The sequence below is a fragment of the Nicoliella sp. ESL1120 genome (assembly GCF_058508515.1).
The window spans coordinates 1,499,455-1,557,125 of sequence record NZ_CP196383.1; the positions used below are offsets into that span (position 1 = coordinate 1,499,455).

60 protein-coding genes, 3 tRNA genes, 1 other RNA gene and 1 other annotated feature (1 of these 65 running past the window's edge) are annotated in these 57,671 nt (G+C 38.1%); of the genes, 9 read left to right on the top strand and 55 right to left on the bottom strand.

Annotated features, from left to right (window positions below; all coding sequences use genetic code 11):
- From ACSYTE_RS06500 to ACSYTE_RS06520, 5 genes are all read right to left on the bottom strand, one after another.
- On the bottom strand, positions 1-43 hold the beginning of the coding sequence (locus ACSYTE_RS06500; protein ID WP_491716631.1) for a PDZ domain-containing protein. The gene continues 1,136 nt to the left of window position 1, outside the view; the window shows 43 of its 1,179 coding nt (coding positions 1-43); its start codon is at positions 41-43; its stop codon lies off the left edge, out of view.
- Positions 44-65: 22 nt separating this feature from the next.
- Positions 66-1,182, bottom strand: a protein-coding gene (gene prfB, locus ACSYTE_RS06505) for a peptide chain release factor 2 (RefSeq protein ID WP_491716632.1) whose coding sequence is annotated in 2 segments (ribosomal slippage) — positions 66-1,109 and positions 1,111-1,182 — 1,116 coding nt in all. Because the reading frame shifts where the segments join, the coding sequence is not laid out codon by codon here.
- 71 nt (positions 1,183-1,253) lie between these two features.
- Complete coding sequence (secA, locus tag ACSYTE_RS06510) at positions 1,254-3,617, bottom strand: preprotein translocase subunit SecA (protein ID WP_491716633.1); 2,364 nt, start codon at positions 3,615-3,617, stop codon at positions 1,254-1,256.
- Between the two features lie 141 nt (positions 3,618-3,758).
- The gene (locus ACSYTE_RS06515) at positions 3,759-4,184 is read right to left on the bottom strand and encodes a ComF family protein (RefSeq protein WP_491716634.1); all 426 of its coding nucleotides are present in this window, start codon (positions 4,182-4,184) and stop codon (positions 3,759-3,761) included.
- A gap of 250 nt (positions 4,185-4,434) precedes the next feature.
- Positions 4,435-5,772 (bottom strand): ATP-dependent helicase ComFA, encoded by a 1,338-nt coding sequence (locus tag ACSYTE_RS06520; protein ID WP_491716635.1) that lies wholly within the window; start codon positions 5,770-5,772, stop codon positions 4,435-4,437.
- Positions 5,773-5,822: 50 nt separating this feature from the next.
- Here ACSYTE_RS06520 and ACSYTE_RS06525 point away from each other — a divergent pair, with 50 nt between their 5' ends.
- The gene (locus tag ACSYTE_RS06525) at positions 5,823-6,506 is read left to right on the top strand and encodes a YigZ family protein (protein ID WP_491716636.1); all 684 of its coding nucleotides are present in this window, start codon (positions 5,823-5,825) and stop codon (positions 6,504-6,506) included.
- A gap of 20 nt (positions 6,507-6,526) precedes the next feature.
- On the opposite strand, the gene ACSYTE_RS06530 is transcribed toward ACSYTE_RS06525, so the two are convergent.
- The 5 genes from ACSYTE_RS06530 to ACSYTE_RS06550 all read right to left on the bottom strand — a co-directional run bounded on the left by ACSYTE_RS06530 (position 6,527) and on the right by ACSYTE_RS06550 (position 12,549).
- Complete coding sequence (locus ACSYTE_RS06530) at positions 6,527-7,624, bottom strand: glycosyltransferase family 4 protein (protein ID WP_491716637.1); 1,098 nt, start codon at positions 7,622-7,624, stop codon at positions 6,527-6,529.
- A 118-nt stretch (positions 7,625-7,742) separates the two neighbouring features.
- Positions 7,743-9,578 carry an APC family permease gene (locus ACSYTE_RS06535; protein ID WP_491716638.1) on the bottom strand — a complete coding sequence of 612 codons (1,836 nt, stop codon included), beginning with the start codon at positions 9,576-9,578 and terminating at the stop codon, positions 7,743-7,745.
- A gap of 162 nt (positions 9,579-9,740) precedes the next feature.
- The gene (gene groL / locus ACSYTE_RS06540) at positions 9,741-11,360 is read right to left on the bottom strand and encodes a chaperonin GroEL (RefSeq protein WP_491716639.1); all 1,620 of its coding nucleotides are present in this window, start codon (positions 11,358-11,360) and stop codon (positions 9,741-9,743) included.
- 59 nt (positions 11,361-11,419) lie between these two features.
- Complete coding sequence (gene groES, locus ACSYTE_RS06545; protein ID WP_491716640.1) at positions 11,420-11,704, bottom strand: co-chaperone GroES; 285 nt, start codon at positions 11,702-11,704, stop codon at positions 11,420-11,422.
- A 212-nt stretch (positions 11,705-11,916) separates the two neighbouring features.
- Positions 11,917-12,549 (bottom strand): redox-sensing transcriptional repressor Rex, encoded by a 633-nt coding sequence (locus ACSYTE_RS06550; RefSeq protein WP_491716641.1) that lies wholly within the window; start codon positions 12,547-12,549, stop codon positions 11,917-11,919.
- A 171-nt stretch (positions 12,550-12,720) separates the two neighbouring features.
- Here ACSYTE_RS06550 and ACSYTE_RS06555 point away from each other — a divergent pair, with 171 nt between their 5' ends.
- Positions 12,721-14,682: an ATP-binding cassette domain-containing protein gene (locus tag ACSYTE_RS06555; protein ID WP_491716642.1), complete on the top strand. Its 1,962-nt coding sequence runs from the start codon at positions 12,721-12,723 to the stop codon at positions 14,680-14,682.
- Positions 14,683-14,727: 45 nt separating this feature from the next.
- Here the strand turns inward: ACSYTE_RS06555 and tsaD are convergent, their stop codons facing one another.
- The 16 genes from tsaD to ACSYTE_RS06635 all read right to left on the bottom strand — a co-directional run bounded on the left by tsaD (position 14,728) and on the right by ACSYTE_RS06635 (position 25,765).
- On the bottom strand, positions 14,728-15,741 hold the full coding sequence (gene tsaD, locus ACSYTE_RS06560; RefSeq protein ID WP_491717310.1) for a tRNA (adenosine(37)-N6)-threonylcarbamoyltransferase complex transferase subunit TsaD: 1,014 nt from the start codon (positions 15,739-15,741) through the stop codon (positions 14,728-14,730).
- A 33-nt stretch (positions 15,742-15,774) separates the two neighbouring features.
- On the bottom strand, positions 15,775-16,374 hold the full coding sequence (rimI, locus tag ACSYTE_RS06565) for a ribosomal protein S18-alanine N-acetyltransferase (RefSeq protein WP_491716643.1): 600 nt from the start codon (positions 16,372-16,374) through the stop codon (positions 15,775-15,777).
- The gene (tsaB, locus tag ACSYTE_RS06570; RefSeq protein WP_491716644.1) at positions 16,358-17,071 is read right to left on the bottom strand and encodes a tRNA (adenosine(37)-N6)-threonylcarbamoyltransferase complex dimerization subunit type 1 TsaB; all 714 of its coding nucleotides are present in this window, start codon (positions 17,069-17,071) and stop codon (positions 16,358-16,360) included. Before tsaB ends, rimI begins: the two co-directional genes overlap by 17 nt.
- A gap of 82 nt (positions 17,072-17,153) precedes the next feature.
- Positions 17,154-17,903, bottom strand: coding sequence for an acyl-[acyl-carrier-protein] thioesterase (locus ACSYTE_RS06575; RefSeq protein WP_491716645.1), 750 nt, complete (start codon positions 17,901-17,903; stop codon positions 17,154-17,156).
- A gap of 9 nt (positions 17,904-17,912) precedes the next feature.
- The gene (gene rsmI, locus ACSYTE_RS06580; RefSeq protein ID WP_491716646.1) at positions 17,913-18,800 is read right to left on the bottom strand and encodes a 16S rRNA (cytidine(1402)-2'-O)-methyltransferase; all 888 of its coding nucleotides are present in this window, start codon (positions 18,798-18,800) and stop codon (positions 17,913-17,915) included.
- Positions 18,801-18,817: 17 nt separating this feature from the next.
- Positions 18,818-19,162 (bottom strand): DNA replication initiation control protein YabA, encoded by a 345-nt coding sequence (locus ACSYTE_RS06585; protein WP_491716647.1) that lies wholly within the window; start codon positions 19,160-19,162, stop codon positions 18,818-18,820.
- 25 nt (positions 19,163-19,187) lie between these two features.
- The gene (gene holB, locus ACSYTE_RS06590; RefSeq protein WP_491716648.1) at positions 19,188-20,213 is read right to left on the bottom strand and encodes a DNA polymerase III subunit delta'; all 1,026 of its coding nucleotides are present in this window, start codon (positions 20,211-20,213) and stop codon (positions 19,188-19,190) included.
- On the bottom strand, positions 20,213-20,539 hold the full coding sequence (darA, locus tag ACSYTE_RS06595; RefSeq protein ID WP_491716649.1) for a cyclic di-AMP receptor DarA: 327 nt from the start codon (positions 20,537-20,539) through the stop codon (positions 20,213-20,215). The genes holB and darA overlap by 1 nt, the downstream gene beginning before the upstream one ends.
- A complete protein-coding gene (tmk, locus tag ACSYTE_RS06600) occupies positions 20,539-21,183 on the bottom strand; it encodes a dTMP kinase (protein ID WP_491716650.1) in 645 nt (214 codons plus the stop codon). The genes darA and tmk overlap by 1 nt, the downstream gene beginning before the upstream one ends.
- A 99-nt stretch (positions 21,184-21,282) precedes the next feature.
- Positions 21,283-21,531, bottom strand: a complete 249-nt coding sequence (locus ACSYTE_RS06605) for a YaaL family protein (RefSeq protein WP_491716651.1) — start codon at positions 21,529-21,531, stop codon at positions 21,283-21,285.
- 13 nt (positions 21,532-21,544) lie between these two features.
- Positions 21,545-22,144, bottom strand: a complete 600-nt coding sequence (gene recR / locus ACSYTE_RS06610; RefSeq protein WP_491716652.1) for a recombination mediator RecR — start codon at positions 22,142-22,144, stop codon at positions 21,545-21,547.
- An 18-nt stretch (positions 22,145-22,162) separates the two neighbouring features.
- Positions 22,163-22,474 (bottom strand): YbaB/EbfC family nucleoid-associated protein, encoded by a 312-nt coding sequence (locus ACSYTE_RS06615; RefSeq protein WP_491716653.1) that lies wholly within the window; start codon positions 22,472-22,474, stop codon positions 22,163-22,165.
- A 19-nt stretch (positions 22,475-22,493) separates the two neighbouring features.
- Positions 22,494-24,404, bottom strand: a complete 1,911-nt coding sequence (dnaX, locus tag ACSYTE_RS06620) for a DNA polymerase III subunit gamma/tau (RefSeq protein WP_491716654.1) — start codon at positions 24,402-24,404, stop codon at positions 22,494-22,496.
- Positions 24,405-24,541: 137 nt separating this feature from the next.
- Positions 24,542-24,628, bottom strand: an RNA gene (ffs, locus tag ACSYTE_RS06625) — signal recognition particle sRNA small type.
- A gap of 31 nt (positions 24,629-24,659) precedes the next feature.
- On the bottom strand, positions 24,660-25,151 hold the full coding sequence (gene tadA, locus ACSYTE_RS06630) for a tRNA adenosine(34) deaminase TadA (protein WP_491716655.1): 492 nt from the start codon (positions 25,149-25,151) through the stop codon (positions 24,660-24,662).
- An 11-nt stretch (positions 25,152-25,162) separates the two neighbouring features.
- Positions 25,163-25,765 (bottom strand): class I SAM-dependent methyltransferase, encoded by a 603-nt coding sequence (locus ACSYTE_RS06635; protein WP_491716656.1) that lies wholly within the window; start codon positions 25,763-25,765, stop codon positions 25,163-25,165.
- Between the two features lie 246 nt (positions 25,766-26,011).
- Here ACSYTE_RS06635 and ACSYTE_RS06640 point away from each other — a divergent pair, with 246 nt between their 5' ends.
- The 3 genes from ACSYTE_RS06640 to nrdF all read left to right on the top strand — a co-directional run bounded on the left by ACSYTE_RS06640 (position 26,012) and on the right by nrdF (position 29,574).
- The gene (locus ACSYTE_RS06640) at positions 26,012-26,248 is read left to right on the top strand and encodes a redoxin NrdH (RefSeq protein ID WP_491716657.1); all 237 of its coding nucleotides are present in this window, start codon (positions 26,012-26,014) and stop codon (positions 26,246-26,248) included.
- A gap of 88 nt (positions 26,249-26,336) precedes the next feature.
- The gene (nrdE, locus tag ACSYTE_RS06645) at positions 26,337-28,502 is read left to right on the top strand and encodes a class 1b ribonucleoside-diphosphate reductase subunit alpha (RefSeq protein ID WP_491716658.1); all 2,166 of its coding nucleotides are present in this window, start codon (positions 26,337-26,339) and stop codon (positions 28,500-28,502) included.
- 103 nt (positions 28,503-28,605) lie between these two features.
- Complete coding sequence (gene nrdF / locus ACSYTE_RS06650; protein WP_491716659.1) at positions 28,606-29,574, top strand: class 1b ribonucleoside-diphosphate reductase subunit beta; 969 nt, start codon at positions 28,606-28,608, stop codon at positions 29,572-29,574.
- 52 nt (positions 29,575-29,626) lie between these two features.
- Here the strand turns inward: nrdF and mprF are convergent, their stop codons facing one another.
- The 16 genes from mprF to ACSYTE_RS06730 all read right to left on the bottom strand — a co-directional run bounded on the left by mprF (position 29,627) and on the right by ACSYTE_RS06730 (position 43,390).
- Positions 29,627-32,251 carry a bifunctional lysylphosphatidylglycerol flippase/synthetase MprF gene (gene mprF, locus ACSYTE_RS06655; protein WP_491716660.1) on the bottom strand — a complete coding sequence of 875 codons (2,625 nt, stop codon included), beginning with the start codon at positions 32,249-32,251 and terminating at the stop codon, positions 29,627-29,629.
- A gap of 90 nt (positions 32,252-32,341) precedes the next feature.
- On the bottom strand, positions 32,342-32,707 hold the full coding sequence (rplL, locus tag ACSYTE_RS06660; RefSeq protein ID WP_491716661.1) for a 50S ribosomal protein L7/L12: 366 nt from the start codon (positions 32,705-32,707) through the stop codon (positions 32,342-32,344).
- A gap of 34 nt (positions 32,708-32,741) precedes the next feature.
- A complete protein-coding gene (gene rplJ / locus ACSYTE_RS06665) occupies positions 32,742-33,248 on the bottom strand; it encodes a 50S ribosomal protein L10 (protein ID WP_491716662.1) in 507 nt (168 codons plus the stop codon).
- A 28-nt stretch (positions 33,249-33,276) separates the two neighbouring features.
- Positions 33,277-33,387 (bottom strand) — a sequence feature (ribosomal protein L10 leader region).
- Between the two features lie 67 nt (positions 33,388-33,454).
- Entirely contained in the window at positions 33,455-34,147 is a 693-nt protein-coding gene (rplA, locus tag ACSYTE_RS06670) for a 50S ribosomal protein L1 (RefSeq protein ID WP_219282776.1), read from the bottom strand.
- 102 nt (positions 34,148-34,249) lie between these two features.
- Entirely contained in the window at positions 34,250-34,672 is a 423-nt protein-coding gene (rplK, locus tag ACSYTE_RS06675; RefSeq protein ID WP_491716663.1) for a 50S ribosomal protein L11, read from the bottom strand.
- Between the two features lie 125 nt (positions 34,673-34,797).
- Positions 34,798-35,346: a transcription termination/antitermination protein NusG gene (nusG, locus tag ACSYTE_RS06680; RefSeq protein ID WP_491716664.1), complete on the bottom strand. Its 549-nt coding sequence runs from the start codon at positions 35,344-35,346 to the stop codon at positions 34,798-34,800.
- 128 nt (positions 35,347-35,474) lie between these two features.
- Complete coding sequence (secE, locus tag ACSYTE_RS06685; protein WP_491716665.1) at positions 35,475-35,648, bottom strand: preprotein translocase subunit SecE; 174 nt, start codon at positions 35,646-35,648, stop codon at positions 35,475-35,477.
- Positions 35,649-35,660: 12 nt separating this feature from the next.
- Positions 35,661-35,810, bottom strand: coding sequence for a 50S ribosomal protein L33 (rpmG, locus tag ACSYTE_RS06690; protein WP_491716666.1), 150 nt, complete (start codon positions 35,808-35,810; stop codon positions 35,661-35,663).
- Positions 35,811-35,883: 73 nt separating this feature from the next.
- Positions 35,884-36,525, bottom strand: coding sequence for a sigma-70 family RNA polymerase sigma factor (locus tag ACSYTE_RS06695; protein WP_491716667.1), 642 nt, complete (start codon positions 36,523-36,525; stop codon positions 35,884-35,886).
- A 120-nt stretch (positions 36,526-36,645) separates the two neighbouring features.
- The gene (locus ACSYTE_RS06700) at positions 36,646-37,170 is read right to left on the bottom strand and encodes an NYN domain-containing protein (protein ID WP_491716668.1); all 525 of its coding nucleotides are present in this window, start codon (positions 37,168-37,170) and stop codon (positions 36,646-36,648) included.
- Positions 37,171-37,190: 20 nt separating this feature from the next.
- Positions 37,191-37,943 (bottom strand): 23S rRNA (guanosine(2251)-2'-O)-methyltransferase RlmB, encoded by a 753-nt coding sequence (rlmB, locus tag ACSYTE_RS06705; protein WP_491716669.1) that lies wholly within the window; start codon positions 37,941-37,943, stop codon positions 37,191-37,193.
- Positions 37,933-38,352: a Mini-ribonuclease 3 gene (locus ACSYTE_RS06710; protein WP_491716670.1), complete on the bottom strand. Its 420-nt coding sequence runs from the start codon at positions 38,350-38,352 to the stop codon at positions 37,933-37,935. The genes rlmB and ACSYTE_RS06710 overlap by 11 nt, the downstream gene beginning before the upstream one ends.
- The gene (gene cysS / locus ACSYTE_RS06715) at positions 38,352-39,761 is read right to left on the bottom strand and encodes a cysteine--tRNA ligase (protein WP_491716671.1); all 1,410 of its coding nucleotides are present in this window, start codon (positions 39,759-39,761) and stop codon (positions 38,352-38,354) included. Before cysS ends, ACSYTE_RS06710 begins: the two co-directional genes overlap by 1 nt.
- A 121-nt stretch (positions 39,762-39,882) precedes the next feature.
- On the bottom strand, positions 39,883-41,370 hold the full coding sequence (gltX, locus tag ACSYTE_RS06720; RefSeq protein ID WP_491716672.1) for a glutamate--tRNA ligase: 1,488 nt from the start codon (positions 41,368-41,370) through the stop codon (positions 39,883-39,885).
- Between the two features lie 71 nt (positions 41,371-41,441).
- Positions 41,442-42,836, bottom strand: coding sequence for a DNA repair protein RadA (gene radA, locus ACSYTE_RS06725; protein WP_491716673.1), 1,395 nt, complete (start codon positions 42,834-42,836; stop codon positions 41,442-41,444).
- Positions 42,837-42,850: 14 nt separating this feature from the next.
- Entirely contained in the window at positions 42,851-43,390 is a 540-nt protein-coding gene (locus tag ACSYTE_RS06730; RefSeq protein WP_491716674.1) for a dCTP deaminase/dUTPase family protein, read from the bottom strand.
- 283 nt (positions 43,391-43,673) lie between these two features.
- On the opposite strand from ACSYTE_RS06730, the gene rpiA reads away from it, so the two are divergent.
- Together rpiA and ACSYTE_RS06740 are read left to right on the top strand one after the other, a co-directional pair.
- Positions 43,674-44,354 carry a ribose-5-phosphate isomerase RpiA gene (rpiA, locus tag ACSYTE_RS06735; RefSeq protein WP_491716675.1) on the top strand — a complete coding sequence of 227 codons (681 nt, stop codon included), beginning with the start codon at positions 43,674-43,676 and terminating at the stop codon, positions 44,352-44,354.
- Between the two features lie 98 nt (positions 44,355-44,452).
- Positions 44,453-45,793 carry a C1 family peptidase gene (locus ACSYTE_RS06740; protein WP_491716676.1) on the top strand — a complete coding sequence of 447 codons (1,341 nt, stop codon included), beginning with the start codon at positions 44,453-44,455 and terminating at the stop codon, positions 45,791-45,793.
- 41 nt (positions 45,794-45,834) lie between these two features.
- On the opposite strand, the gene ACSYTE_RS06745 is transcribed toward ACSYTE_RS06740, so the two are convergent.
- From ACSYTE_RS06745 to ACSYTE_RS06755, 3 genes are read right to left on the bottom strand one after another with little or no spacing between them, the layout of a single operon-like run.
- On the bottom strand, positions 45,835-46,485 hold the full coding sequence (locus ACSYTE_RS06745; RefSeq protein ID WP_491716677.1) for a 2,3-bisphosphoglycerate-dependent phosphoglycerate mutase: 651 nt from the start codon (positions 46,483-46,485) through the stop codon (positions 45,835-45,837).
- Between the two features lie 41 nt (positions 46,486-46,526).
- Positions 46,527-47,489, bottom strand: coding sequence for a DMT family transporter (locus tag ACSYTE_RS06750; RefSeq protein ID WP_491716678.1), 963 nt, complete (start codon positions 47,487-47,489; stop codon positions 46,527-46,529).
- 23 nt (positions 47,490-47,512) lie between these two features.
- Complete coding sequence (locus ACSYTE_RS06755) at positions 47,513-48,478, bottom strand: AEC family transporter (RefSeq protein ID WP_491716679.1); 966 nt, start codon at positions 48,476-48,478, stop codon at positions 47,513-47,515.
- Between the two features lie 215 nt (positions 48,479-48,693).
- Here ACSYTE_RS06755 and ACSYTE_RS06760 point away from each other — a divergent pair, with 215 nt between their 5' ends.
- The gene (locus tag ACSYTE_RS06760) at positions 48,694-49,803 is read left to right on the top strand and encodes an LCP family protein (RefSeq protein WP_491716680.1); all 1,110 of its coding nucleotides are present in this window, start codon (positions 48,694-48,696) and stop codon (positions 49,801-49,803) included.
- A 54-nt stretch (positions 49,804-49,857) separates the two neighbouring features.
- Here the strand turns inward: ACSYTE_RS06760 and ACSYTE_RS06765 are convergent, their stop codons facing one another.
- From ACSYTE_RS06765 to ACSYTE_RS06795, 7 genes are all read right to left on the bottom strand, one after another.
- Entirely contained in the window at positions 49,858-51,309 is a 1,452-nt protein-coding gene (locus ACSYTE_RS06765; protein WP_491716681.1) for a catalase, read from the bottom strand.
- Positions 51,310-51,437: 128 nt separating this feature from the next.
- Positions 51,438-51,523, bottom strand: a tRNA-Leu gene (locus tag ACSYTE_RS06770).
- Positions 51,524-51,584: 61 nt separating this feature from the next.
- A complete protein-coding gene (locus ACSYTE_RS06775) occupies positions 51,585-52,457 on the bottom strand; it encodes a homoserine kinase (protein WP_491716682.1) in 873 nt (290 codons plus the stop codon).
- A 14-nt stretch (positions 52,458-52,471) separates the two neighbouring features.
- Positions 52,472-52,915, bottom strand: a complete 444-nt coding sequence (locus ACSYTE_RS06780; RefSeq protein ID WP_491716683.1) for a SprT family protein — start codon at positions 52,913-52,915, stop codon at positions 52,472-52,474.
- Between the two features lie 94 nt (positions 52,916-53,009).
- On the bottom strand, positions 53,010-53,429 hold the full coding sequence (locus ACSYTE_RS06785; protein WP_491716684.1) for a hypothetical protein: 420 nt from the start codon (positions 53,427-53,429) through the stop codon (positions 53,010-53,012).
- A gap of 16 nt (positions 53,430-53,445) precedes the next feature.
- Positions 53,446-54,273, bottom strand: coding sequence for an NAD(+) synthase (gene nadE, locus ACSYTE_RS06790; RefSeq protein WP_491716685.1), 828 nt, complete (start codon positions 54,271-54,273; stop codon positions 53,446-53,448).
- A gap of 16 nt (positions 54,274-54,289) precedes the next feature.
- A complete protein-coding gene (locus ACSYTE_RS06795) occupies positions 54,290-55,753 on the bottom strand; it encodes a nicotinate phosphoribosyltransferase (protein WP_491716686.1) in 1,464 nt (487 codons plus the stop codon).
- Between the two features lie 74 nt (positions 55,754-55,827).
- Here ACSYTE_RS06795 and ACSYTE_RS06800 point away from each other — a divergent pair, with 74 nt between their 5' ends.
- Positions 55,828-56,559, top strand: a complete 732-nt coding sequence (locus tag ACSYTE_RS06800; RefSeq protein WP_491716687.1) for a WecB/TagA/CpsF family glycosyltransferase — start codon at positions 55,828-55,830, stop codon at positions 56,557-56,559.
- Positions 56,560-56,590: 31 nt separating this feature from the next.
- Here ACSYTE_RS06800 and ACSYTE_RS06805 read toward each other — a convergent pair whose 3' ends face one another.
- The 3 genes from ACSYTE_RS06805 to ACSYTE_RS06815 form a co-directional block, all read right to left on the bottom strand.
- The gene (locus ACSYTE_RS06805; protein WP_491717311.1) at positions 56,591-57,292 is read right to left on the bottom strand and encodes a GntR family transcriptional regulator; all 702 of its coding nucleotides are present in this window, start codon (positions 57,290-57,292) and stop codon (positions 56,591-56,593) included.
- 152 nt (positions 57,293-57,444) lie between these two features.
- Positions 57,445-57,516: transfer RNA gene (locus tag ACSYTE_RS06810), tRNA-Gln, on the bottom strand.
- Positions 57,517-57,522: 6 nt separating this feature from the next.
- Positions 57,523-57,605, bottom strand: a tRNA-Tyr gene (locus tag ACSYTE_RS06815).
- Between the last annotated feature and the right edge of the window lie 66 nt (positions 57,606-57,671).

Genomic DNA, 57,671 nt, shown 5'->3' on the forward strand with positions numbered 1-57,671 from the left:
TAAAAATAATTAACGCTAACAGTATTTGTATTTGAATTTGCATATCAACATCCGTCCTTTATCGATTAATCAGGATTTCTCTGGCTTAGTTTCCATTGAAGGTAAGCATTAATAAATGGATCTAAATCCCCATCCATTACCGCTTGGCCATTTCCTGTTTCATAATTAGTTCGATGGTCTTTTACCATCGTGTAAGGATGGAAAACATAGGAACGAATTTGTGAACCCCAGCCAATCTCTTTTTGTTCACCTTCAATTTTGGCTTTTTGTTCGGCTTTCTTTTCCTCTTCCCGTTCATACAACTTTGATTTTAACATGTTCATTGCCGTTTCACGATTTTGTAGTTGTGAACGTTGCGCTTGGCTAGATACAACAATCCCAGTGGGTTCGTGGGTGATTCGAACCGCAGAAGATGTTTTATTAACGTGTTGACCCCCAGCCCCACTGGCACGGAAATAATCAATTCGTAAGTCAGCAGGGTTAATCTCAATATTAACGCTATCATCTAATTCAGGCATAACATCAACTGAGGCAAAGGAAGTATGCCGCCGTCCAGCAGAATCAAATGGTGAAATTCTAACTAAGCGGTGAACTCCCTTTTCAGACTGCATCAATCCATAAGCGTTGGTCCCAATTACCATAAAGGTAACTGTATCGATCCCAGCAACATCACCAGCTTGGTAGTTTAAAGTCTCTAACTTAAAGTGGTGTTGCTCAGCCCAACGGGTATACATCCGAAATAACATTGATCCCCAATCTTGCGATTCAGTGCCACCAGCCCCCGGATGAATTTCAACAATTGCATTGTTATGATCATATGGTCCTGATAAAAGTAGATTCAATTGATAATCATTTAATTGTTTTTCTACTTTAGTTAAGTTGTTCTCAAACTCACTCATTAAGTCTGGATCATTTTCTTCTTCTAATAATTCTAAATTAATCGACAAATCGGTAGCGGCTTCGGCAAGGTTATTATAACTATCGTATTTTTGCTTCATTTGATTCGTCTCATCAATTAGCTGCTTGGCCTTATTTTGATCATTCCAAAAGTCTGGTTCAGCCATCCGATGCTCATTTAAATGAATATTATCATTTAAAGCATCTAAGTCAAAGTGACCCCCTAAAGCCGTTAATGGCTTGTTGAATTTTTTCAATTTTATTTTTGGCTTCACTGAGTTCCATTTCAAATTCCTCCTTAGGATTAAACGCAAAAAAGCGAAGGAACTTTTCAGTCTCTTCGCTCTTAATTAGAATTATCTTTCTAGGTTTTGACGAATTTCTGCCTTCATAAATAATCTAGTGGTATCATAATCGATATCAGCAATCATTTCTTCAAACATCCGATAACCTTCACGTTGGTATTCAACCAATGGATTTAATTGTCCATATCCACGAAGCCCAATGGATTGTCGTAATTGATCCATGGCATCGATATGGTCAGTCCAGTGTGAATCCACAACCCTTAATAAAACAACCTTTTCAAATTCAAGTAATTGTGAAGGATCTGAAAGTTCAGATTCCTTTTCCTTGTAGTTTTGCTTTGCAATGTTGTTTAGGTAGTTTTTAATTTCGTCACGTGACTTGTTTTGTAAGTCGGATAAACTAATCTTATCGGGACTGATCAAAGCGCTAATTGCAAAATCCAAAATGGTTTGCAAATCCCAGTTTTCACTGCTCCCTTGAGCATGTAAATTAACAACGTGGTCAATCGTTCTTTCGAACATTGGTAGTAATACCCAACCAAGTGACTTATCTTCTTCGATAATTTCATAACGTTCGTTATACATAACATCCCGTTGTTGTCTCATAACATCATCATATTGAAGGACGTTCTTCCGTGAATCGTAGTTATTCCCTTCAACTCGTTTTTGAGCAGATTCAACTTGTCTAGAAATCATATGACTCTTAATTGCGGCGTTGTCACCATCAATTTTAAGATGTTGAAGAAGGTTCTTGATCCGATCAGAACCGAATCGACGCATCAAATCATCTTCAAGTGAAAGGTAAAATTGTGATAAACCAGGGTCACCTTGCCGTCCAGAACGACCACGAAGTTGATTATCAATCCGCCGTGATTCATGCCGTTCGGTTCCGATTACTGCAAGTCCACCTAATCTAACCACCCCAGGTCCTAATTTAATATCAGTTCCCCGACCAGCCATATTAGTAGCAATCGTAACGGCACCCTTTTGTCCAGCATTCTTAACAATTTCAGCTTCTTTAGCATGGTTCTTAGCGTTCAAGACCACATGATCGATGCCTTCTTCGTCTAGGCGTTTAGAAAGGTACTCTGAAGTTTCAACAGCCACGGTCCCAACTAAGATTGGTTGCCCAGCATGGTGAAGTCTCTTGATTCTTTCAATTACGGCTTCGAACTTAGAATTTAAATCAGGATATAAAATATCAGGTTCATCTAAACGAACAACTGGTTTATTAGTTGGAATTGAAATAACTTCCATGTTATAAATTTCACGGAATTCTTCAATTTCAGTTCTGGCAGTTCCAGTCATCCCGGAAAGCTTCTTGTACATTCTGAAAAGGTTTTGGTAAGTGATGTTAGCCATCGTCTTACTTTCTTGTTGAATTTCAACGCCTTCCTTGGCTTCAATCGCTTGATGAAGACCATCTGAGAAACGACGTCCCTCCATGATCCGTCCAGTAAATGAATCAACAATTTGAACGGAATCATCTTGCACAACGTAGTCCTTATCGAGCAGCATAATGTAATTAGCCCGTAAAGCTTCATCAATATGGTGGGTAAGAGCAGTATTTTCAGTGTCAAATAAGTTCTTTAAATTAAAGAATTTATCAGCCTTACTAATTCCTTGATCAGTTAGGGCAATCGTCTTACTTTCCAAATCAATTTTGTAATCCTTATCCTTAGTCAAAGTCTTAGCAAATTGATCAGCTGAATTGTAAAGTTCAGAAGATGCAGTCGCTTGTCCTGAAATGATCAATGGGGTTCTAGCTTCATCAATTAAGATGGAGTCAACTTCATCGACCACAGCAAAGTTAAGTGGTCTTTGAACCATGTCTTCCTTATAAACCACCATGTTATCACGGAGGTAGTCAAATCCAATTTCACCGTTAGTGGAATAAGTGATATCAGCAGCGTATGCTTCACGCTTTTCTTCAGCAGACTTGTCTGAGGAGTTAACTCCGACAGTTAAGCCTAACCAGTTATATAGTTCACCCATTTCAGTAGCATCACGTTCTGAAAGATATTCATTCACAGTAATAACATGAACTCCATCACCAGAAATGGCATTTAAATAAACTGGCATCGTACAAGTAAGGGTCTTTCCTTCCCCAGTCTTCATTTCGGAAATATTCCCCTCATGAAGAACGATTCCACCCATAATTTGAACGTGGAATGGATTCAATCCAAGGACCCGCCGAGCAGCTTCTCTAGCTACCCCAAATGCTTCTGGTAATAGTTCATCTAAAGTTTCACCATTTTGGTAACGTTTTTTGAATTCAGGTGTTTTAGCTTGTAATTCTTCATCACTTAATTTGCGATATTTTTGAGACCATTCACCAACTTTATCGGCAATCTTACTAAGTCTTTTAATTTCGCGTTTGTCGCTTTCTACCCATTTTTTTAAAATATTAGGCATTAAATCAATTTCCTTTCTTAAAATAAGAATCAGTTTTATTAAAAGGGGAATCTTCCCCGATTTTATCTATTATTTATTTAATCTAATCCATTTTAACATTTTCAGCACCGTTTTAAAATAATAAACGTTAAATCTATTTGATTATCGCGCTAACGTAAGTCCACAAACGGATTTAGCACCATGTTCAAGCAACAACTGCGCCGCATAGTGAATCGTCGTTCCAGTGGTATAAACATCATCAACTATTAATATGTCTTGATCCTTAACTTTAATGATTTCTTGTGAAACCATCTTAAATGGCTGTTCCATTAATTTACGTTGATCACGACCTAGTTTAGACTGATCCATGCTCTTTTCTTTGGCCTTCGTTTCTAAACACTGCAACAATTGCATGTCCAAGAAACCAATCGTTTGATTAAAGGCCCGCGTCTTCATCGTTTGTGGATTTAATGGAATTGGTACGATCAGCCGCCGACTATTCTTTGCATAAGTACTCATTTCATCTAAAAAAATGTTCCTTAGCCGATAATCGCCAAGAAATTTATAACGGTGCATAAAGTTTTTCATTGCTAAATTATATTCATATAATGAGTGATTCTCAAATGTTAATTTTGAACGTGATTGCCACTCGATACAATCAATACAGTTCTTCCCAGCTTGTTTCGGCTTACTGCAAATTGGACACGCTTGTTCAAAATCAATTTTCATAAATTGTTTTCGGCAAGTATTACAAAGCCAGCTATTTTCGAATGAACGCAAGCTTAATAGCCAATCGATCGAAGGCGCCATTGATAAATAGCTACCACATAATAAACAATTATTCATTCTTTTTGGCAGCCCCCAATCGATTCATATAGGCAATCTGGCGATAAGCTCCTGAAACATTTTTAGCGTTACTGTGGACAAAAAAGTCTACATCCCCAAACGGACGATCATTGTTGCGCCCTACCCGACCAGCAATCTGAACTAAAGCTGAGGTGGAAAAAATATCCTCATCGGCTCCCAAAACAATTACATCAATTCCAGGAAACGTAACCCCCCGCTCTAAAATCGTGGTGGTAATTAAAAAATCTAGTTCGTTATTACGCATTGCGGCTACCTTTTCTAAGCGTTGCGCATCCTCAGAATGAACGGTTGCAAAACGGCTCTCGAGCTTCAATCGACTCTTTAAAACTTCACTGACCAAAGCTAAGTCACTAACGTGTGGCACGAACAGCAAAAATCGTTGCCTTGATTTGACCTTAAGGATTAACATTTGAATCAACCGATTAGGCAACTTTTGCTTTGCTAATTTGACCCGCCAATTAGGAACAAAGTGAACTTTAATTTGCGGCAATAGGTGGCGGTGATACCGTAATGGTAAATAACTGATTGAAAGCTGTTTTGTACGGACTGACCGTAGTATTTCTTCGCTTGGTGTTGCGGTTAAGAAAAGTTTGGTGCCCCCTTTCTTAATTGCATTTTCCACTGCATAATGCAACCCCGCATCCTGAGCATATGGAAACGAATCGACCTCATCAATAATCAAAATATCAAACGCATGGTAAAAACGCAATAGCTGATGGGTCGTACAAATCGTCAATTGCGAGTATTGATACTTTTCAGTTTGCCGTCCATGTAATAAAATCATAGGTATATGGGCAAATGCTTGTTGGATTCTGGGAAATAATTCAATACAAACATCGACTCTGGGTGAAGCAATTGCAATCCGTAAATTATTTTGCAATGCCCACTCAATTCCAGGAAATAGCATTTCTGTCTTACCAGCACCAGTGACTGCCCACAATAAGTGATCACGATGTTGTTGAAAATGATCGATAATCGATCTTGAACAAACTTTCTGAGCATCAGTTAAAGAGCCCTGCCAGGTTAGAACGTCCGTCCACCTCTGAAATTGATTTGGTTCATCAACAAACCCCAATTCACAAGTATCAATAATGCGTCCTAAATTAATGCATTTCGGACAATAAAAATGGTCCCCTGGTAATAAAGCATTTTGTAAATTACTGCGACTGCCACAACGTTGACACTCAATTTGGTTTCCCAGTCGCTTAATTGCAATTCGCCTTTTTAATAATGGATTATTTAATAGTTCGGCAGCGATTTCATTTAAGTTAATTTGTCTGCCATAAAGTTCAATTATCTCTTTAATCATAAACATCACCTAATCATTAAATACGCAAAAATTTAAAGGAGGTCTTCAATATGGAAAAAGAACAAACATATTTAACCGTTAAGGATAGCGGTGCAAATGAAATCATTATTAAAAAATCACGCTTTATCGGTAGCGTTAAACGTGTTAAAAGTGAGGATGAGGCTAAGGCGTTCGTTGATCAAATTATAGCGGAAAATAAAACCGCGACCCACAATTGTTATGCTTACATGGTGGGTCAAGATGACCACATTCAAAGAAAAAGTGATAATGGAGAACCGTCTGGAACTGCTGGTTTACCAATCTTAGATGCAATTAAATTAAAACAGCTCCATGACGTTGCAGTCGTAGTTACCCGTTACTTTGGGGGCATTAAATTAGGTGCTGGTGGCCTTATTCGTGCTTATAGTAACGCCACGACGGAAGCAATCAATAGCGTCGGCGTCGTAGAAAGAATCCTCCAAACTAAGATTAACATTCAAATTGAGTATTCACTTCTTGAACCACTTAAGTACCATTTAAACCAAGAGGATGTCTATATTGATGATATTCAATATGGTGCTGACGTTACCGTTACCGTTGCCATTCCAGCGGATGGGGTTAGCGCATTTGAAAAACAAATCGTTGAACTATTAAATAATCGTGCCAAAATTACAACTGGTGAACAAGAATACTTCGAAGTCGATTACCATCAAGGTAAGGATCGATACAAAAAAGGATCAATCGAGCTCAAATAAATGAGGCGAAAGATCCTTTTTTAATGATTACTTTTACTAGTGGTACTTTTAACTAATCGTTTAATCCATTTTAAAAGTGGTTGCCGATTCTTGCCAACTAATCCAATTGACTCCACAAACAATTCCAATCCAATCAAGGTTGCGATCGTAAGTAAGATAATGCCCCATAGGTTGGAAATGGGGTAGAGAAGTGAGATAAATGAAAAGATCATCGCAATTCCATAAATCACTAATACGGTTTGCCGATGGGTCAATCCCATTTGCATTAATCGATGATGCAAATGATGTTTGTCAGCATGTGAAATTGGTTGCCGATTCAATAATCGCCTTAAAATGGCATATACAGTATCAGTAATTGGCACCCCCAGAATGATTACTGGAATGATGACTGTAATGAACGTTGCATTCTTTAATCCGTTTAGTGAAAACACTGAAATCATAAAACCAATAAATAGCGATCCCGTGTCCCCTAGATAAATTCTGGCAGGAAAGAAATTATATGGTAAAAAGCCAACACATGCTACAACCAAAGTAAAAATCATGATTGATACGTATGTATTGCCCACATTCAAGAAGAACATTCCAGTAATCCCCATTGTCGATAATGCAATAATTGCGACTCCAGTAGCTAGTCCATCGAGTCCATCAATCAAATTCACTGCGTTAGTAATTGCCAAGATCCAAACCCAAGTAATCGGCAAACTTAACCAGCCTAAATGAAATGATCCCAGTAGCGGCAATGTTAGAACGGTCATTCGAACATGTCCAAAAAAGAACACGAATAACGATGCTAAGGTAATCCCAAAAACTTTTTGACGCGGTTTTAAGGTATAAATATCGTCTAACACCCCGGTTAAAACAATCAATATTTCACCACCCAGGACTCCCCACAACTGAGGTCCTGGAATTAAGTTCCGCATTAAGCCGACCGTTGCAAAAGTATAGGATGCAAATATTGATAACCCACCAAGCGTTGGCATCGGAACCTTATTGACGCGCCGTTTATTGGGATCGTCTTCAGCCCCAATTTTAAATGCCAATTTACGAACAAATGGCGTCAAAATTGCCGATATAAGCATTGTCGCAAATAAACAGACAATTATTTTTAACTTCACCATTCCACCTCCCTTGAAAAATAATTATTAAATTTAATTATACAAATCTCACAATCTAAAAACAACCCAATCAAAAAGAGTTATCACAATTGTAATATAGCGATAACTCCTGTTTAATTAATTATTTCAAATGGTAATTATAAGTGCTTACCACGATGTTTTGACGTGAGTTTAAAGCTGCACGCAACCGTAAACCACTTTGATTATGCAGAATTTGTTGCCAATGATGCTTAGGGACAAATTGCGGAACCAATACAGTGGTTGTATTCCCGTCGTGTTCGGCACGCTTGGCAATCACATCACAAAAGCGCAACGTTGGATTAACGATTGAGCGATATGATGAATGAATATCAACGAACCGAATTTCTGGGAACGCAACCTTAAAGTCGTTGGCCACCTTTTTTTCGCGTTCTGGATTAGAATCAAACGAAACATGCATCGCGATGATATCATCACTGATCGATTTAGCATAGGTAATCGCATTCATCGTCATGGTCGTAACGTCACTGATCAAAACAATTACAGTCGAACCACTAAATGATTCTGGAATTTCTTGCGCCTTATGGCTAACTTCCAGTTGGGTGCCGACCTTACGATAATGCTCATTGATGCGATAAAATAAAAGGATCAATAGTGGCATCACGATGAAGTATGGCCAGACGTTTACAAAGTGGAGTAGCAATAAGAAAACAACTAGGATTGCCGAGATCAACGCCCCGATGAAATTAATGGTCGCCTTTAAGACCCATGCTCCTTCACGGTGCTTGCGCCAATGTAAAATCATCCCAGACTGTGAAAGTGTAAATGGAATGAATACCCCGATGGAATACAGGGGTACTAAGAGGTTCGTTTCCCCATTGAACATAATGATTAGGATCAATGCCCCAATCGCAAGTGAAATAATCCCGTTGGAATATCCTAACCGATCACCCTTATCCAAGTAGGCGTGCGGTAAAAATTTATCGCGTGCTAAATTATAAGCTAGAATTGGAAACGCTGAAAAACCAGTGTTTGCAGCCACTGCTAAAATCATTGCGGTGGAAAGTTGTAATACATAGAACATAATTCCACCATGGCCGAATACGCCTGCTCCAATTTGTGACAGCACCGTCACATGTGCATTCGGCTTAATTCCCATGTAATAACTCAAAAGTGTAATCCCACCAAAGAAGAACCCTAAGATCAAAGCCATGATAGCAAGCGTATGTGAAGCCATCTTTTCACGGGGTTTTTTAAAGTTAGGAACCGAGTTACTAATTGCTTCCACTCCAGTTAGCGATGAAGAACCAGAAGAAAAAGCCTTGAAGAATAATAGCAGTGTCATTCCCTGGACTGGGGTACCAACTGCGCTAGCAGCTTGGTATGTAATATGTCCAGTTAAAATATTATACCCGCCCCAAATAATCATGATAAAAATCATAAAGATGAATAGGTAAACCGGCACCGTCAAAATCGATGCTGATTCACGCATCCCCCGTAAATTCAGTAACATAATTAATACTACGATCAAGCATGAAATCAGGATTCGATAATTATATAGTGCTGGAATTGCGGAAGTAATTGCTTCGGTTCCAGAAGTGGTCGAAACCGCCACGGTCAGCATATAATCAACTAGTAAGGACCCACCAGCAACTAACCCAGTCGTCCGCCCCCAATTATCACTAGCAACTAGGTATGCACCCCCACCAGATGGATAGGCGTAAATAATTTGTTGATAGGACAACGTGATTGCCAGCAAAAGAATCAAAACTAATGCTGAAATCCAAATTTGGTAAACTAAAGCAGCTACTGAAAGGGTCAGCAATACGGCTGTAATCTGTTCGGTCCCATAAGCAACCGATGAAAGAGCATCAGAAGAGAGCAAAGCCAATCCCTTAAATTTATTCAAGGAATTACCACCCTCATCAGTTGATTTCAATGGCTTCCCAATTACTAATCGTTTTAAATAACGCCACATGAAAATGACCTCACTTTTTAAGTCTTCATTTTTTAAGATAATATAAATTTGTTTATGCAATTCTTAATTTTACTACAATTTGGTAAATATTTCATATTGAATTTTATTAACAAAAAAAGAACCGCTAAATAGCGATTCTTTTAAAGCAGAGCTTAATTTAAATTACATCATGCCGCCCATACCTGGTTGTGGAGGCATTGGGGTGTTATTATCATCCTTTGGTTCGTTTGCTACTACGGCTTCAGTAGTTAATAACAATGCTGAAACAGAAGCGGCGTTTTGAAGTGCTGAGCGACTAACCTTGGTTGGGTCAATGACTCCAGCCTTGATCATGTCTTCGTAAGTTCCATCAGCAGCATTGTAACCAATTCCAGGTTTTTGACCTCTAAGGTGGTCAACGATCACGGAACCATCAACCCCAGCATTGTGAGCAATTTGTCTAACTGGAGCTTCCAATGCACGGCGAACGATTTGAACCCCGGTGTTTTCATCGCCTTCAGCCTTAATGGCATCAATATCCTTTAAGATATTAATGTAAGCTGTTCCACCACCAGGAACGTAGCCTTCTTCAACGGCAGCCCGCGTAGCGTTCAAAGCATCTTCGATTCTGTACTTACGTTCCTTTAATTCGGTTTCGGTCGCAGCACCGACACGAACAACAGCAACTCCACCAGCTAACTTAGCAAGGCGTTCCTTTAACTTGTCACGGTCAAAGTCAGAAGTCGTCTTTTCAATTTGGGTCTTAATTTCGCTAACCCGATCAGCAATCTTAGCCTTGTCACCAGCACCTTGAACGATCGTAGTGTTATCCTTAGTAATGTTTGCCTTAGCAGATTGACCTAGTTGTTCTAAGGTCGCATCCTTTAGGTTTAATCCTAAATCGTCAGTAATCACAGTTGCACCAGTTAAAGTAGCGATGTCTTGTAATTGATCCTTCCGACGATCACCGAATCCAGGAGCTTTGACAGCAACCACGTTGAAGGTCCCACGCATCTTATTCAAAACAAGGGTTGGTAATGCTTCACCACCAATATCATCAGCAATGATCAAGAGTGAACGCCCTTGTTCAACCACTGATTGAAGAACTGGTAAAATGTCTTGAATGTTATTAATCTTTTTGTCAGTAATTAGAATGTATGGATTATCCAAATTAGCTTCCATCTTATCGTTATCAGTCACCATGTATTGTGACATGTAACCACGATCGAATTGCATTCCTTCAACGACATCTAGGCTAGTTTCAACCCCACGGGAATCTTCAATGGTAATGACCCCGTCGTTACCAACCTTTTCCATTGCATCGGCAATCAATTCACCAACTTGCTTGTTAGCAGAAGAAATGGCAGCGATTTGAGCAATATCGTTTTTGTTCTTTACTTCGTGTGACATCTTGTGTAATGCCTTTACAGCTACTTCGGTAGCCTTTTCGATTCCGCGGCGAACGCCAACTGGGTTAGCACCAGCGGTAACGTTCTTCAAGCCTTCGTTGACGATTGCTTGGGTCAATACAGTGGCAGTCGTAGTCCCGTCACCAGCAATGTCATTAGTCTTGGAAGCCACTTCAGCAACTAATTTAGCTCCCATGTTTTCAAAATGATCTGGGAGTTGGATCGCCTTTGCAATCGTTACCCCATCATTTGTGATGTTTGGACCAGCACCTTCTTCTAGGACAACGTTACGTCCCTTTGGTCCTAAAGTAGTCTTAACCGTATTAGCTAATTTATCAACACCGTTAAGTAATGATTTTCTTGCATCTTCTGCAAATTTAACTTCCTTAGCCATCAATTATCACCTCATGAAATTATTTTTTGTTTTTTATGATTTTAATTTTAATTTATTAATTAGTCGACAACTGCAACTAAATCCTTTTCATGTAAAACTAAGTAGGATTGGCCTTCGTAGTCAACGGAAGTGCCAGAGTACTTGTCGAATAGAACGGTTTCGCCTTCCTTAACTGCTGGTGCAACTGTCTCTCCGTTATCCAAGATCCGTCCAGCACCGACAGCGACTACCTTTCCAGTTTGGGGCTTTTCCTTAGCATTACTTGCTAAGACAATCCCGCCGACTGTCTTTTCCTTTTCCTCTTCAACTTCAACGATCACACGATCACCTAATGGCTTTAACACATTAATCCCTCCAATTAAGTTTACATAAATTTAGCACTTGAACTATGTCAGTGCTAATTGTTATCTTTAATATATATTCTTTTAATTTTAATTGCAAACATTTTGACCGCTGCCCAAATAAAAAAAACGCTCATGCAACTTTGCATGAACATTTTATCGAAATCAGATTAATAATGCGATGATTTAAAACTAGGAATCTTGAATCTAAAGGTTTACTTAATGTAATGTTCAATAAAGTAAATCAAGGTCTGTAACTCATTCGTTAAATCAACATTTTGCACCGTTACGTTCTCGGGAGTTGATAGACGGACCTGGGTGAAGTTAAGAAAGCCCTCCGCCCCCGCTTTAATGGCATTATCGCAAACTTCTTGTGCCACTTTAGAAGGCACAGTTAAAATAACGACCTTGATCTGTTGATCCCTTAATTGTTGAACCATTTCTTCATATGAATAAATGGGGACCCCATTTTGAATGGTGTTAATCATTCGCTCCTTAGTATCAAAGGCAGCAGCAATCCTAACGTTGCTATCACGATGAAAATTAAAGTTCAGTAGTGCCTGTCCAAAGTTTCCGACCCCGACTAATGCAACGTTAGTCAAACGGTCTTCATTTAGAATCCGCTTAAAGAAATTCAATAAATTCTCAACATCATAACCATAGCCACGTTTACCAAGCGCCCCAAAATAGGAAAAATCCCTTCTAATCGTAGCAGAGTCCACTTGAATTGCGTCCGCAAATTTATTTGATGAGATTCGTTCAACGTTTGAGTCATGTAAAATCGTAAGGTATCGATAATAGATCGGCAATCTTTTTGCGGTTGCCCGTGGAATTTTATTTTCAGCCATAAGTCTTTCCTCCCGGCATTTTCGTTCATAAAAAAACGTTTCCAGATTATTTTATCATAAAAAAAGACTTTGTGAAATATTAATCAATTATATCGATTTTCATAATTTCATATTATATGTAAATTATGATAAAATTATCCTTAAACTACTATAATATAAAGGGGTGAGGACTTGCAAATCTTACAAGTAAATAACGTAACCAAAAGATTCGATGGTGTGCCAATTTTCACAAATGTTAATATGAATATTGAAAATCATGCTAGAATCGGGCTCGTTGGCCGCAATGGAGCCGGTAAATCAACGCTAGTTAAAATGATTATTGGTGAAGAAAGCATCGACGAAGGGAAGATTACTGAAAAAAACGGCCTTACAATTGGCTATCTTTCACAAAATACGGGTCTTCATTCAGAACGAAACGTCTGGGATGAGATGTTAAGCGTGTTCGCCGAATTAATTAAAACGGAACACAAGATGCACGCGTTAGAAATACAAATGAGTGATCAACAGGTTAATCAAGATCCACAAAAACTAGCAGAAGTCACTAAATCATACGACACGATTCAGGCTAACTTTACCGCTAATCATGGGTACAGTTATAAAGCTGAAATCAAGGCGGTTTTAAACGGATTTGGTTTTGGAGAATCATTCTACGAACAACCCGTTAATTCTCTTTCAGGTGGGCAACAAACCCAACTTGCATTAGCGAAACTGCTCCTTGAAAAACGCGACCTCCTTATTTTAGATGAACCAACCAACCACTTAGATGTTGAAACGATCACATGGTTGGAAGGCTACGTCCAAAACTATCCTGGTTCGCTTTTGATCATTTCACATGACCGTTACTTCATGGATAAGTTAGTCAATGAAGTCTATGACTTGGATAACGGAACGCTAACATATTACAAAGGTGATTACACTAGCTTTGTGAAGCAAAAACAAGCGCGCTATGCTGAACGGCTCCATGCGTATGAAAAACAGCAAGCTGAAATTAAAAAAATGCAGGACTTTATTGATAAAAACATCGTTCGGGCATCGACTACTAACCGTGCTCAGGCACGTCGTAAACAATTAGAAAAAATGCCAAAGCTCGAAAAACCATTTGATAATAATAAGGTCGCTCAATTTCGATTCTCAGAAGCAAAGCCCAGTGGTAACATCGTTTTAACAGTTCGGAATCTGGCGGTCGGCTATGATGATCAGGTTCTAGCTAGTCCAATTAACATTGACGAAAAAAAGCACCAATCGATCGCAATTATCGGACCCAACGGGGTTGGTAAGTCGACCCTATTAAAAACCATTTTAGGCAAGCTACCAAAATTAGCGGGGACCGTTTCATTCGGGACCGGAGTCAGCATTGGCTACTACGATCAAAAACAGACTTCCTTACACAGTAATAAAACCGTTTTAAATGAAATTTGGGACGACTACCCTACTACTCCAGAAGGCCACATCAGAACCATTTTAGGGAGCTTTTTATTTTCTGGTAATGACGTTGAAAAAGTCGTCGGTAACCTTTCTGGTGGTGAAAAGGCGCGTTTGATGCTCACCAAATTATCAATGGATCACGATAATTTCTTAATTCTCGATGAACCCACTAACCATTTGGACATTGAAAGTCGCGAAGTTCTTGAAAATGCATTGAAGCAATTTGATGGGACGATCCTATTCGTTTCACACGATCGATACTTCATTAACCAAGTTGCTAGCGAAATTATTGAAATTACCCCTGAAGGATCAGAAAGATACCTAGGGGATTATGATTACTATATTGAAAAAAAGGAAGATCAAATCGCCCAAGCACAACACGAGGCCGCTAAATTAGCTGCTGAACATCCCGAAGCGGTTCAACCCACCGAATCGAAGGGCAAGGTCGATTACCAAAAGAGTAAGCAAGACCAAAAGCAACGGCGTAAATTAGAACGCCAAATCAGCGAAATTGAGGAACAAATGGGCAAGCTCAGCGAACAACACGCTCAAATCGAGGATCGAATGGCCCAACTAGCTGCTGATCAAAAGATTAGTGAACTTGAGGAACTCCAAAAGAATCTCGATCAAGTCAACCAACAAAATGAAAAACTATCAGATCAGTGGACTCAACTAAGTTTAGAACTCGAAGATTTAAATAATGAGTAAATAAAAGGACTGAATCAAAAATTTTGATTCAGTCCTTTTTGAATTTTATTGAGTTACATCAGGAGCCCATTCAAACTCAAGGCTCGGGTCAGCATTTAAATCGAGGCCTGCAAAACGACCTTCTTTAAACATAATAAAGCCAGCTGCACCAATCATCGCAGCGTTATCACCACATAGTTTGCGTGGCGCCATTATTAATTTCGTATTTGGTAGTTGATCAATTGCTGATTGCAAGCATGTCCGCAGTCCATTGTTGGCAGCTACTCCTCCTGCTAAGATCAATTGTTTGACTGGGTAGTTCTCCAACGCCCGCAGTGTTTTATCTACTAAAACATCTACGACCGCATTTTGAAAACTAGTTGCCAGGTCATCATGATTCAACTTATCACCTACTTGTTCTGCGTGATGGTAAGTGTTAATAAAGGCACTCTTTAACCCACTAAAACTAAAATCATAATTAGATGACTTATCCATTGCTCGTGGAAAGTTAAATGTATCCTTACCCTTCGCTGCCATCGCATCAACAGTAGGCCCGGCGGGGTAGTTAATCCCTAACACCCGACCAATTTTATCGTAGGCTTCACCAGCGGCATCATCGCGCGTTTCACCAATAATTTCGAACTGGCCCTCTTTGGGCATGTAAACCAATTCAGTGTGGCCACCAGAAACGACTAATGCAAGGGTTGGAAATTCAATTGGCTCGACAAAACGAGCAGCATAAATATGCCCCGCGAGGTGGTTGACTGGAATTAACGGAAGGTGGTGAGCCCACGCAACCATCTTAGCAGCAGTCACCCCGATCAAAAGCGAACCTACTAATCCAGGCCCATAGGTAACGGCCACGGCATCTAAATCATCATAGGTAACATTGGCCTCTTGCATCGCATCACGAATACAGATGGTAATTTCTTCGATATGATGACGACTAGCAACTTCTGGAACTACGCCACCAAATCGTTTATGGCTATTGATCTGTGTGGCTACGATGTTAGAAAGAATTTGATTGCCATCTGCAATAATTGCGACACTAGTTTCATCGCAACTAGACTCAAATGACATGATTAAATTACGCTTCAAAATTATTCCTCCAAATTATAATCCATAATTAATTGGGCTATTATCAATTTCACTAATATCTAGCGTCATATCAATGGCATCTTCTTGATTATCAATATAGTAGTTATTTTTAATGCCTGAACGTTTAAATCCTAAATCAGCATAAAGATGCTGAGCACGATAATTACTACTTCTCACTTCTAGCGTGATCTTTGAATAGTCAATGCGACGCGCTTTTTTAATAATTACCGTTAACAAGTAATATGCAAGCCCCCGATGTTGAAATTCTTTTTGAACCGCTAGATTCGTAATATGGCATTCCTTATTATTATCAAACATTGCACAACCAATGAATGCAACCAATTGATCATGATATCTAATTACTAAGTATAAACGATCTTGATCACGCTTAAGTTCCCTTAGCATCGTATTGTAATTCCATGGAGTTTTGCCGTCATAAACAGATTTTTCAATCTTTAATAACTCTGGGGTATCTGTAACCATGGCCCTTCCAATAAAGTACTTAACATTTTTAATTTCAATCGTATGGTTTTTAACCGCAATTTGTTGTTCACGAAATACTGCTTCACTTTTTAAAAATAGGCTATGGTACCATTGCTTAAACTTTTTTAACATATGAACTTGAATCCTCTTTTGGGTGTAGTTTTTGCCAATCGGCTTCTGCTTTCGTCAATCTCAAATAATTAGGAACAAACGTATCAATGTCTTGAACTGGTGGTAAAGTCTCGCCAAATAGTCCTAGGTTTGCAGCTTGAGGAAGGTTATCTAAATTATTAATCATCGTAAAATTAGCAGGCAAGCGATCGTTAAAATGATTAGCATCACCTAATCCAATAATCGATTCATTTTGATAGGCCTCCATTTTACTCAACCAACGGGATAATGAAACGTGTTGATCAGGAATCACTGCAACTGGGCGTCCGTTTTGAATCCGATACAATCCAGTAAACATGTTCTCATTTCTGGCATCAAACACTGGATTCACTAATTGACCTTCAATATTGATATTCAAAGCCAATGTTTGCAAACTAGAAACCCCCACTAATTTAATCCCTAGGGTAAATGCTAATACCTTAGCAGTCGCAGTTGCAATCCTAATTCCGGTATAAGAGCCAGGACCATCAGCAACTACCACGCGGTCTAAATCGCTGGGCTGCATTCCACAATCTTTCATTAGATTATCGATAATCGGTAGTAAGTATTGAGCATGTTTTTGATGCGTCGTTGTTGTCGTTGTTGCTAAAATTTGTTGATCCTCTAAGATCGCGATACTTAGGGGGCGATTGGAAGTATCCAATGCTAAAACCTTCATAAAATAATCTCCCTATTGTTGTTAATTTTTATCATGCTTATTATATACCATTATAAAGCATTAAAAAAAGCGAACCAGATGTTTAATCTACCTCGCCATCGTGTTGCCAAGTAATATTAGCAATTGCTGCTAATTGTTGATTGTGATAAATTTCGTGCTTCGTAACAACGGTTCCATCAATTTCTTGATGTTCATAATTACTTTCAATTACGTTGCCATAACGCACTTCGCTATCATATTTTAGGTTAATGTGAGCAGGAATGTTTTGAACTAAAAAATCATATGGTAATAAATCAGTCATCCAATCCAAATAACGAGTATTGTTGACGTGAATGTTCGTATCAATATCGCTATAACGGATTCGATACTGGCGACTATTAGATAATGATTCAATCTTGCGTGGCTTTTTAATTCGAGGAGTTAACTTCACAGCATTAGAATGATACGGATCAACAATTTGATGTGGGATCGGTGCTAAACGCCGTTGTTCAATATTCATTGAAACCCATAAGCTTTTGATGTAAACGCACTGACTGCCCTTCTCATCTAAAATCCAAAACTCTCGAAAGGCAAAAAATTTATTATAAGATGTCGATTGGGTTTGGATGGTAATATTTTCATCCGTCTTAGGAAGATGATTAATTTCTAAATCATATTGAATGACCACCCAAGTTACCCCAAACGATGCAATAAATTCATTGGTTAACCCAAGCTCTTCATTTTGATCCTCAGAAACTAAAATTGCCATGTTAAGGAGCATTGGTAACGTAACTCGATTCTGATTATCAGTTTCATAATAAGTGATTCGATGTTTTTCACTAAAGCGACTCACGATAAATGGTCAATCCTCCTTTTCAATATGGTGATATAGGTTATAAACTTCTTGCTTTTTAATTTGGTGTAACTTAGCAACTTGCTTAATCGCAACGTTTGGCTTATCACCTTGCGCAATTAAATAATCGACCTGTTCAACCATCGAAAGCCCGTTCAGTTCATCATCTTGATGATCATCGATTTGTGCCTCTGAATTGCCCTCAACAATAATTACGAATTCTCCCATAATTTTATTGTTGGCAGCCCAATCTAATAATTCAAGCAAGGTCCCCCTATGAAAATCCTCATACCGCTTTGTAATTTCCCTACATAAGACAGCACGTCTTCCTTCACCAAGTACGCTCGCCATGTTCTTAAGGGTTTTTCTTAAACGATGTGGCGCCTCATATAGAATGAACGTTTCTTGATGACGGTTCAGATCTTCAAGTTCAGCGATTTGATCTCTTGGCTTCCGATTCAAAAAGCCATAGAAATAAAAGGGTTGTGGTGATAACCCAGATGCAATTAGTCCAGTTAATCCGGCATTCGCCCCTGGCAATGGAACGACTGGGATATTAGCCTCAATACAAGCAACCACTAATTCGTGTCCTGGATCACTTATCGATGGCATTCCCGCATCGCTAGCTTGGGCAATGTTCATTCCTGATTGCAATTTTTGAATCAATTCTGGAATCCGTTCCATTGTGTTATGTTCATGAAAACTAATTTCCTTAGTCTCAATTTCAAAATGATTCAATAATTTCTGGGTATTTCGTGTATCCTCAGCCGCAATTAAATCGACTTCACGAAGCACCTTAACTGCTCTAAAAGTCATGTCATCTAAATTGCCAATTGGGGTTGGCACTAGGTATAACGTTCCAGTATCATGTTTAGCAAAACTGTGTTGAACTTGCAATTTAATCCCTAACTTTCTTATTTTCGGTTAATAATTTCATCACAGAACATACAACCTTCACCATTTTCACGCGGTTTACCATAAAATTGATTACATACGTGAAATCCATCATTAAATAACTTTTCTAATATCTTGCGGGACTCATTATGCTTGGTTGCTTTCTGTGTTGGTACTTTTTGATCATGATTTTCATTTGAATGTGTTTCCAATAATTCACGCAAATGCTGATTTTCAATTTCTAATTCTGAATTTTTTTCCAAAACTTCGTTCATTGCTTCACGGAGTTCGGAAAAGCGGGTCAACATCGATTGAGTTTGAGACTCCATATTCTTTAACCCACTGTATAGCTCTTTATTATTCAATATCAATTTCACCCTTATTAATTGTTTAATTCAACTGATCTAGCACCTTTAAAGTAGTTGATTCTAAAACGTTTTGAAAATTAATGTTAATTGCTAAATCACTATTACTCTTAAGCATTAGTTCAATTATACTGAGCAACTTTTGCTTAGGAATCTGCAACGCAATTTGGTGAATTTGGCTATTAATTTGTGGAAAATTAAGTTCATTATCATCAACTGCTTTAAATTTAATATCTAATACATCCCGCCAAACTTCAATCATCATATCGATTGTAATTCGCTTTGCATCCTGATTATTAATCAAGGCCATCATATCAGTTTGCACCATTGTAAATGCAACTGGATTGCGCTTGTTGAGCTGAAGAAACCATTGACTAATTGCATTTTGCAACTTTGCGAACCAATTATTTTCAAACCACCCAGAGGCAGTATCAATATTATTAGTCATTTTCATAATTAAGTTAAAATATACACTATCAATACCAGCTTTAGTGAGTTCTTCACTAAAGAGGGTCGGCGAAATTGAAGGAAATTCAACTAATTGGGTTCTTGAAATAATGGTTGGTAACAATAGTGATTTATTGCTAGTAAGTAGAAATGAAAATACATTCCCAACTGGCTCCTCAATAAACTTTAAAAGACTATTAGCAGCCTCTGTGGTCATTTTATCAGCATCATTGATTATGAATGCCTTTTGATTACCCTCAACAGCACTCTTGGTAAATTCAGCCTTTAATAATCGCACTTGATCAATTTTGATGCTTGCTCCGTCTGGTTCAATGATCATTACATCTGGATGCTGCCGACTGGCAATTCGGATACACTCGTTGCACTTACCACAAGGTCTACCATCTTTTTGATGGGGACAAAACAATGCCATCGTAATCTGTAACGCAACCGCTAACTTTCCAGTCCCTAGCGCCCCGCTAAATAGGTACGCATGGGTCAAATCATGGTCACTAACAACCTGGGCAAAATGTTCAACTAATTGGGGTTGCTTAATAGATGCCTCTTTAATAATGGACTCAGCAACTGATTTTTCCATCGCCATTAGAATTGATAAAATTGATCCATTGGTAAGATCATTACAGTTGCCCCACCAACTTGGATTTTGACGGGATATGAACCTTCATTTGCTCCGCCATCTAGATTAACTGGTGGCGTCATATATTTCTTTCTAGTTCTTGAAATATTCTTGATGATATCTAAGGTTTTTTGCACCTTTTCATCTTCAATTCCAATCATGTAAGTGGTATTCCCTGATTTAAGAAAGCCCCCAGTTGTAGATAACTTGGTTGCTCTAATATTATTTTTGATAAATGCCTCTTGTAGCTCACTAGTATCTTTATCTTGAATAACTGCAATTAATAATTTCATTATTTGTCACCCCTATTTAGATAATCGTGCAAAATTTTTAATACCGCATCATAAACTTCATCGATTGACCTAGTTGCGTCAACTCGGATGATTCGATTAGGATAATCATGAACTAGCTGCTCATAAGTAGCATGAACCCGATAATGAAATTCCTTGGTCTCAACATCCAATCGATCAACTTCATTGGCACTTCGGTGAGCACTAATCCTATTTAAACCAACTTCAACCGGGACATCAAAATAAATCGTTAAGCCCGGCATTAAACCATCGGTAGCAAATTGATTCATGTCAAAAACTGGTTTGATTCCCAGCTGACGACCGCCACCTTGATAAGCAAGCGAACTGTCCAGGTATCGATCGCTTAAAACCAATTTACCCTTCTCCAGAGCTGGAATGACAGTCTCTACCAAATGTTGCCGTCTAGCGGCAGCATACAATAACGCTTCCGTTTTGAAATCCATTGCTTGATTATCACGGTCTAAAATTACATTCCTAATCATTTCTGAAATTCGATTCCCGCCTGGTTCACGAGTTAAGATCACTGGTACATCCAATTGGCTTTGCACGGTTTCAAAAACCCGTTTTAAAACCGTGGTTTTGCCAGCCCCATCAGAGCCTTCGAACGTAATAAAATTTTTATTCATTAGTAACTATCCTTTTTGTTTTCTAACTATAATTGTACTTTATTAAAAGTTCATTGGCAAAGCAAAAAGAGTCAAAACCACAAACGTGATTCCGACCCTTTAATAATCAAATACCGACGATTGAATCCGATTATTATGAACATTTCGGAATCTAGCTTCTCGATACAGATACAAATATTTACAACGAGCAAGTTGGGTTTGAGCAATAATTTCGTCATCCACTTCTGAAATTGCGTTTTGGGTTTCTTGAGCCCGTGACCATTCAGACTTTGCTTCGTCAATTGAATCCAATAATTCTTGATCATATTGCATTTTATTCTTTTGTGCACTGCTCTTTCTACCAAACATAAATAATTCGCCCCTAAATTTCGGTTCGACCTTGAACGGCTCTAAACAAAGTCATCTCATCAGCATACTCAATATCGCTTCCCACTGAAAGTCCATAAGCTAAACGAGTTACCTTAATTCCAGCTGGTTTAATCAACTTGGAAAGATACATTGCAGTTGCTTCTCCTTCGGGAGTTGCATTGGTAGCAATAATCACTTCGTTAACGGCTTCATTCGATTGTAGTCTCTTGATCAATGAACTAACGTTTAGTTCATCTGGACCAGTGCCATCCAAGGGAGATAAAACCCCACCTAAGACGTGATAAAGGCCATTATAATCCTTCATCTGCTCCATCGTCATGATATCCTTAGGTTGTTCAACTACTAAAATTTTGGTTTGATCACGATTTGGATCTTGACAAATTTCACATGGATCTTCATCGGTTAAGTTCCCACAAATCGAACAATAAGTTAGTTTATCCTTTGTTTCAGTAAGTGCTTCCGCAAAATTAGCAATGTCATCTTTGTTCATGTTAACAGTAAAATAGGCTAATCTAACGGCAGTCTTTTGTCCAATTCCTGGCAGATGCATATAACTAGCAATTAGTTTTGCAATTGGCTCTGGATATTGCATTTAAATTCCTTCTTTATTTTACATTCCTGGCATACCCTTAGTGTATTTACCAAGGGTACTTTGAGTTGCGTCATCAATTTTACCAAGCGCATCGTTTACAGCAGTTAATACCATGTCTGACAGCATGTCTGGATCTTCAGGATCGATTACTTCTGGTTTAATTTGCATGTCGGTCATCTTGCGATCACCAGTAAATGTAACTTTGACCATTTCATCAGGAGCAGAGCCAATAAATTCTTGCTTGTTCAATTCTTCTTGTTCTGCACCCATTTGCTTTTGCATTTTTTTAACTTGCTTCAGCATTTTGTTCATGTTCATTCCATTCATCATATTATCTACCATCCTTTAATTAATCATCTTTAATATCTAAAATATCACTACCAAATGTTTTGATCGCTTTTTCAACAACGTCAGCATTCGAATCCGACTCAGTTGCGACTTGCGATTCTGAATTCGAACTTGATTGCTGAACGGTGGCAGCAACTTGCGAATCTTGATGTGCTAAATCATCAACACCGTCATCAGCACTTGATGAATTTAACGAATCATTAGCAGGCTTTAAATCATCCTTTACTGCAGCACTTTTGGGAGCTGCAGAACTAGGGTTAGAATTTTCATTAGGCATTACCCCACTACGAGTGTAATAGTCATGCCTAACTTTAGGCCACTGGTTCTCTGACACATATGCCAAGTTAGGAGTATACCCAATAAATTGATTAAAGCCTTTACCAATTATATCATCTAATTCGCGGTCATTAACTGCCCGTTGGTAAAAGAAATCATAACCAAATGATACCACAACTCCACTACTGCTGGCAGCTACTGGGGTAGCAATACTAAGTAAAGATTTATAAATAATCGGCATCTTTTGGACTAACTCAGTCCAAGCGCTGCGCACGCGGACTAAGTCCTCCTTAGTGGCTGAATCTAAAATAGGATAAATTTTACTCAAGTTCACCTTAATTGTTTTTTGATTCACATCTATTTTATTATTCTGTTGATTGTTAGTCGAGGCAGCATTTACAGGTTGTGAATTCTGATTATTTTGCGATTGCTGCATTTGTTGTTGCTTAAGTTGATTGATCTGTTGTTTTAAGTCATTGATCTGAACAGACAAATTTTGAATTAGATGTTGGTCATTTTCATTGTGTTCGACAGAACTAGACGCATTATTTTGACTTAACGTTGCAATTTTAACCGTTAGCACCTCTAAATAAACATCTGGGTGCATTGTATACCGCATTTGTTGTTGGATATCATTCAAATTTTCAATAATTTGATAAATAATATTCGAATCTACCCGCTCAGCTAATTGTTTGAACTGGTCATTAACGATCCCTAACTCCTGTTCTAATAGCATTTCAGGAGCTTGTTTATAAAGAAGGATGTTTTGATAATAACTAATCAAGTCTTCAATAAATTGCCCAGCATCTTTGCCCTCATCCATAATTTTACGAACAGAAACTAGCGCAGCTTTCACATCTTGATTAAAAACATCACTTACGTACTGAAATAGTAAAGACGTAGTAACACTGCCAGTAACTTGCAGCGCATTATCATAGGTAACAACATCATCTCCATATGACATCGTTTGATCTAAAATGCTCAGGGCATCCCGCATTCCACCCTCAGCTGCCTTCGCAATTACCTTCAAAGCACGATCGTCATATTTTACTGATTTTTGATTCAGTATATATTCCATTCGTTCTAAGATATCCTTAGGTTGAATCCGTTTAAAATCAAAACGCTGGGTCCGAGAAATAATCGTAGCTGGCAGCTTATGGGGCTCCGTCGTCGCTAGTATAAAAATAACGTTAGCAGGAGGTTCTTCTAATGTCTTTAACAAGGCATTAAAGGCCCCCGTAGAAAGCATGTGCACTTCATCGATAATATAAACTTTGTATGTTGCTTCAGTTGGCGCATACTTGGCCTTATCACGGATGTCTCGAATTTCATCAACCCCATTATTAGAAGCGGCATCGATTTCAATTACATCATTTAAGGTCCCATTCGTAATGGATTTACAAATTTTACATTCATTACAAGGTTCACCATCCTTTACGTTCGGACAATTAACAGCCTTTGCAAAAATCTTGGCAGCAGATGTTTTACCAGTTCCACGGGGCCCAGAGAATAGGTAAGCATGACTAATTTGATTCGTAATAATGGTATTCTTTAACGTTTCAGTAATAACGTGTTGGCCAACTAAATCGGCAAAACGTTGGGGCCGCCAAACTCGGTACAGCGCTTGATAACTCATCTACTTTTCCTCCTAATAATGATAACGATAACGAAACAACTATTAACAATTATAAATGGAATTAAACACGATTTCTAATCAAACCATGTTAAAATAAAAAATCTCTTAGCCTAAACAGACTAAGAGGGCGTTATTCTATGTACGAGAAGCACAGAACGTAGGAAACTTAGTGCTGCTTCCTTCCGGATCTGACACGGTTCGTTAGCACATCCTTGCTTCAAGGCCTAACGGCAAATATTATCTTAACTTATTTTACTATGATTGTCCAGAACGACGAGCCATTTTTTTACGCTTCCGAGCTGCCTTAAAAAATGATTTCATTATCGTTTTAGAATCATTAGCTAATATCCCACCGTTAACGTTGACTTGATGATTAAATCGCTGATCGTTCAAAACTTGGTATAGGCTATCAACCACCCCACCCTTAGCATTACGGGAACCATAATAAAGATTTTTAATGCGCGCATTTAAAATCGCCCCCGCACACATTAAACAGGGTTCAACGGTTACATATAGATCACAATCTTCTAAGCGCCAACTATTCAAAGTACTACAGGCCTCTTGAATCGCAAAAATCTCAGCATGACCAGTGGCATCCTCGGCTAATTCACGGAGATTATGGCCAGTCCCGATTACCCTGCCATTATGAACGACTACTGCTCCAATTGGCACTTCATGAATGTAATAGGCCACTCGAGCCTCAGTTAGCGCCATTTGCATAAAAGATTCAATTTGTTGATTGTTCATTCGATCCCCCGCTATTGCTTGCGACTTTCTAAAATGTAATAGCCCTTATCACGCTTTAAAACCTTACAATTGCCAAACGTGTTGGTCATTAATCGCTTAGCGGATGGTGCTCCTTGCTTTTTTTGCAACACAACGGTAAGGCGTCCTCCGATTACTAAGTGCTCCAATGCGCCAGTAATCATATCATCAACAACTTTTTTACCAGCTCGCACTGGTGGGTTCGTAATTACAGCTGCAAATTGTTCTGGAACCGATTCATAACCATCAGAATTTTTAACGATCACGTTTTGGACCTGGTTTTGCTTAGCATTTACTTCAGCCAATGCTAACGCCCGATTGTTAACATCAACTAAGGTAAATTGACGATGTGGGTACTTTTTAGCCAAGGACAAACCAATTGGACCATATCCACAACCTAAATCTAAGATGTCTCCATCGGGCAGGGCATTAATTTCAACGTTGTCAATTAAAACCCGTGATCCATAATCAACAGTCTTTTTCGAAAAAACACCGTTATCGGTAGTGAAAGTAAATCGATTCCCTAATAATTCAAAATTCCATGTCTGTTCTTCGTGTTTAACATCAGGATTTGGTGTATAATAATATTCAGTCATTTCTACCATCCGTTTCTATAAGGTTAATAATATTTATCGAATTTAATACTAAAAAAGTAATTTTAAAATTGTTTCACACATTATCATAATACCACATCTAGTGTTACACGAATTTAGAGACACTACTTGTGGTATTTTTACATTGAAATTATTTATTAAGAGTGTAAAATTAAAACATGTCGATATCAATTGAGGTTCACCTCAATTGATTCGAATTAAAATGAAAATTTACTGGAGGTCGCGCTTATGACACAAGTTACCCTATTCTCAAAAAACAACTGTATGCAATGCAAAATGACAAAACGTTTTCTAGAAGAACACTCAATCGACTTCAATGAAATCAACATCAATGAACAACCAGAATACATTGAAACATTAAAATCAGAAGGATTTATGGCAATGCCAGTTGTTAAAGCTGACGGCATTAAGGCATTTAGCGGTTTTAGACCTGATCAACTAAATAAGTTATCAGTGTTAGCCTAAGCTTAAATAATTCTACTACAATGGCGATGTCTGTAAAGACCTCGCCACTTTTATTTTAGCAAATTTTGAAGGAGAGCGTGGAGAAATAATGGGACTATCGAATCTAAAGGACGTTACTTATTACGACTTAAACAATGAAATCAACATCCCAGTTGATGGTCAAATTCAACTGGACAAGGACAAAGAAGCACTAGCAGCCTTTTTAAAGGAAAACGTCCAACCAAATACTAAGCAATTTGAATCATTAAAAGCAAAATACCAATACCTAGTTGATAATGACTATTTAGAAAAGGAATTCATAAGCAAGTACAACTTTAGCTTCATTGAAAAGCTATATGATTACTTAAAGGCACAAAATTTCCATTTCAAAACATTCATGGCCGCATATAAATTCTATGCCCAATATGCTTTAAAAACTAACGATAATGAATACTACCTAGAAAACTTCATTGATCGTGCAGCCGTAAACGCCCTTTACTTTGCTGATGGTAACGAAGAATTGGCAATGAGTTTAGCAAATGAAATCATTAACCAACGTTACCAACCAGCTACCCCTAGTTTCTTAAATGCCGGGCGGAAGCGTCGTGGTGAACTGGTATCTTGTTTCTTAATTCAAACAACTGATGATATGAATACAATTGGTAGAACCATTAATTCCGCCCTTCAATTATCCAGAATTGGTGGCGGGGTTGGAATCAACCTTTCGAACTTAAGAGCCGCTGGCGATCCAATCAAGCACATTGAAGGAGCCGCAAGTGGGGTCGTTCCAGTAATGAAATTGCTAGAAGATAGTTTCTCATACTCCAACCAATTAGGCCAACGCCAAGGAGCCGGGGTGGTTTATCTCAGTCTTTTCCATCCTGACATTATTTCCTTCCTATCCGCTAAAAAAGAAAACGCTGATGAAAAAATTCGGGTCAAGACCCTGTCATTAGGGGTAACCGTTCCTGATAAGTTCTATGAACTAGTGAGAGCTGATGCTGATATGTACCTATTCAGTCCTTACGATGTTGAACGGATTTATGGCGAACCCTTCTCATACGTTGATATTTCAAAAGAATATGACAACATGGTCAACAATCCGGAAATCAAAAAGACTAAGATCAAGGCGCGGGAGCTAGAAACTGAGATCAGTAAGCTTCAACAAGAATCAGGCTATCCTTACATCATCAATATCGATACTGCTAATCGTGCAAACCCAATCGATGGTAAGATCGTGATGAGTAACCTTTGTTCCGAAATCATGCAGGTCCAAACTCCATCCACTGTTAACAATAAACAAGAATACGTTAAGTTAGGGACTGATATTTCATGTAACCTAGGGTCCACAAATATGGTCAATATGATGGCCAGTCCTGACTTTGGCAAGTCGATTGAAGCAATGGTCCGAGCACTTACATTTGTTACCGATCATTCAGACATTGATGTCGTTCCATCAATTCAACATGGTAATAAATTAGCCCATACCATTGGTTTAGGTGCAATGGGGCTTCACAGCTTTCTCGCTAAAAATCAAATTGAATACGGTGCTCCTGAATCCATTGAATTCACTGGCGTATACTTTATGCTATTGAACTACTGGACACTAAAGATTTCTAACCAAATCGCACGGGAACGAAATACCACTTTCCATAATTTCGAAAAGAGCAAGTACGCAGATGGGACTTACTTTGATAAATACGTTGAGAAGGATTGGGGACCACAATCAGAACGGGTCAAGGAACTATTCAAGGGCATTTTCGTTCCGACCACTGAAGATTGGAACGAATTAAAGCAAGCCGTTATGAAGGATGGCCTTTACCACCAAAATCGATTAGCAGTCGCACCGAACGGATCGATTTCATACATCAATGATACTACTGCTAGTTTACATCCGATCATTAGCCGAATCGAAGAACGGTACGAATCAAAGATCGGTAAAATCTATTACCCTGCTCCATACCTTTCAAATGATACGATCAAGTACTACAAGTCTGCTTACGATATCGATATGCGCAAGGTCATCGACGTTTACGCAGCTGCTCAAGAACACATTGATCAAAGCATGAGTTTGACGCTATTCATGCGTTCCACCATTCCAGAAGGCCTCTACGAATGGAAGAATGGTCGGACTGATAAGATGTCGACTCGTGATCTAAACATCCTGAGAAACTACGCTTACTATAAGGGAATTAAGTCATTATACTACGTGAGAACATTTACAGATGACCAACAAGAAGTTGGGGCTAGTCAATGTGAAAGCTGTGTAATTTAAGATTATCTAATAAGTAGTTGTATAAATGATAATTATTAGTTATAGTTATTAGATATGTTTAATATTCGAACAGAAAGCTTATTTTATAGGATGGGAGAATCTCATGGAAAATTATAAAGCAATTAACTGGAACGCAATCAATGATGAAATTGACAAGGCGACCTGGGAAAAGTTAACCGAACAATTTTGGTTAGACACTCGGGTACCATTGTCAAACGATCTTCATGATTGGCGGAGCCTTGATGATGACCATAAATGGGTCGTGGGGCACGTTTTTGGCGGATTGACATTATTAGATACTTTGCAATCTCAAGATGGGATGGCAGCTTTAAAACAAGATGTTAGAACCCCTCATGAAACTGCAGTATTAAATAACATTCAATTTATGGAATCAGTGCATGCCAAAAGCTATTCATCAATTTTTTCAACGTTAAATACGAATGAAGAAATTAAAGAAATTTTTGATTGGAGCGACAGTGAAGAGTTCTTACAAAATAAAACTAAGAAGATCTACACGCTCTATCATGACGACAGCCATCCACTAAAGAAAAAGGTTTCCAGTGTTTTCCTTGAAACATTCTTATTCTATTCTGGCTTCTTTACCCCATTATGGTACCTCGGTAATAATAAGTTACCAAACGTAGCTGAAATCATTAAGTTAATTTTACGTGACGAATCGGTCCACGGAACTTATATTGGTTATAAATTCCAATTAGCTTTTAATCAACTTCCAGATAGTGAAAAAGAATCGATTAAAAGTTGGATGTATGACTTTCTTTATGAATTATATTCTAATGAAGAAAAGTACGTTCACGTGCTTTACGATCAAGTTGGCTGGTCTGACGAAGTCCTAACTTTTACCAGATATAATGCTAATAAAGCATTGATGAACCTAGGTCAAGATCCACTCTTCCCTGATACTGCAGATGATGTTAATCCAATCGTTATGAACGGAATTTCAACCTCTACTGCTAACCACGACTTCTTTTCACAAGTTGGAAATGGGTATCGACTAGGCCAAGTTGAGGCAATGAATAACGATGACTATGATATCGGTCGTCCTAAAAAATAATCAATCCACGCAAAAAGTGCCCCCTAGAATTATCTAGGGAGCACTTTTTTGGTTACTTCGATGAAAATAACTGTGCAATTAATTTAAACGGTCCTCGTTGATGCTGTTCCCCGCCAATCCGTTCGTTCACAATCATCAAAATTTGCAGCATTGTAAATATCAATGAACTCTTTCTGCGATAAACGATGTAACGAGGGACCCAGACATTAACGTATTTCTCCTTATATGATCTTAATCCTTGGAAACTATAAAACGATTGACCATAACGATAAACTAAGTTAGCAAGCTTTTCATCAATAAAACTAAACCGTGAACGACCAACATTTGATAATGGTGCCATTCCTAAGTTAAAGTATTGGTACTTATTTTCCAATGAATATTGGAATAAATTAATGAAAATGCCATCCATGATTCCAGATGGAGCATCTTCACTTGAACGCATCAAATCAATTGAAGTGATGTCATGTTCACCAGTTGGCATAATATTGGCAAACGCAACTACCTTGCCATCTTGGTTCTTCATGATCGCAATTGGTGCCTGATTCAAATAATAAGGGTCAAAATAGCCTAGCGAAAAGCCCTTTTCAGAATTACCGTTTAACCACTGGTCAGAAATATCCTTCAATTCATTCATAAATTGATCATCAAACGGTGGCTGAACAATTGAAAATACATACCCATCACGTTCAAACTTATGCATCAATGCTCGTTCACCCCGATGTTTTTTACCAACTAAGGTGAACTTGCTTAATTCGACCATTCCTTCTTCACCAGCCTTGGTAAAATCAAAGCCCTTTTCATGAAGGATCATGGTGAATTTTTCTCCAACTTCATAGAATACTAATGATAAACCAATTTTATCAGCATCGATCATAAATTGATCGATTGCTGCTGAAACCCGTTCTTGATTTCCAACTGGTTCTCCCATAATAACTAATTTATTTGCCTTTCGCTTAAACATAAAGAAGACTTGATCTTCATCATCTTCGGTATAGAAATAGATCTGCTTGTCGCGAACAAACGCTAAGTGACTCACTTCATTGCCACCAAATTGTTCAATTACTTTGCGAACTCGATCGGCATTAAAGGGTTGGTCTAACCATTTAGATTCCTTAGATGAGAAGTAGCGATAAATAATTACTAAAATTAGCGAAGCAGCTAATAATCCTAGAAAACCGGATAACCAAACCTGCTGGGATGGGAATAGATAGGAATTTTGTTGATGGAAAAAGCCCTTAAATGGTCCATGCTTAAAGTTATGGTGAAAACGGTTATAAATACCTAACAACGTGTAAGCTGTAAATGTAAATGCAAAAATAACCGTATCCATAATTCGTTGACCCCAGGAATAAGATAGTCGGGAACGATATAGTGAACCCTTGGATGCCCATAATAACAATATCAATATGATCGATAAAATGGTCATATTAGCAGGAAAACTCTCTTTCCACAAGGTATTACCAATCGCAACTATTAAAACGACTACCGTAGGCCAAAAGGCCCGATTGACTCTTGAACCGTATCCGCGCGCTAATCCAATGAGAATAAACGCTACGATAATTGTCGACAATTGATTCAAGAAGTAGAACGTATAAGGCTCGAACGATAGATAAAAGCTATTTACCAAGACCACGTTCGGTAAGGTAATCGAAAGTAACAACATAATTCCAGAAAAATAAAGGAAAAATGTCATTAAAAGCTGCGATGTCCTTTGAAAAATGGTCTTTGGAATATCATCTAAAAATTCATTAATCCGTTTCCCGTAATCATGAATGAACAGAATTAATGCAATCACAAACGGAATAACATAGTAAAAGATTCGGTAGAGTGCCAGCCAAACTAGTGTTTGTGGTTTATCAAGTCCGATCATAATCAATCCAGTCGTAATGGTTACATCGAATCCGCCCAATCCACCGGGCGTCATTCCAATTACCCCCATTAGGTTGGCGATAATGAATAACGGAAATACTGAGACTAAATTAACTTCAACGTGCATTAAAGCACCAATAATTAAGAACAGTGCAGCACAGCTTCCCCATTCTAAACAAGAACCCATGATCAAAGTTAATTCTCTTTTAATGGTTAAATCCTTGAAAAAATCTGAATTATTCAGACGGGTAATAATGAAAATAATGGGGAAATAAAGCGCTCCCGCAAAAAGAAATGGCCAATAATTAGCTAATACGCCATCCATATCGAAGCCAAAGATCATTATTAACGAAACCCAACAGAAAGTGGAAAGTCCCGCCAATAAAAACAATGCAATTTTAGAAATCGCATATAAAATTTCCTTAGGCTTAGCATTTTCATTGTAAAAATTAGCTCGTAGACTTGCCCCAATCAGTCCACCCAAACCCAAGATATTGGTAAACGCATTGGTAATCCATCCGGTTTTAACAATATAAAGGGGCTTAAATTTACCAGGTAAAAATTTCACAATTGTAAAATCATATACTAGCATTGGTAAAACCGCAATAATCCCCAATACAAACATGATTAATAGCGATGTTGGCGATTGACTTTCAAAACTAGCCTTAACCTGTTGACCATTCACTTCAGAAATAATTTTTGAAAATTCTCGAATTGAAAAAATTAAAACTGAAAAAATGAATAAAATTCGAATAACCTTAAGGTGCCTAGCAAAAAATTCCCTAGTATTTTGATATAAAGATTTCAACGGAAGTGCCCTCCATCTCTAAACTTAGTTCCAATAAACAAAAAAGCGCATGGCATCTAAATGCCACACGCTTTAAGCTTAATACTAAAATTACTTAAGGGTAACAGTAGCACCAGCAGCTTCAAGTTGTTCCTTGAGCTTGTTAGCTTCTTCTTCAGAAACGCCTTCCTTAACAACGGCAGGAGCACCGTCAACCATGTCCTTAGCGTCCTTCAAACCAGCACCAGTGATTTCACGAACTGCCTTGATAACCTTGATCTTAGCACTACCAGCTGAAGTTAATTCAACGTCGAATGAATCCTTAGCGCCACCATCGGCACCAGCAGCACCAGCAGCTGCAACAGGAGCAGCAGCTGAAACACCGAATTCATCTTCGATTGACTTAACTAAGTCGTTTAAGTCAGAGATTGAAGCATCTTTAAGTTGAGCAATAATATTATCTTTATCAAAAGCCATTTTATTTTCCTCCATTTTGGATAAATTTTAATTTTTAAGCGGCACTATCGTCGTCTTTACTTTCAGCAATTGCCTTAACACCGTAAGCAACGTTCCGAATAGGAGCTTGCAATACGTTAGCAAGAGTAGCAAGTAATTCGTCACGACTTGGTAATGAAGCGAATTCATTAATTTCATCTAATGAAGCAACCTTCTTTTCAATCATACCACCCTTGATAACAAGAGCGTCATTATTGTCAGCAAAGTTCTTCAAGATCTTAGCGGGAGCAATTGGGTCTTCGTTAGAGAAGGCAACTGCAGTAGGTCCCTTAAAGATATCCTTTAATTCTTCATAACCAGCCTTTTCAGCAGCACGACTGATAACGTTGTTTTTAATAACGTTAAATGAAACGTCAGCATCACGTAATTGCTTACGTAAGTCAGTAACGTCAGCAACATCTAATCCACGGTAGTTAACTACGATCGCAGAGTTAGCATCTTGCAATTTCTTTGTAAATTCTGCTACTAATTCTTCCTTAGCAGCTAAAACATCTTTACGCATCCATTTTCACCTCCCAAATTTGTTTGGGATTTAAATAAAAAAATCCCCACGCCTACCCAGACATAGAGAGAATTGAATTCCTCGGCAGGATATTTAAGGCGAACGCCACCTGAGTCTTAGGTAGATTGATATAACAGAGTAACTATACCACAAGGGATCGTTACAGTCAATATGAGGATTTTTTATTTCGATCCTAGTTTAATAACTTAGAATGATTCAACGTCAACCTTAACTCCAGGGCCAAAAGTTGAAGCGATTGAAATATTCTTAATGTAAGTCCCACGTACTGAAGCAGGGCGGTTCTTAGCAATAATGTTTTCAATTTCTTTTAAGTTACCAACTAATTTGTCAGCATCGAATGATACCTTACCAACTAAAACAGCAACGTTTCCGTCACGGTCAGTACGGTAAGTAACTTGACCTGCTTTGGCATCATTAACAGCCTTAGCAACGTCCATAGTAACAGTACCAGTCTTAGGGTTTGGCATTAAACCTTTAGGTCCAAGTACCCGACCAAGACGACCAACTTGTGCCATCATGTCAGGAGTAGCGATTGCAACATCAAAGTCCAACCAACCGTCTTGAATCTTTTCAGCTAAATCAGCGTCACCAACGAAGTCAGCGCCAGCTTCCTTAGCAGCAGCGGCCTTGTCACCCTTAGCAAATACAACAACAGTTTGGTCTTTACCGGTCCCATTTGGTAACACAGTAGCACCACGCAATTGTTGGTCTGCTTGCTTAGTATCAACGTTTAAGTTAAATGCAACTTCAACACTTGCGTCAAAGTTTGCAAAATCAATTTTCTTAACCAAGTTAACTGCATCTTCAACAGAGTAAGCCTTTTCACGGTCTACTTGCTTAAGTGCGTCTTGGTATTTTTTACCTCTATTACGAGCCATGTGTATTTTCCTCCTTGCAATTGTGGTTATAACGGATAAACCTCCCACTTGATACCCTAAAATCAATTAGAGCATCGGGGCCTACCCACAGTATGAATGAAATTACTTAACAGTGATCCCCATACTGCGTGCAGTACCTTCGACCATACGCATTGCGGCTTCTACATCAGCTGCGTTAAGATCTTTCATCTTAGTTTCGGCGATTTCCTTCACTTGGTCCTTGGTAACTTCAGCTACCTTGTTAGTGTTAGGTTCACCAGAACCCTTTTGAATTCCAGCAGCTTTCTTTAATAATACTGCAGCTGGTGGTGTCTTAGTAATAAATTCGAATGAACGGTCATCGAAAACAGTAATAACAACTGGGATAATCATACCAGCTTGATCAGCGGTACGGGCATTAAAGTCCTTAGTGAATCCCATGATGTTAATTCCAGCTTGACCTAAAGCAGGTCCAACTGGAGGAGCGGGTGTTGCTTTACCCGCAGGAATTTGTAATTTAACTACATTAGCTACTTTTTTAGCCACGAGACATACCTCCTTAAGTCCGTGTGTGGTAAATGGAGATCTAAATTTCTCCTCCCACGTTCAAAAACATATGCAAAAAACATACAAAAGTAAATATAACACAAAGTTATTTGTGTTTCAAGGTTTTATTCATCAGTTTTAATTTGATTAAAATCTAATTCAGCACTAGTTTCCCGACCGAACATATCAATATCAACCTTTAATTTAGCTTTTTCATTATCAATTTCAATAATCTTACCAGATAGTCCGGAAAATGCACCATCAATAATGGTAACAGTGTCACCAACTTTGGCATCGATTTCCTTTGTTTCAGGAGTTTGATCCAAACGACTCAAGATTAATTCTACTTCATCAGGTAGCAATGGCGTTGGTTTACTTCCTTGTCCATGGGAACCAATAAAACCAGTCACTCCTGGTGTATTTCGAACAATATACCATGATTCATCGGTCATAACCATTTGAATTAATACATATCCAGGGAAAGTCTTGTCCATTTTAATCTTATCTTTCCCGTTCTTAACTTCATGTTCTTCTTGTTCAGGAACGACTACTCTAAAGATATAGTTTGACATCCCCATTGATTCCTTACGTGACTCGATGTTCGCTTTGACACGGTTCTCATAACCAGAGTAAGTATGTAATACATACCATTGTTTTTCTGCTGATTCTACCATTTCAAATTGCTCCTTTATTTATTAATCATTCAACCATCTAGAATATTATATCATAATAACCACTATCCACTAATTATGCAAAATTTTCCAAAATAAAAAAACCTCACATTTGTAGGTTTTTATATATCTTATAAAATCTTTAATAATAGCTGAACCAAGTGGTCGACAACTGCAAAGAAAACTGCAAATAAAATTGTAACTCCTAAAACAGTTGAAGTATCTTCCCTTGTTTGTTTAGCATTAGGCCAAACAACAATTTTCATTTCTTGAATAACGCTCTTAAAAAAATTAATTAATCGCATAAGACCCTCCTACTAGCGTGTCTCTCGATGCAAAGTATGCTTTCCACAGTGCTTACAAAATTTTTTTACTTCTAGGCGTTCAGATCGTTTTGAATTGTCATCCGTGATGTAATTCCGTGATCCACAAACTGAACATGCTAGTACTAACTTATTTTTTGACATAGGAATACCCCCACGTAATCATTTAAATATTAGCATGTTCAACCTTGGTAGTCAAACATCACTAAATCAACGTTCATTCCATTTGGTTAAACTTACGCTTACAACGTTCAAAAGCATTTATTACTTTTTCTTCCGAACAATTATACTTATTAGCAATCTTACTTATGGAGGATGATTTTACCATTTCACCAAAAACCCTAGATTCAAATTTAGAAAGCTTACTAAAGATTGCACTTAGCTTTTCAATTTGAAAAATTAATTTTTCAGGACAAAATGAATTCGTATCAACAAGCGTATCAGAATAAAAACCCTCAGATGCTTCAAATGAACTCACTAAATTATCAGGAAATCTTTTTTGGGCATTCTTACGCCGAATTAAATCAAAAAAGCGGTTTTTTAATGCTTGGCGGTAATAACTACCAAAGCTAATCCCTCTTTCACAATCATATTTATCTACGATTCGGACTAAAACGATCATTGATTCTTGATACCAATCCTCAATTTCCATTCCCTTGATAAAATATTGCCGCCACATTTTATTAACGATTGGTTTATATTTATTAAATAACTTTCTAATTGATTGCTCGTTCCCACTTTGAATCGATTTAATTAAATCAATTTCACTAATAATTTGGTTTTTATGAATGGGTTTTTTAGATTTTATAACATGCGTAGTAGTAGTATTCGCAATTCGATTTTGTTCGATCGTGTTCATTATGGATCACCCCCTTTTAAACAAATTTAGCAAAAGGGTATCATAACAACAAGCGAACATTTATTCTTAAAACATGTACCAATTATTAAATATTAATTAATTAATAAAAATTAAATTAATTTATTGATCTGAAAGACGGTCTCGTAAATGCGCTAACTTACTTAACTGTTGATCTGAAAAAGGTGAATTACGTCCACTGCCTATGTTTTTATAACTATGCACATGGCGCGTAATTTCCTTTTTAGCACGCGTAACATCCCGCAATAAATCTCGGGAAGTCAATCGCAATGCGCCAGCTGAAAACACAGTCCATTGTTCAGCTTGATCACTGGTAACTACTATCACTTGGATAAAACGAGATTGCTTCTTACGAGCTAACGCTTCGATGTAGCTATCAGCAGTTTCATCCTTACCAGTCCAAACAATATCAAGATTATAATGTTTATCTTTTTTAGCCAACCCAGGAACATACATCGCATCAAAAATTATTACCATATTAATTTTACGGTATTTTTGATATTCCGATAAAATCCGTAGTAATTCGTCACGTGCTTCTGGTAAGCGATTATCCAATTTTAGTTCATTTAACTTTGGCCAACTACCAATTACATTATAAGCATCGACCAACAATAGCTGCTCTTTCATAATTAATCAACTCCATTATTTTAAGATAATGGATTTCTGGAGTTAAAACATTGATACATTAATAGTCCGGCAGCCACACTTGCATTTAAACTTTGTAATTCTCCGACCATTGGGATTGTTAACATTTCATCAACTTGCTTCTTTAGAAGCGGTGAAATTCCCTTGCCCTCATTTCCAATTACCAAAGCAACCGCACCATTTCCATTCCATTTCCGGTAATCAGTTCCATTAACATCGGTTCCAAAAATCCAAACATTACGATCTTTTAATTCATTTACGGTTTGTACCAAATTTGTAACCCGAGCAACTGGAACCCGTTCAATCGCGCCAGCAGAAGTCTTAGCAACAGTTGAAGTTAAACCGACTGCACGATGCTTTGGAATAATGATTCCAGAAACACCAGCAGCATCAGCGGTTCTCATAATGGAACCTAAGTTATGTGGATCCTCAATACTATCCAAAATTACGAAAAATGGAGCAGTCCCCTTTTTTTCAGCATTTTCAAAAATTTCATCGATCGTTGCGTATTTATATGATGCAATCGCCAAAATGACACCTTGGTGATTTTGATGATCTGAAAGTAAATCTAACTTTGCTTTTGGAACCATCGAAATAATTAAATGACGACCCTTTGCTAATTTAATTATTTCACTAACCACTGCATCGCTTTTTTTAATTCCATCTTGCAAAAACACTTTATTAATTTCCTGCTTACTTCTTAAAGCCGCAACTGCAGGATGGCGGCCAATCACAAAATCGTCATTACTTTTCATGAATCGTTCTCCCATTATCAACTTGTTTTATACACCAATCAGCTAAGAAATTGAGCCGATCTAATTCTTCACTTAACGATAGGTAGCCCATTAACGCCTCAAATCCAGTTGAAATGCGATAAGTTACAACACTGGTGTTTTTAGCATGGGTATAACTCTTTGCATTTCTTCCCCGTTTAAAGACCGCCCATTCCGCTTCAGAAAGAATCCCATCTTCTTGCATTAGAGCAATCAAAGCTGCTTGCGCTTTCGCTGAAACGTACTTAGTAGCCACTTTTTGTAACCGATTTGGCTTCGTGATTCCAAGTGTAAGGAGGTGCTTACGGATGTATACCTCATAAACTGAATCACCTAAATAAGCTAAGACAACCCCGTTAAGCTGTTGATAATCAACATTCTTCTCTGTCATTATGATTCCCTTCTGAAACGAGTTCCTTGCGCTGTATCTTCAAGCACGATTCCCTGTGCCTTTAGCTCTGCTCTGATCTGATCACTACGTTCAAAATTACGATCATCACGCGCTTGATTCCGTTCTTGAATTAAGGCTTCAATTTTTTGATCATCTAATTGATCAACCGTAAACTCAATCCCAAAAATACTAGCTAGTTGCTTTAAACGTTGTAAGATCAACTTGATAGTATCCTTGAACACCAATGGGCGTTCGGAATAAACATTCCCTAACTTAGCTAATTCATAGACTTTATCAATTCCATTTTGCACATTAAAGTCATCATCCATGGCATCTTGAAAATCTGCTTGGATCTGTCTAATTTCTTGATCGACCTTTGGATCATTATAATCATCAGCATCCTTAAGCCGATAGCTTAAATTACTATAAGCAGTTTTGATTTTCTTTAAATTAGCAGCCGCTGTTTGCAAGTTAGTAGGATTATAATTAATTGGTCTACGATATTGAGTCGTCGACATCAAAAAACGGACTGCTTGTGGATCAGTGGTTTTAATTAAGTCATGGACCGTCACAAAGTTACCTAGGGACTTACTCATCTTTTCATTGTCTTCACCAACGGTCACGAATCCATTATGCATCCAGTAGTTAACGAATGTTTGCCCAGTTCTAGCTTGGCTTTGGGCACGTTCATTTTCATGATGAGGAAATTCTAGGTCGATGCCCCCACCATGAATATCGATTGTATCGCCGAGATACTTGGTAGCCATTACTGAACATTCAATATGCCATCCGGGACGACCCTTCCCCCATGGGGAATCCCAAGCAATCTCATCGCCCTTTTGCTTCTTCCAAAGTGCAAAATCAATTGGATCTTCTTTTTGGGCTGTTTCCTCATCACTAACGTGTTTACTAGCACCAGCCTCTAAGTCATCGATACTTTCATGCGCTAATTGACCATAGGTCGCAAACTTACGGGCCCGATAATAAACATTTCCATCAACGACGTAAGCATATCCCTTATCAACTAAATCACTCACGAATTGAATAATTTCTGGAATATTTTCAGTAGCACGCGGATGCTTGGTGGCCTTTTGGACATTTAAAGCCCGCGTATCTTCCATAAATGCAGCAATATATCTATCTGCCAGCTCGGGAACTGTAATCCCCTCTTGCTTAGCCGCATTAATCATCTTATCGTCAACGTCAGTAAAATTAGAAACATAATTAACTTGATATCCGCAGTATTCTAAGTAACGGCGAATGGTATCAAAAGCAACGACACTTCTCGCATTGCCAATGTGGATGTAATTGTAGACGGTAGGTCCACAGACGTACATATTCACTACTCCTGGATGAATTGGTTCAAAGTTTTCTTTTTCTTGAGTTAACGTATTGTAAATTTTTAGCACATCCTACACCCCAATCTCAAAATTATTAATAAGTGTTTTCATTTTAGCATAAACTAATCATCAATTTAAAATAAAAAAGGGTTCCTTTACGATAAATTATCGTACGGGAATCCTTTTTAAATTAATCAATTTGCTTTAATGTTTGTTCAATGTGTTCAAGGGCCTTATCGCGACCAATTAATTCAATTGATTCTGGCAATTCAGGACCAGTCATTTCATGGGTTACCGCGATTCTAATTGGCATCCAAAGTTTACGCCCCTTAATCTTGGTATCTTTTTGAACCGCCTTAATCGTTCTTAGAATTTCAATCTTATCAAAGATTTGTAATTCCTTTGCCCGCTTAGCAAATTCCTTTAGAACTACAGGTGCAGTATCGTTACTGATTTCTTCAAGTGCATCGCCAGTTACTTGATCTGGTTCATGGAAGAAAACATCAGCCATTTCATTAATTTGCGCCATGTAACTCATTTGTTGTTTGTAAACGTTGATCAGCTTCCGTGCCCATTCAACTGTCTTGGCATCTGGATTAGCTGGAATATTACCCTTATCGATCAATTGACGAAGCGCAAGATCCATCACAACGTCTTCATCACTAGATTTAACGTATTGATTATTGATCCATTCCAACTTTTTGTTGTCGAACTTAGCGGGTGACTTACTCAATCGCTTATAATCATACATCTTAATGAATTCACGTTCTGAGAAGATTTCATCTTCACCAACTGGTGACCAACCAAGTAAGGTAATGAAATTGAACATTGCTTCTGGGAGGTATCCTAAGTCGCGATATTGTTCAATGAATTGAATAATCGATTCATCACGTTTACTTAACTTCTTCCCTGAATCAGCGCTGGTGATCAAACTCATGTGCCCAAACTTAGGAGCATCCCAACCAAATGCATCGTAGATCATCAATTGCTTTGGTGTATTGGATACGTGGTCATCACCTCTAAAGACGTGGCTGATTTCCATTAAATGATCATCAACAACTACGGCGAAGTTATAAGTAGGCATCCCGTCACGCTTGGCAATAACGAAGTCCCCACCAACACTATCGGAATTAAATGATAAATGACCCTTTACCATATCATCCCATTCATAGTCATGGTTCTTTGGAACTCGGAACCGAATCACTGGCTTTAACCCCTTGGCTTTTGCATCAGCAATTGCTTGGTTCTTTTCTTCTTCGGTCATGCCTTCAAATTCATATTCATAATGGGGCATTACACCACGGGCCTTTTGTTCTTCTCGGTCAGCGGTAAGCTCTTCTTCAGTCCGATATGATTCATAAGCCTTCCCTTCATCCAATAATTTTTGAATGAGTGGTTCATAAATATCACGGCGTTCTGATTGACGGTATGGTCCAAAATCACCTGGTTTATCTGGACCTTCATCCCAATCCAAACCTAACCACTTTAAGTTATCTAATTGGCTGATTTCACCATCAGCCACGTTTCTTTTCGTATCAGTATCTTCAATTCTGATAATAAATTTACCCTTATTATGACGGGCAAAAAGATAATTGAAAATTGCAGTTCTTGCGTTTCCAATGTGTAAATGTCCAGTAGGACTTGGTGCGTATCTAACTCGAATCGAATTCTTAGCCAATTCTATTCCCCTCTTTTACTAAAATCGTTATTAATTATAACATACTCATATTTTTTTGCCCTAGGATTAACTTATTTTCTAAGCGCAATTGAAAGGGCCTCTCTAAGGGTTGAAACACCAATGACTTTAATTCCAGTCGGTGGTGTCCAACCATTCAAATTATTTTTAGGAACTAATACCCGTTCAAAGCCCAGCTTTTTAGCTTCTGCAACCCGTTGTTCAATTCTTGTGACCCGACGAATTTCTCCGGTCAATCCAATTTCTCCGATATAACATTCTGACGGAAGCGTTCCTTGATCCTTATAGCTAGAAGCAATGCTGACTGCCATTGCTAAATCAATTGCCGGCTCGTTCAACTTCACCCCACCAGCAGCTTTCAAATAAGCATCTTGGTTCTGTAACATTAGGCCCGCACGTTTTTCTAAAACTGCCATGATCAAGGAAACGCGGTTGCGATCCAGCCCAGATGCCGTCCGCTGAGCGTTTCCAAAAATCGATGGTGTGATCAAAGCCTGAATTTCAACTAGGATCGGCCGTGTTCCCTCCATTGAGACAACGATTGCCGATCCCGTTGCATCCTTAAGTCGTTCTTCTAGGAAAATTTCTGAAGGGTTCCGAACTTCTTTTAAGCCCCCCTCACGCATTTCAAAAACACCTAGCTCGTTCGTTGAACCAAACCGATTTTTAACGGCCCTTAGTAGTCGATAAGAATGGTGCATATCGCCTTCAAAGTAAAGGACCGTATCAACCATGTGTTCCAAAGTCTTAGGACCTGCTAATGCGCCACCCTTAGTAACATGACCAACTACGAAGATGGTAATCCCCTTTGACTTAGCAATGTTCATTAAATCAGAGGTAATCCCTCTAACCTGCGCAACGGAGCCAATCGCAGACTGGATTGCAGGCTCTTCGACAGTCTGAACTGAATCAATTACGACTGCATCTGGTTGTAACTCCTCAATGGCATGTCTAATTGAATCCATGTCAGTCTCTGGGTAAATATATAACTGATCACTAGCAACCGCTAAGCGATCAGCGCGCAACTTAATTTGATTAGCACTTTCTTCACCTGAAACATAAAGCATCTTGTGTCCAGAATTGCTTAACTCCCCTGATATTTGCAACAAGAGTGTTGATTTACCAATTCCTGGATCGCCACCAATTAATATTAATGAGCCAGGCACCACACCTCCTCCTAAGACGCGATTAAATTCCTCTGAATCCGTCTTTACTCGCATCTCAGTACGAGATTTAATTTCACCGACTAATTCAGGCCTAGTTGAGCTTCCATCAAAGTCAGTTCGACTAGGCGAAATTTTTTTGGCACTCCCGGTGCTTGCGTTTTGCGGTTTAACGATTTCTTCAACCAGTGTATTCCATTTGCCGCAATTGGGGCATCGGCCTAAGAAACGTGGTGAAATATATCCACAATTATCACAAACATACTGGGTTTTTACCTTTGCCAAGTGACCACCCCTTCCTACTTACCAGAAGAACCAAAACCACCAGTTCTTTGCTGGGCTTGACTAGCATCATCATTGTCCGCCACCAAGTAAGGCATAAAAATGCCTTGAGCAATTCTTTCACCCTTTTTAATTTTGCGATCAGTAAGCCCAAAGTTAATCATTTGAACGAAAATTTCGCCTTCATTATTGGGATTGTCATAATAATCAGCGTCAATTACACCAATTCCGTTCGGCAAATACATTCCCCGCTTAAGCGGATTACTAGAACGGTTCGCAATAATTAGGACCTCATCATTTTGCATATAAGCCTTAATACCAGTAGGTACTAACAGGGGTTTTAAAATTTGTTGAGCATCCTTTAAATCATCAGTAGCCACCTTTTTACGATGCTTGATGGCCCACAAAATCCGTAAAAAGTTCAGTTTCCAAATCGATGGTAGAACAAAATCCTCCGCACTAGCAAAATCATACCCAGCTGCCTGCTGAGTAGCTCGAAATGGAAGGGTTAATCCACTATCCTTATATTTTGAAACGATCTCAAATCCACGATTCATTTTTTCACGTCCTTAATTTAATTAATAGTCAAATTATACTATTATCCATTCTTTAAATCAGTATTCAAAAGATGATTTACGAAAAAAGTAGATAAATTAATTAGATTTTGCTAAAATTTTTTTATTAATAACGATAAATATTAAATCTTGAATTGCTTATTGCAACAAATTTTGAGACAATTACCATTAGCGAATAAATATGTTGGATTTTAATCGGATGATTAAATAGTTACTAAGTTCTCATTCCGCAGTACACTTATTAATTTCTAGAGGGGCATACAAGATGAGCCAAGACGATTTAAAAAAAATAGTTGGGATTGAATCCGTAAAGTACATTGAAGATGGGATGACCGTTGGATTAGGTACTGGTTCAACGGTTAAATACCTAGTTGAAGCATTAGGGGAACGGGTCAAAAATGAACACTTAAATATCATTGGAGTCCCAACTTCGAACCGAACTGCCAAGCGTGCAACCCAATTGGGAATCACGGTTAAGGATATTGACCAAGTTGACCATATTGATTTAACAATTGATGGAGCAGATCAAATTGATGCAAACTACCAGGGAATCAAGGGGGGCGGCATTGCCCACCTAAGAGAAAAAATCGTTGCAATTAATTCCAAGAAGAACATTTGGATCGTTGATGAATCGAAGTTAACTAAACAATTAGGTTCATTTCCCCTACCAGTCGAAGTTATCCCATATGGTAGTCAACAACTATTTAAAAAGTTTAAAAAGCGCGGCTACAATCCAAAATTTAGAATGGATGGTGAAAGATTCATTCTGACCCATTCCAAAAACTACATCATTGACCTTGGATTAGGTAAAATTGGTGATCCCCATAAACTCGCCAAAAATCTAAAGGATATGACTGGCGTCGTTGAACATGGACTATTTTTAGACATAGTTAATACAATTATCGTTGGCCATCCAGATGGTCCAGAAACAATTCAAGCTAGATAATCTGTAAAAATTAGCAAAACTCAGTGGGTTTTGCTTTTTATTTAGGCTTTTTTTGTTTACAATATGGTTATTGTTCTATTAATTAAGGAGTGAATTCAATGAGTAAGAGTATCAATTTTGATGATATCAAGAATTATCAGTCTGACGTAGATAAGCGCAAAGACGCTAAGATTTTAGAGCGCGCCGTTTCTCACCAAGGAGTCGCTAAAGTTAGTGCTAACTACAGTTCAGAAATCGCTAACAAACCTGTGTTTTCCATTGAATTAGAAACTGGTGACGTTGCGAACCAACAACGCAGTGGTCGTTGTTGGACATTTGCAGCCTTGAACACTTTACGCCACAAAGTTGCAAATGAATTTAACCTCAAGGGTAACTTTGAATTATCACAAAACTACATTAACTTCTGGGATAAGTTTGAAAAGTCAAACTTCTTCTTGGAAAATATCATTAACACTGCCGATAAAAAGCGGACATCTAGAAAAGTTTCATTTCTCCTTGCTACCCCCCAACAAGACGGTGGACAATGGGATATGCTCTGTGCATTAGTTGAAAAGTACGGTGTCGTTCCTCAATCAGCAATGTCAGAAACTTTCAATAGTAATAACTCTGCTGATTTAAACAGCGTTTTAAACTTGAAGCTTAGACGCGATGCAATGATCTTGAGAAACCTAGTTAATGATGGTGAATCAAAAGAAAAAATCGCTGCTAAAAAAGACAAGATGCTCAATGAAATCTATCGAGTACTTGTTTATGCGTTGGGTGAACCAGCTAAAAAGTTTGACTTTGAATACCGTGATAAAAATAATAACTATCACATTGAAAAGGGCCTTACTCCTAAGACGTTCTACAAGAAATACATCCAATTAGATTTGGAAGATTACGTTTCAATCATTAATTCGCCTACTGACGATAAGCCTTACAAGAAGACTTACACAATTGAATTACTAGGAAACGTTGTTGGTGGTCGTCAAGTTAAGCATTTAAACCTTTCAATCGATGACTTTGAAAAATTAGCAATCAAGCAGCTAAAAAATGGCGAAACAGTTTGGTTCGGTAGTGATGTTGGTCAAGATTCTGATCGGCAAAAGGGAATCATGGACGACAAACTTTACTCCAGAAATGAACTATTTGACATTAACCTTGATTTAACCAAGGCAGAACAATTAGACTACGGTGAAAGTGTAATGGATCATGCCATGGTTATCACTGGAGTAGACATCGTTGATGGTAAACCAACTAAGTGGAAAGTTGAAAATAGTTGGGGTAAAAAAGTTGGAACTGATGGTTACTTCGTAATGAGTGAATCATGGTTCAGAAAGTACGTTTACCAAGTTGTTATCAACAAAAAATACTTCTCAGATGAATTAAAGAAAGCCCAAGCACAAGACCCAATCGTCTTAGATCCATGGGATCCAATGGGTACCTTAGCTAAATTCTAATTTCAAAATAAAAAGCTGATCCTTAGGGATCAGCTTTTTATTTACAATGTTTTTTTATCAACAATTTTTAATTGACGGTCTAATTCATATTGAATTGGTTTCCCGTTCGGTACCTCGACTCTATCGATTTGTCCATCACTAATGCGTTCTAGATACTTAATCATGGCGCGTAAAGTACTACCGTGAGCAATAACCAATTGATTATGACCATCTAACAGGCGTGGAGCAATGGCATCCTCCCAGTATGGCATAATCCGTTCGTAAGCCATTTTTAAACTTTCCCCTAGGGGTTCCAATACCCCAATTCGTTCATAGCGGTAGTCATGGTCACGTTCTTTCAACAACGGCGGCACCGAATCGAAACTACGCCGCCATTGATTAAACTGTTGCTCCCCCACTCGTTGCTTAACAACTTGTTTATTTTGACCCCGTAGCGCTCCATAATGGCGTTCGTTCAAGCGCCATGATTTATGCTCATCAATAAAGGCCTGCTCAATTTCATCTAAAACGATGTTAGTGGTATCGATTGCTCGAATTAAAAAGGAAGTGTGAACATCATCAAATTGAATTCCAGTTGCCTTAATTTTCTGCCCTGCTAAATGAGCCTGTGCAATTCCGACATCAGTCAATGAAACATCATTCCAACCAGTAAAGATATTATTAGCATTTGCTAAACTTTCTCCATGCCGCATTAACGTTAAAAACAATCGTTATCCCACACTTTCTAATTTGATCACTCAATAGCATCCTTCATTTCGGAGCTATCGGTCTTAGTGCGATTACCAATGAAGGTAATGACTGAACTAATTAAAATTACAATAATTCCAATAATTGTATTAATCGAGAGGGTTTCATGTAAAATCAATAGTGCCAAAATAGGGGCTAACCCTGGCTTTATAAAGAACACGAGTGATGCCATTGAGACCCCGCCGCGATCCATGGCCAAGAAGTAAAATGCAAAGCCCCCACCTGTCACGCAGACACAAATAAAGAATAAAATCCAAAAATAATGGACACTAACGTTTTGTAAAATCGGTGTATCAGCAAAGGATTTCATCCAATTAACCGTTCTCATTGAATTAGCAACTGCTGGAATTTTAGAAATCAATACTAATCCAAACAACTCGATCGAACCAGCAATAAATGTATAACAGGTCATCGTTATTCCATCAAAGCCACTAACTACGGATGACCACCGTGATACGATGCTATAAAGGCCAAACGTAACTGCAGAACCAATCGCTAGTGAAATCCCCAGCGGATTAGTTAACTTAGTTGGATTAACGATTATTAATAACCCTGCTATTGATAATAGCATTGAAATTAAATTCAAGCGACCAATTCGCTCTTTTAAAATAATAAACGCAAATAGCAATGAAAAAACGGGATTAACGCTAAACAATACCGCAACCGTTGCGGCTTCATCATATTCAATCGCCATTTGATATAGCGTCATACTAACAATCACACATAAAAAGCCACTCAATGCAAACACTAGCAGGTCTTTTTTGGTAAATTGCTGGTTCGCTTTTTTACTGTGCCGCAAAGCAATTGGTAATAGGACCAAGCCACCCACGAAGAATCGAATTAAATTAAGTTGAATCGGTGAAAAAGCACCTTGGACACTCTTTAAAGCAATTTCCATCGAACTGAACATAAAGGTTGAAATTAAAACATATAAAAGCGTTTTTCGCAAAACAATTTCGCTTCCTTATCTGATTAAAATTTTTGAACCAACGTCATTAAGATTGGAATTACGATTAAACTAAGTAACGTAGTTTCAGTTACCATTAACGATGCGTATTCATCATCCGCATTATATAGTTTGGATACAACTGGTGCATTCGTCATCACGGGCATTGCAGATTGCAAAATAAAAACTTGTTTCATTAATACTGGCATGTTCGTAAACGTTACCAATAATGTCATCAAAAGCGGTGCCATCATGAACCGTCCCAATAGAATGCCCCAGTTAAGACGATCGAACTTCACAGACTTTAAGCTCACCTTAGAAACAGCAATCCCTATAAATAACATCGAAAGCGGGGTTGTTAACCCACCAATATAGTCACAGCTTTGGAGGACTGGTTCTAAAATTGGGTGTAATAACTCCATTTTGGGAATGTCCAAGAGGACCATGATAACGGCAACGATAAACCCTAACAGTGGTGGTGAAAAAACTTTTTGTAGGGTTTGTTTTAAATTAAACTTGCTATCGGCATCACCATCCCGTTGGATCAAATAAACGCCCAGCGTCCAAAAGAACGTGGTATTTGCCATATAATAAACCAACACATATGGTAAACTGCGATTCCCAAATAATGCTATGTTGACTGGCAAGCCCACAAAAACAGTATTAGAATTAAAAAACATGGATTCGAACAATCCACGATGGTACTTAGCGATCCTAAGCGCCCTGGCAACCGCCACTGAGATCCCGAATAAAATCAACATGGAAATAACGGGGAAGCGAAGGTCAGGCAATGTATGTAAAAGCGTCTGTGCGGTAAATTTACTAGTGATCGTGCTAATCATATAGGCAGGTAAAGCAACTTGGGTAACGATTTTTGCGATCAGTTTCGAAGATTTCTCATCGAACCACTGTCGTTTAGCCAAGAAGAAGCCTAATAGGATCATTAATAAAATCACTACAATTCCAGAAATACTCTTCTCAAAAACTATCAAATAGCATCACATCCTAACTCAAAAATTATTGTAACAGTTTGCATTATAGCATAAAAATAAGTCTGCTTTAACGCTTCAATTTTTTCAAATATTAAATATTAAATTGGTGTTAAATATCACTAAGTAAAGTTGTGATTTGATTCAATTTTTTTTATAATGCAAACATATTGTTTAAAAATCGAATTCAAGACTATAAATGATGGGGTAATTAAAATATGAATAATTCAAACGAAAATAATGGTTATCAACGACGCGAAAATCGAACCCATTTTAAAAAACGTAGTCATAAAAAGCTATGGAAGTTCCTGATTATCTTACTAATCATCGTAACGGCTGGATTGATTTACTTATATATGGCTTATAATAGTGCACAAAAAACCTTCAATAAAACATTTGAAGCTGGTGATACTCATAAATTAAGGGATGTATCATCAGTGATCAGTAAGGATAAGCCATTTTCAATCTTACTATTAGGAACTGATACAGGGGCATTGGGTCGTGATGACATGGGAAGAACTGATACCATGATGGTAGTCACGATTAATCCCAAAAAAGAGAATATTTCAATCACTAGTATTCCACGGGATACTAAGGTAACTGTACCTGGTGATTCGCAACCATATGAAAAAATTAATGCTGCGTATACGATTGGTGGGCCATCGACTGCCGTTCAAACGGTTCAAAACTTGTTGAACATCCCAATTGATTTTTACGCAATCATTAACATGGGTGGACTCGAAAAAATGGTTGATGCCGTCGGTGGCGTGGAAGTCGATCCGCCACTTACTTTTAAGTACGGTAATGCAAACGTGGTCAAGGGGCAAAAGGTAACTTTAAACGGTAAACAAGCACTTGATTACTCAAGAATGCGCCATGAAGATCCAACCGGTGATTACGGTCGACAAGCACGCCAAAGAGAAGTACTTCAAAAACTAGTCCTTAAGGCAATGAAGATTTCTTCACTACCACGTTACAAAGAAATCCTCGAATCACTAAATGGTAATTTAAAGACTGATATTACTTTTAATGACATGGTTTCGATGCGGGCTCGTTATGGTGATGCAACGCACCATATTAAGTCAGATACCCTGCAAGGTGAAGACGCCACTATCGATGGGATTGACTATCAAGTCGCACCAGAATCAGAATTACTAAGGGTTTCTAACTACATTCGCAAGAATCTAAACCTCAGTTCACTATCAAGTATCTCAGCAACACAAAGTGCTACTGATGATAACGGGAGCGGAATTGATAGCACCACTGACGGAACTAGTACTGACGGAACTGGTACTGGCGCTACTACCAGTTCATCAACTGGATATTAAACAAAAAAATACCAATCTGGGTAATGCCCAGATTGGTATTTTTAGTTTCAATTATTATTTGGTAATTTCATCCATGTTTAAGCCCAATGCATCAGCGACACGTTTTCCATATTCATGATCTGCATTGTAAAATTGACGCGTTTCCAAAACCTTATTTTCATGGCTCTTCACAGTCCCGAGAGTTCCCTTAATCGTCTCAATTAAGCGGTCTCGTTCCTCTGGGCTCATAACACGGTATAAGGCACCAGCGTCAGAATAATAGTCGACATCGTAGGTCTTATAACTACCTGCATCCCCCTCAACGCTAAATGGCTTAATATTAGCGTGAGGATCTTCAACAGGGCCACCTTCACCATTTGGTTCGTAGTTAACGGCATTCCCCTGATCATGAGCCATAAAACCATCCCGTTCATAGTTCTTAGGGGTACCGTTCTTCGGACGATTAATTGGTAGCTGTTCATAGTTAGCACCTAATCGATATCTTTCAGCATCTTTATATGCAAACAAGCGTCCTTGAAGTAACTTGTCTGGGGATGCTTCAATTCCTGGAACTAGATTAGCTGGTGAAAAAGCGGCTTCTTCGACGTCATCAAAATAATTAGTTGGATTTTCATCCAATGTAAATTCACCGACTTCTTGGAGTGGATAGTCTGCATGACTAACGACCTTGGTCACATCAAAAATGTCCTTCTTATAATTCAAACCATCTTCATAAGGAATAATTTGCACCATCACTTTCCACTTTGGGAAGTTTTTATCTGCAATTGCATCATATAGATCATGAAGCAAGAAATCAGTGTCCTTTGAAGCGGTCTTAGCAGCCGTTTCGTTCGACATGTTCTTTACGCCTTGTTCACTCATAAAGTGATATTTAACCCAGAACACCTCACCCTTGGCGTTGACCCATTTATAAGTGTGACTTCCATACCCATTCATTTCACGATAACTAGCAGGATTACCACGGTCACCCATTAAATAGGTCACTTGATGAACTGATTCTGGAGAATGGGACCAAAAATCCCATTGCATATCTTGACTTCTTAAGTGAGTATCTGGTTCACGCTTTTGCGAATGAATAAAATCTGGGAACTTAAGTGGATCATTAACGAAAAAGACAGGGGTATTATTACCAACGATATCGTAATTACCGTCATTAGTGTAGAACTTCAATGCGAATCCACGAACATCGCGTTCTGTATCTGGATATCCTGATTCACCAGCAACTTGGGAAAATCTGATGATCATTGGTGTCTTTTTACCAGGTTCGCCATTAAAAATATCAGCCTTAGTATATTTACTCATATCATGAGTTAGCTTAAAGAACCCCTTTGCACCAGCTCCCTTAGCATGAACGACTCGTTCTGGAATTCTTTCACGATTAAAGTGTGCTAGTTTTTCTAGTAATTGGTAGTCTTGCATTAAAACAGGGCCACGATTTCCAGCTGTTTGTGAATGATTATTGTCAGCCCATGGTTGACCTTCAGCTGTTTTGATCTTATCTGTCATGTGAACCACTCCTTTTAATAAATACAATATTTTTACAGAATAATGGTAACATGGTGTCACTTTATTGACAAACAAAACGGCGCACAAAAAAAGCTGAAACGCATTTCTGCATTTCAGCTTCTTATTTATGCGGCCAAGAGGACTCGAACCTCCACCGAGAAAATTCCCGACAAGATCCTTAATCTTGCGCGTCTGCCAATTCCGCCATGGCCGCATGTGAAAATCAACATATATAAATATATCAAATATTCACAAAATAAGCAACTCTTTTTTTATTATTCACCACGAACAGTAGCGCCATCACGGTCGAGATCCATTACCCGCACTTTTCCTGCTAATCGGTCATCTGCACGGAGTTGATCACGCAACTTGATCAATAAGTCTCTTTGCCCCAGCGATACGATCACTGGACCCGTACCGCTAATAAAGGTTCCATAAATCCCTAAATTATGAGCGGCCGTACGAATTAGATCTAAATTGTCTTGATCGCGTTTCAAATTTTCTTCTCCAAAATATTCTCCCTCAATCAAAGAAGATGCAACGGCCCAATTATCAGTAATTAAAGCTGCTACTAATAAGTTAGCATCGTTACTGGCTGTTAATGCAGACTGAGCATTAATTTGCTTAGGTAGCTCGATTTTGCCTACTTTACCACGTGGCATAACAAACATCAACGCTGAAACGGCGGGCATTTTAGCTTTAATTGCAGTTAATTGACCATCTTTTTCATTTGAAATTGTTAAATCACCTAAAAAACCGGCAGCAACATTTTCAGAATGCTCTTCAATTTCACTTCCAATTTGCATCTGTTCGTCGATTGAAAGATTTAAATTTCCCAAAGCATTGGCAATTTTTATCCCTACGATTACTGCAGTAGTACTAGATCCCAAACCATGTTCAACTGGGATATCAGACATTACCGTTAATTGATGGGGATGAATTTTAGGATCTAACCGTAAAATTGTTTGAACGATTAAATTATTTTCATCATGCGGAATGTTTTCACCGAGCGCATGGTTAACACGCCAATGGTCAGTTTCTTCTTCTACGATTACTGTATAGTAAAGGTGTAATGCTAACCCTAATGAATCGATACCAGGACCTAAATTAGAAACAGTCGCTGGAACTCGAATAATGATCTTTCCCAATGAATATCGCTCCTTTATCTTCTTTGTGAAATTAATTTTAACCTACCACGACATTTCCCGCAAACAAACTTGCTCGTGTTAATTAACCGTTCGCGATTATATTTTCGATGACATTTTTCACACTCAAATGTATATCTGGGTTGATCAATGCGTGGAGCAAACCGTAGCCCACCCACCGCAGCTAAAAGCTGTTGAAATTCTTTTGTACGATGTTGACCACTATAACCTGCTAAATGGAGATGGTAGTGGCATAATTCATGCTTAATAACCCCAATTAGCGTTTCTTTAGAAAAAGCCGTTAACATCTTCGGATTAATATCAATATTGTGACTTTTTAAATAATAACGTCCGCCCGTGGTTTTTAAACGATGGTTAAAATAAATCCGATGGTTAAACGGTCGGGCAAAATACCGTTGTGAAATTTTTTCACATAGCGCTTGTAATTCCTGATTGGACAATAATAAAATCTCCTCTACCCCTTAATACTTTAAAATACGTGATTATATTATTATCCGATTAATAAAAAAAAACGGGTTGCCCCGTTTTTAATCATTAACCTACTAAAATTTTTTGAGTATATTTAATTACGCGTGCAACACTATCGCTTTGGGCATCTTCTGAATCTTTAAAGGCCCCTTTATCAATAGTATTTTCATCAACATTAATACTATCAACCATCTCTTGGCATGCATCAGCATAATCTGAATAAGCACCCACTAACAACTTATGCTTACCAAGAACCCTTGCTGGAACGCCTAGCACTTTTAACTTGCGAAGGGTTTCCTTATAAAAAGTAGTCCCATTTTGAAATTTTTCTTTCGTCTCTGCCAAGTTAATATCAGATAAATCATCCTTATCCAATGCCTTTTTTAATGGTTCATAAAACTTAGCCAGCTTTTCACCAGTTTTATCCGTTTCAGTAATTAATTGTGAAACAGTTGGTGCATAGTTACTCATTTTTGCGCCCTTCATATTTGTTAACTCCTTTTTATTTCCAGAATGTGGAATAGATATTTACAGGTAATTCCCGTTTATGTTCAGTCTTAATATACCAGTTTTCAATGGTTTGCGCAGCTTTTTCATCAACATCCTTACCCTCTAAATAAGCATCGATGTCAGAATAACGAACCCCTAAAGCTGCTTCATCAGGTAATGCAGGACGATTATCCTCTAAATCAGCAGTTGGGACTTTATCATAGAGGTGTTTAGGCGCATTTAAAACGGCTAGTAGCATTTTCCCCTGCCGCTTATCTAAACGCCACAATGGAGTTATATCGGCTGCTCCATCACCAAATTTAGTATAAAAACCAGTAACTGCTTCTGCAGCATGATCCGTTCCAACTACGGCTCCAGAACATTCACCTGCAATTGCATACTGAGCAATCATCCGTTCACGTGCCTTGATGTTCCCCTTATTAAAATCATTAATAGTAGGGCCATCTTCTTCAACCGCATTAACTGCAGCATCCACCATTGGCTTAATATTAACTCGAATTGTCTTATCAGCATCCATATACTTAATTGCTTCCATAGCATCAGCTTCATCTGCTTGTTCACCATACGGCAACCGCACCGCGATAAACTGGTAGTCATTATTACCAGTTTCTTCACGTAATTCACTGATTGCCATTTGAGATAACTTACCAGCTAGTGTTGAATCTTGTCCTCCAGAAATACCGAGAACCAATGTTTTCAAAAAAGAATTCTTTTTCAAATAATCTTTCAAGAATTCGACACTATTTCTGATTTCTTGATGTGGATCAATCTCAGGCTTCACCTTCAAAGCAGCAATGATTTTCTTTTGTAAAGGTCTCATAAAGCTCCCCCTAATCTTAATAATTTAACTTTTGAACGTATCCATGAACCTGTTCGATCAACTTCATCTTATTATCCCAACAATTCTTAGATAGATCCACCGGATAATCCTGTGGGTTTAACTGCCGTTTGTATTCTGGCCACAGCGAAGCAAGCGATTCATTCGCATGGGCTTGAATATCGACTAATTCTGGAACCTCATAAACCTGTTCACCCTTATCAATTATTGTCTTTAAGAGTGGAGTAGCTTCAAAGTCAGTCAACGTCTTACTAATGTAAGTAAACTGCGGATGGAACATGTACAGACTATCTTGACTGTTAGGATCTTCATCACTCAACGCAACGTAATCGCCTTCTGATTTTCCATCTGACTTCTTATTGATCCGCCAAACTTGTTTCTTCCCAGGAGTAGAGACCTTAGCAGCGTTATTAGATATTTTAATGGTATCACGCATTGTCCCATCGTCATTCTCCACTGAAACCATCTTATAGACAGCTCCCAAGGCTGGTTGATCATATGCGGTAATTAGCTTGGTTCCAACACCCCAGATGTCGATCTTAGCATCTTGCATTTTTAAACTAGTGATGGTGTTTTCATCTAAATCATTTGAAGCAATGATCTTAGTGTCCTTAAAACCAGCTGCATCTAACATCTCCCGAATCCGTTTGGAAAGGTATGCCATATCTCCAGAATCAATCCGCACCCCTGCGAAGTTGATGCGGTCACCCATTTCCTTAGCAACCTTAATCGCATTAGGAACACCACTTTTCAAAGTATCATAAGTATCAACTAAAAAGACACAGTTCTTATGGGTTTCAGCATAGGCTTTGAAAGCATCGTAATCATGACCAAATGTTTCTACCAATGAATGAGCATGGGTACCACTAATTGGGATTCCAAATGACTTTCCAGCTAAAACATTAGAAGTAGAATTAAAGCCACCAATGAACGCAGCTCTAGTCCCCCAGAGGGCGGCAGCAGTTTCTTGTGCTCTTCTAGAACCAAATTCCATTAATGGATCGGATCCGACCGCTTGGCGAATCCGAGAGGCTTTTGTAGCGATCAACGTTTGATAGTTTACAATGTTTAAAATTGCAGTTTCAACTAATTGACACTCTGCTAAAGTTCCCTCTACCTGCATGATAGGTTCATTATTAAATACTAAATCTCCCTCTTGAGCAGAACGAATCGTCCCCGTAAACTTAAAGTTACGTAGAAATTCTAAAAATGCGGGGGTATATTCCCCATTTTCCTTTAAGTATTGAATGTCATCATCGGTAAAGTGAAGATTATTAACATAATTAATTACATGCTCTAATCCAGCAAATACGGCGTATCCATTTTCAAATGGCATCTTTCTGAAGAATACTTCGAACACCGCGTGGCGACTTTCCATTTTCTTTGAAAAATAAGTTTGCATCATATTGATTTCGTAATCATCAGTATGGAGCGTTAAATTCGTATAGTCTCTAAGTGACATTTCCTATTTACACCTCAAAATAATCTTTGATAAACTTGATAGTTCAATTATAATTAATATTATACATTGAAAGGATGTTTTTATTGAACGACAAGTTAAAAAAAACCACAATTTTAAATATTTCATATATTAATACTAACTTTACCCATTTTTTACAAATTATTCAAGCAAGAGTTCAGCAACGTGAAAATACATTCATTGCAACCGTCAATCCAGAAATTGCTTACTATGCATATCAAAATCATGATTACCAAAACCTTTTAAAACATGCTGATTTTATTACTCCAGATGGTATTGGAATTATTAAAGCATCTGAAATTATTAATCAACCCATTCAAGAAAGAATTACTGGGTTTGATATATTTAAAGCAATGCTAGAATGGGGAAATCAAAATCATAAATCAGCTTATTTCGTGGGGGCAAAACCTAAGGTTATTGAAGATTTAAAAAGTGTTTTGCATAAAAAGTATCCCAATTTAATAGTCAGTGGGATTCGTGATGGTTATTTCAAGGAGAACGAATCTGTAGCAAAGGAAATAAAACGACAACAACCTGACATGGTCTTTTTAGCCCTTGGATCACCGAAACAAGAGAAGTTCATTAATCAGTATCGTCATTTAAATAACGGGCTTTGGATTGGCTTAGGCGGCAGTTTTGATGTTTTATCTGGTAATAATAAAAGAGCCCCAAAGTTTTGGATTAACCACCACTTAGAGTGGCTATATCGTTTACTTAAAGAACCAAAAAGGCTTCCCCGAGTTATGGTCATTCCGAAATACCTCAAGTTAGTTCGAAAATCAAAATAAAGTCGTAGTTGGATATAATCCAGCTACGACTTTATTTTTCGAGATAAAATTCAAACCGCTTTCCAACGTATTGAGTACGAACATATTCAAATGGAGTCCCATTTTGTAAATATGTGATTTGTCTAAGTCTTAAAATTGAATCCCCTTTTTTAATATCTAGATAGGTAGCAATTTTTTCTGAAGCTAACATTGCGGAAACCGTTTGGTGCGCCTTTCTAGGAATTAAATCCTTTTTCTCTTCCAACGCTCGATAAAGTGAACTAGTAACATCTGATTTACTAAGTCCATCAACAATGTTTTCAGGAACCGTTGCAACCTCAAAACAAATTGGAATTCCATCACCATAACGAATCCGTTCCATTCTAAGAACTTTATCGTTTTGACCAATTTTTAATTTTTCCATTTCACTTAATGATGGTGCCATCACATGATAAGAAATGGTCTTGCTATCAGGTTTTTTACCCTGTGAAACCATGATATCTGTAAAACTGGTTACCCCAGACATCTTCTCTTGCACCTTAGAATTAGCAACAAAAGTTCCTGATCCCACATGTTGCTCTAAAATACCCTCATCTACTAAAGTTTGAATTGCTTGTCTTAAGGTCATTCTGCTAACTTGAAAATGATTAGCTAGTTCCCTTTCTGAAGGAATTCGATCACCAATTAGCCATTCTTTATCTTCAATTTTACGCTTGATTACATTATGGATTTGAATATAAATAGGTGAACTCAAATTAAAAATCCCTCCATTTGATTCTGATAGTTTCATTATATAGCATCTTTGATCAAATTTAATTCTTTTAAACTAAAAACATTTACACAATAAACAAAAAAACCGTTATATCAACGTATTTAAACATTAATAATAACGATTGTTTATTAAGATTGGGCTAGCTGGGTTCGAACCAGCGCATCACGGGATCAAAACCCGTTGCCTTACCACTTGGCTATAGCCCAATATTATGGAGGGGAGTGGATTCGAACCACCGAACCCGAAGGAGCGGATTTACAGTCCGCCGCGTTTAGCCAGACTTCGCTACCCCTCCGAAATGTAGAAGTATCGTATCAAACGACAATTAATATAATACCTAAATATAGCACAATAGTCAATA

Excerpts from the sequence above, each read along its gene's own strand:
- secA (WP_491716633.1), bottom strand. The coding sequence starts at position 3,617 with ATGCCTAATATTTTAAAAAAATGGGTAGAAAGCGACAAACGCGAAATT.
- ACSYTE_RS06515 (WP_491716634.1), bottom strand. The coding sequence starts at position 4,184 with ATGAAAAACTTTATGCACCGTTATAAATTTCTTGGCGATTATCGGCTA.
- ACSYTE_RS06520 (WP_491716635.1), bottom strand. The coding sequence starts at position 5,772 with ATGATTAAAGAGATAATTGAACTTTATGGCAGACAAATTAACTTAAAT.
- ACSYTE_RS06525 (WP_491716636.1), top strand. The coding sequence starts at position 5,823 with ATGGAAAAAGAACAAACATATTTAACCGTTAAGGATAGCGGTGCAAAT.
- ACSYTE_RS06530 (WP_491716637.1), bottom strand. The coding sequence starts at position 7,624 with ATGGTGAAGTTAAAAATAATTGTCTGTTTATTTGCGACAATGCTTATA.
- ACSYTE_RS06535 (WP_491716638.1), bottom strand. The coding sequence starts at position 9,578 with ATGTGGCGTTATTTAAAACGATTAGTAATTGGGAAGCCATTGAAATCA.
- groL (WP_491716639.1), bottom strand. The coding sequence starts at position 11,360 with ATGGCTAAGGAAGTTAAATTTGCAGAAGATGCAAGAAAATCATTACTT.
- ACSYTE_RS06550 (WP_491716641.1), bottom strand. The coding sequence starts at position 12,549 with ATGGCTGAAAATAAAATTCCACGGGCAACCGCAAAAAGATTGCCGATC.
- tsaD (WP_491717310.1), bottom strand. The coding sequence starts at position 15,741 with ATGTCATTTGAGTCTAGTTGCGATGAAACTAGTGTCGCAATTATTGCA.
- rimI (WP_491716643.1), bottom strand. The coding sequence starts at position 16,374 with ATGTTAAAAAAGTTTAAGCAATGGTACCATAGCCTATTTTTAAAAAGT.
- tsaB (WP_491716644.1), bottom strand. The coding sequence starts at position 17,071 with ATGAAGGTTTTAGCATTGGATACTTCCAATCGCCCCCTAAGTATCGCG.
- holB (WP_491716648.1), bottom strand. The coding sequence starts at position 20,213 with ATGGCGATGGAAAAATCAGTTGCTGAGTCCATTATTAAAGAGGCATCT.
- darA (WP_491716649.1), bottom strand. The coding sequence starts at position 20,539 with ATGAAATTATTAATTGCAGTTATTCAAGATAAAGATACTAGTGAGCTA.
- tmk (WP_491716650.1), bottom strand. The coding sequence starts at position 21,183 with ATGAATAAAAATTTTATTACGTTCGAAGGCTCTGATGGGGCTGGCAAA.
- ACSYTE_RS06605 (WP_491716651.1), bottom strand. The coding sequence starts at position 21,531 with ATGTTTGGTAGAAAGAGCAGTGCACAAAAGAATAAAATGCAATATGAT.
- recR (WP_491716652.1), bottom strand. The coding sequence starts at position 22,144 with ATGCAATATCCAGAGCCAATTGCAAAACTAATTGCTAGTTATATGCAT.
- ACSYTE_RS06615 (WP_491716653.1), bottom strand. The coding sequence starts at position 22,474 with ATGATGAATGGAATGAACATGAACAAAATGCTGAAGCAAGTTAAAAAA.
- dnaX (WP_491716654.1), bottom strand. The coding sequence starts at position 24,404 with ATGAGTTATCAAGCGCTGTACCGAGTTTGGCGGCCCCAACGTTTTGCC.
- tadA (WP_491716655.1), bottom strand. The coding sequence starts at position 25,151 with ATGAACAATCAACAAATTGAATCTTTTATGCAAATGGCGCTAACTGAG.
- ACSYTE_RS06635 (WP_491716656.1), bottom strand. The coding sequence starts at position 25,765 with ATGACTGAATATTATTATACACCAAATCCTGATGTTAAACACGAAGAA.
- ACSYTE_RS06640 (WP_491716657.1), top strand. The coding sequence starts at position 26,012 with ATGACACAAGTTACCCTATTCTCAAAAAACAACTGTATGCAATGCAAA.
- nrdE (WP_491716658.1), top strand. The coding sequence starts at position 26,337 with ATGGGACTATCGAATCTAAAGGACGTTACTTATTACGACTTAAACAAT.
- nrdF (WP_491716659.1), top strand. The coding sequence starts at position 28,606 with ATGGAAAATTATAAAGCAATTAACTGGAACGCAATCAATGATGAAATT.
- rplL (WP_491716661.1), bottom strand. The coding sequence starts at position 32,707 with ATGGCTTTTGATAAAGATAATATTATTGCTCAACTTAAAGATGCTTCA.
- rplJ (WP_491716662.1), bottom strand. The coding sequence starts at position 33,248 with ATGCGTAAAGATGTTTTAGCTGCTAAGGAAGAATTAGTAGCAGAATTT.
- rplA (WP_219282776.1), bottom strand. The coding sequence starts at position 34,147 with ATGGCTCGTAATAGAGGTAAAAAATACCAAGACGCACTTAAGCAAGTA.
- nusG (WP_491716664.1), bottom strand. The coding sequence starts at position 35,346 with ATGGTAGAATCAGCAGAAAAACAATGGTATGTATTACATACTTACTCT.
- secE (WP_491716665.1), bottom strand. The coding sequence starts at position 35,648 with ATGCGATTAATTAATTTTTTTAAGAGCGTTATTCAAGAAATGAAAATT.
- rpmG (WP_491716666.1), bottom strand. The coding sequence starts at position 35,810 with ATGTCAAAAAATAAGTTAGTACTAGCATGTTCAGTTTGTGGATCACGG.
- ACSYTE_RS06695 (WP_491716667.1), bottom strand. The coding sequence starts at position 36,525 with ATGAACACGATCGAACAAAATCGAATTGCGAATACTACTACTACGCAT.
- ACSYTE_RS06700 (WP_491716668.1), bottom strand. The coding sequence starts at position 37,170 with ATGAAAGAGCAGCTATTGTTGGTCGATGCTTATAATGTAATTGGTAGT.
- rlmB (WP_491716669.1), bottom strand. The coding sequence starts at position 37,943 with ATGAAAAGTAATGACGATTTTGTGATTGGCCGCCATCCTGCAGTTGCG.
- ACSYTE_RS06710 (WP_491716670.1), bottom strand. The coding sequence starts at position 38,352 with ATGACAGAGAAGAATGTTGATTATCAACAGCTTAACGGGGTTGTCTTA.
- ACSYTE_RS06730 (WP_491716674.1), bottom strand. The coding sequence starts at position 43,390 with ATGAATCGTGGATTTGAGATCGTTTCAAAATATAAGGATAGTGGATTA.
- rpiA (WP_491716675.1), top strand. The coding sequence starts at position 43,674 with ATGAGCCAAGACGATTTAAAAAAAATAGTTGGGATTGAATCCGTAAAG.
- ACSYTE_RS06740 (WP_491716676.1), top strand. The coding sequence starts at position 44,453 with ATGAGTAAGAGTATCAATTTTGATGATATCAAGAATTATCAGTCTGAC.
- ACSYTE_RS06745 (WP_491716677.1), bottom strand. The coding sequence starts at position 46,485 with ATGCGGCATGGAGAAAGTTTAGCAAATGCTAATAATATCTTTACTGGT.
- ACSYTE_RS06760 (WP_491716680.1), top strand. The coding sequence starts at position 48,694 with ATGAATAATTCAAACGAAAATAATGGTTATCAACGACGCGAAAATCGA.
- ACSYTE_RS06765 (WP_491716681.1), bottom strand. The coding sequence starts at position 51,309 with ATGACAGATAAGATCAAAACAGCTGAAGGTCAACCATGGGCTGACAAT.
- ACSYTE_RS06785 (WP_491716684.1), bottom strand. The coding sequence starts at position 53,429 with ATGAAGGGCGCAAAAATGAGTAACTATGCACCAACTGTTTCACAATTA.
- nadE (WP_491716685.1), bottom strand. The coding sequence starts at position 54,273 with ATGAGACCTTTACAAAAGAAAATCATTGCTGCTTTGAAGGTGAAGCCT.
- ACSYTE_RS06795 (WP_491716686.1), bottom strand. The coding sequence starts at position 55,753 with ATGTCACTTAGAGACTATACGAATTTAACGCTCCATACTGATGATTAC.
- ACSYTE_RS06800 (WP_491716687.1), top strand. The coding sequence starts at position 55,828 with ATGTTTTTATTGAACGACAAGTTAAAAAAAACCACAATTTTAAATATT.